Genomic DNA, 57,157 nt, shown 5'->3' with positions numbered 1-57,157 from the left:
GCTGCCGCACCTCAAGGAGCAGGGGCTGGACCCGGCCCCGTACACCGCACAGGTCGACTGGCTCTTCGAGAAGCTGCTCGGCGACCGCACCCTGCCCCCGGGCCGGGCCCGGCGGTGGTGGCTGCTGGAGCGGGTCGCACTGATCGCCGCCATCGAGCACTACACCGCGTTCCTGGGCGACTGGGTGCTCAACGCCCGGGCGCTGGACGCGAAGGGCGCCGATCCGACGATGCTGGACCTGCTGCGCTGGCACGGCGCGGAGGAGGTCGAGCACCGCTCGGTGGCCTTCGATCTCTTCGTCCATCTGGACGGCGGCTACCGGCGGCGGATCCGCACCTGGGCCACGGCGTTCACCGCGCTGGTCTTCCTGTGGCAGCGCGGCACCCGCTTCTTCATGGCGAACGACCCGTCCCTGGACGACGGGAAGGCGAGCTTCCCGGAGTTCGTCCGCGCCGGACGGCGGGGCACGCTGCCGACGACCGGGGCCATGGCCCGCTCCATCCCGCAGTACCTCAGCCGCACCTACCACCCCTCCCAGCACGGCAGCACCGAGCAGGCCATGGCCTACCTCGCCGACTCCCCCGCCGCGACCGCCGCCGAGGCCCGTACGACCGGAGGTGCCTGAGATGCCCCGGACACCCCGCGTACGCACCGTCGTACTGGTCGCCGCGGCCGCACTGGCCGCCCGGCGCGCGCTGCGCCGGCGGGTCCGGGCCTCCCCGCTGTGGCCGCTGCCCGCGCTGGAGCACCCGGTCTCCGGGCAGGGCCGCAAGGCGGCGGAGACCCGGCAGTTGACGGTGGTGGAGCGTACGGAGGAGGCCGAGGGCGTGGTCCGGCTGCGCCTGGCCGGCGAGAACCTTCCGGCCTGGGAACCGGGCGCACACCTCGATCTGGTCCTCCCCTCGGGAGCCGTACGCCAGTACTCGCTCTGCGGGGAGCCCGCGAGCCCCGGTTCCTACACCATCGCCGCCCGGCTGATCGAGGACGGCCGGGGCGGCTCGCGCGAGGTGCACGAGCGGCTGCACGAGGGGACGGCCGTCGAGGTCCGCGGCCCCCGCAACCGCTTCCCGCTCCGGGACGGCCCCGCCTATGTCTTCCTCGCGGGCGGCATCGGCATCACCCCGATCCTGCCGATGGTGCGGCAGGCCGAGCGGGCGGGGGTGCCGTGGCGGCTGCTGTACTGCGGGCGGTCACGGGCCTCGATGCCGTTCCTGGCGGAGCTCAAGGAGCTGGCCGGGGCCGACGGCGACCGACTGACGGTGGTCGCCGAGGATGAGGCCGGACGGCCCGATCTGGCGGCGGCGCTCGCCGGTGCGCCACCCCAGGCGGCCGTCTACTGTTGTGGCCCCGAGCCCCTGATGGACGCGGTCGCGGCCCTGCTGCCGGCCGTGACCGAGGGACTGGCCCTGCACACCGAGCGGTTCACGGCGGCCGCCCCCTCCCCCGCGGGCGGGAACGCGCCGTTCGAGGTCGAGCTGCACCGCACCGGCCGTACGGTCACGGTGCCCGCGGACACCAGTGTGCTGCGGGCCATCCGCGACCAGGCGCTGCCCGATCTGCCGTACTCCTGCGAGCGGGGATTCTGCGGCACCTGCCAACAGCGGGTGCTGTCCGGAGAGGTGGACCACCGCGATGACCTGCTGACGGACGCCGAGCGCAACGACTCGCTGCTGATCTGTGTCTCCCGGGCACGCGGTGGACGCCTTGTGCTCGATCTGTGATTCCACCGGCGATTCCGTGCGGCGTCCCAGGTCGTTAGGGTGACCCGTATGACCACCGGGACGCGCCGCAGAATGGGCGTCGAGGAGCGGCGTGAGCAGCTGATCGCTGTCGCACTCGACCTCTTCAGCCACCGTTCCCCCGAGGATGTGTCGATCGACGAGGTCGCCGAGGCGGCCGGTATCTCCCGCCCGCTCGTCTACCACTACTTCCCCGGCAAGCAGCAGCTGTACGAGGCCGCGCTGCGGCGGGCCGCCGAAGAGCTCACGGCACGTTTCGTGGAGCCGCACGAAGGCCCGCTCGGCGCCCGGCTGTTGCGGGTCATGGAGCGGTTCTTCGACTTCGTGGCCGAACACGGCCCCGGCTTCTCGGCACTGATGCGCGGCGGCCCCGCGATCGGTTCGACCCGCACCGGCGCGATGATCGACGGCGTCCGGCAGGCCGCCTACGAACAGATCCTGGCCCACCTCGGCATCCCCGCCCCCGCCCCCCGGCTGGAGTTGGTGGTCCGCTCCTGGGTCTCCCTGGCCGAGACCACCGCACTGCTGTGGCTGGACGGCCGACGCGTACCGCGCGCGGAGCTGGAACGGCAGCTGGTGCACGATTTCGCTGCGCTGGCGGCGGTGAGTGCGGCCTACGACGACCAGATGGCCGAGGTCGTCCGCCGCGTCCTGGCCGATGAACCCGCGGACGGGATGTTCGCGGATCTTGTGGGCCGTCTCGGGCGATTTGCTTAGGCTTCCCACGTTTCGGCTGCGCTTGGCTTGCTTCCCGCGTTTTCGGCTGTCCCGCCGTGGGGGTTCCTCGCCGTTGCGCCTGCGGCGGGCGGGTGGGTGTCGGGTGCGGTGACGGGCCTCCGGGGCAGGGTTTCCGGACTGCTTCGCTTTACGTCCGGAAACCCTGCCCCTCCGGCCCGTCCCCTCCCGTGGGAGGAGTCAGTGACGGTGAGTGGGGGCGAGCGTCCGTAGACGCCGATTTCACTCCTGCTTCGCGAGGAGCACCGGACCACAGACGACCACCCCCACCGAGATTTATTCATCCCCCCACGGGAGGGGACGGGCCGGAGCGGGTGGGTGTCCGGACGTAAAGCGAAGCAGTCCGGACACCCACCCGCGCAGGCCCGTCACCGCACCCCGACAGCCCCGCGCAGCGGACCCCGCCCGCCGCCAGGCGCAACGGCGGGGGCACCGCGCAGCGGGCCACAAACGGCGAGCAACCCCCACGGCGGGAAAGCCGACTCCGTGGGGAGCAAGCCAAGCGCAGCGAACCGGCGGGGCAGCCGAAATCGCGGGAAGCCCGCTTAGCCCCGACGGAAGACCGCCACCGTGCGGGCCGGGACCGCGAAGGTGCCCGAGGCACGCGCGTAGGACGCCGTGGCGGTGGTGCGGTCCGTGCCCCGGGCCTGGACGGGGTGCAGGGCGTAGGGGGTGCCCGCGAGGTCGCGGACGGTCTGGTGCTGTGAGGCCGGGGTGGCGTTGAGGACGACGACGAGGTTGCCGAGGCGCATGGTGATCACGCCGGGGGTCTCGTCCTTCCCGGAGAGGGGGAAGGAGAGCTGGGACTGAACCGTGGCCGTGCTGGACAGGCCGAAGGCCGGTTCGGTGGCGTGGATGCGGAGCAGGTCGCGGTAGGCGGCCGACGTGCTGTGGAGCGTGGTGCAGCCGGGGCGGAGTGCGGGGTCGGCCAGCAGGGGCCGGGCGTAGGGCCACTTGTCCTTGTTGTCGGCGGCCGGGGGCAGCCCGCGGCCGAAGCCGTTGCCGTCGGCGCAGTTCCAGTGCAGGGCGTTGAACCAGTCGCCGCTGTCGAAGGAGTTGCGGTCCAGGGACTTGGAGCGGAGGAGGTCGGAGCCCGCCTGGGAGAGCGCGGGGCCTTGTGAGAGGGCCGCGGTGGCGAGGGCCAGGACCTGCATTCGGCCGCGGTCGGCGGCGCCGGTGTGCGGCGGGAGTTTGTAGGCGAGCGCGTCGTAGAGGGTTTCGTTGTCGTGGGCGTCGGCGTAGGCGAGCGCGTCACCGGGGGCGGCGGCGTAGCCGGCCGGGGCGCCGTTGTAGTCGACCTGGGAGCCCTTGACGCGGCGGCCGGTGGTGTCGGTGAAGGTGTAGTCGGCGAGGTTGCCGGTGAGACCGACCTTGAGGACGTCCTGGTAGTGGAGGAGGTGGGCGCGCTGCTCGGCCGGAGTGCCGTTTCCGGGCGATGAGTTGGGGTCGGTGTACAGGCCCGAGGCGAAGCCCTGGACGCGGGGGTCGGGGTCGAAGGGGCCGCCGCCGCGCACCGCGTCCCGGGCCCGGTCGCTGAAGGTGGCGATGCCGGTGCCGGCCATGTTCCGCTGGGTGGCCTGGACGAAGCGGGCGTCGTTCGCGGCCTCGCCGAAGTTCCAGCCCTCGCCGTAGAGGATGATCTTCTTGCCGTCGACGCCGTCCTTCTCCGGGGTCAGCGCGTCGAGGGCCTTCCTGACGGCGAGGACATTGGCCTTGGGGTGGTGGCCCATGAGGTCGAAGCGGAAACCGTCGACCTTGTACTCCTTGGCCCAGGTGACGACCGAGTCGACGACGAGCTTGCCCATCATGGTGTGTTCGGGCGCGGTGCCGGAACAGCAGGTGGAGGTGGCCACCCCGCCGTCGTCGAGCAGCCGCTGGTAGTAGCCGGGGACGATGCGGTCCAGTACGGAGTGCGGGTCCTGGCCGTCGGCGGCGGTGTGGTTGTAGACGACGTCCATGACGGTGCGCAGGCCGGTGCGGTTGAGGCTCTGGACCATGCGCCGGAACTCGACGGTGCGGGCCGGGCCCTCCGGGTCGGAGGCGTAGGACCCCTCGGGGACGGTGTAGTGCAGCGGGTCGTAGCCCCAGTTGTAGGCGTCGCGGGCGGCGGTCTTCCCGACGCAGTCCTGCTGGCGGTCGGAGTCGGGGGCGTACGAGGCGAGATCGCAGCCGGGGCGGGACTGGTCGGCGGGCCGCTCGGGGGCGGTGGCGAAGTCGAATGCGGGCAGCAGGTGGACGTAGGAGGTACCGGACCGGGCGAGGGAACGCAGATGCCGCATCCCGTCCGAGCGCCGGTCGGTGAAGGCGAGGTACTGCCCCGGGTGGCGGGAGGTGCGGTCCTCGACGGAGAAGTCGCGGAGGTGCAGCTCCTGGATGCGGGCCCGGCGCAGCGGCACCGCGGCCGGCTTCGTCAGCCGTGACCAGCCGTCCGGGGCGAGTTCCGGATCGTCGAGATCGGTGACGAGGCTGCGGGCCGAGTCCGCGGTCAGCGCGGTGGAGTAGGGGTCGGTGACCTTGTTGGTGACGGTCTTGCCGACGCTGGGCGCCCAGACCGTGACGAGGTAGTGGTACGGCTTTCCGGCCCAGTCGCGCGCCCCCTGGACCCGCCAGATGCCGGTGCGGTCGTCGCGCCGCATCGGGACCGTACGGCCGTCGAGTTCCAGGGCTACGGTGCGGGCGGTGGGCGCCCAGACGGACAGGGCGGGCCGGCCGTCGCGGCCGAACACCGGTCCCAGCGTGGCGTGTTGGGCTCGGTCCCCGTAGAGGTCGTCCAGAACGCCGGGTGTCTGGACACCGGTGGTGGTGCGCCGCCCGTCCGCCGTGCGCTGGGCGGCCAGAAGCTTGCCGCGCAGGGCGGCGGGAGCCAGATGGCGGTCGCGGGCGTCAACGGTGAAGGCCGGGTACGAGGCCAGGTGGGGGTAGGCGGCTCGCTCGGCCGGGGTGAGGGACCCCGGCGCGAGCCCGATACGGGTATCGCCCGCCCCGAACTCCAGCTGGGCGGTGGCGCGTTCGGCGCCCTTCCAGACGACGGTGTCGCGGTCGATCCACTGGGCCAGAGCTTTGTCCGGAGGGGGCGGCGCCGCCTGAGCCGGTTGCTGCGGGGACGAGACCAGCAGGGTCGCCGTACCGAGGACCAGTGCGACCGCGGCGGCCAGGCGCCGGCGGAACCGGCGGGACCGGCGGGTGGTGGAGGACATGGGTCATGGTTCTATCCCCGCCGATTCCTTGTTGCAAGACCTTACGCAAGACATTGCAAGGGTGTTACGTTCCCGCAGTAGCCGCTCCGGCCGACCGGAGGCCCGCCCTGACGCGGGCCGGGCCCTACGCGCCCGGACGGCCGGACCGGCGTCCAGGAGAGACCCCAAGAGGCCGCAGCCCCCTCACGATTGGCCGTGCCGAGTTACCGCCCTCACGGATTCGACGAACTTGATCATCTTCAAGTGGTAGGTGCTCTTGCTCGGGTCGGGAAAGCGGACGTTGTGCCGGTAGTAGCGGTGGAAGGCGATGATGCACGCGGCATGCTCAATCTCCAGGGGCAATACGGCTGTATCTGCCTCCGACAGAGGTGCAAGAGCCTGGTATCCCGTCACCAGGGCACTCAGCCGTTCGGGCACCAGGACGTCATCCTCCTGTGCCAGCCCGACCGCGGCCATTCCGAGATCTAGCAGGGGATCGTCAAGCGAGACGGTTTCCCAGTCCAGTACGGACAGCGCCCCGTCGTCACGCACGATCACGTTGTCGGCGAATAGGTCGCCGTGCGCAACCTTCGGAGAACGCTCGCTCTCTGCTTCGGCGCTGCGAACCCGCTTCAAGCAAGTGGTGAGCCAGGCCGCGAATTCTCGGTCAGCGAACTGCGGAATGACATTCAGTTGCTCAGCAGAGAGGCGGCGCGTGCCGACAGGAAGGCCACCGAGCCCTTCCGACTCCGGCGCCAGGGAATGCAGTTGTGCAAGGATGCGCCCCGCCTCGGGCAGCAGGGGAATCGGAAGCGGCTGCTGCACGTCCCCCGGGATCCACTTCTTGAGGATTACCGGGCGGCCGTCGAAGGTGGTGATCAGTGATCCGTCAAGGGCGGGGACAACCTCGGTCGTCGGCACGCCCAGTCGATACACGGCCTGCGTGTGCATCGCCAGGCTCTCGGCGCTGACGATGTCGTGGTTGTCGAGGATGGTCAGTGTGAAGTCGCCTGAAGCACTGGACAGGTGGAAACTGGAGTTCGCTGCGCCGCCCTTGAGGGGTTCCAGCTGCGATTCACGCAGCCCGTAGCGCTCAGACACCGCGGGCAGGTCGATCTGATCCAACTTGGTATACGTGGCCACCCGGCTCAGGCTCCTCTGTGTGCGGCGGCTTCTCGGCGCCGGTCATCGACAATCGCCACCCAGCGTGCCCGTACCCGGCTTTGCTCGTCCACCCACTCGGCGCGCGGCAGGTCCTCAGGCGGAACTTCCCCCACCATCAGGTACGACAGTTCGGCCAAGTAGGCGAACTCCTCGCCTCGTACACACTCGTGCAGCCGTTCGCGCGCCTCCTCCTGCAGGGCCGGCTCGCCCAGGACCGCGGCGTGAAGACAGACCGCGAAGCGCACATACGCGATGGATGACGTCAGTCCCGCTTCACGAGCCTCATCGACGACTTCGTCGGCGCGGGCCGGCAGGTCGGTGCTGACACCTGCATCCCGTACGAGCGATGCGATCTTCGTCTGCAGCTCCGCCCAGCGGATCGATACTCCGCCCAGGGCGTCTTGCGCCCGCTCGATTTCTTCCCCGGCTCGTGGGCGGTCCCGGAAGGCGGCGGCGAAGGCCAGGCACGCCTGCGACAGCGCGGCCTCGCCCGGCTGGCCAACCCGCAGCGCTTCGTCGCGGTTCACCGCGTACGAAGAACAGGCGAGGGCCATGTCCCCTTGGGTCCACCAAAGGTCGCCGAGTGCCCGGTCGCGGCGGCCCTCCACCCCTAGAGCCTCGGCTGCGGCGTGCACCTGGGGGAACCGCCCCACGCGGCGCGCGAGGTGCACCAGGCCACGGGCCGCAGTGGGGGCAAGCCGTCCCCCAGCGTCGACGACCTGTCTCATCCCCTCCAGCGAGCTCGCGAAGTTCCCGAGGTCGCGGTCGCACTCCGCCAGGAAGTAGCGCGGCAGCTCCGACAGCGACTCGGGCAACTGCCCGGAGGCCAGCACCGCGCGCAGTTGCTCAGCGGTTTCACCCCGGTGGCGACGCTGACGCCGAGCGATCGCGGACAACGCGACGGCCAGGGCCTCCGCTGCACTGCCGATCTGTGCGTTGCGACCTGCTTGAGCAGCCGGCGAGGGCAGCTCGATGGGCTCCCATACGAAGTCGTCGACGTAGCGGAACGCCGCGTCCTGTAGCCATCCGAGCTCCAGGCCGTAGTCGCGGGCGAGCGTCATACCCTGCCGCAGGGCGGCGACCAGACGCCTCCGGTCTCCAGCCACCTCATGTTCCAGGGCGTCGACTGTCCGCTGAGCAGCCCGCCGCCAGTCCGCCGGGCTCCAGCGGTCCTCACTCGTCGAGTCCGCCTCTCGCATGGCATCCCGTACGAGATTGTGCAGCCGGTAGGGCCAAGGGGCGCCGGGATCCAGGTCCACGAAAGGGCGCTCGACCAATTCCAGTGCGGGGGCGTCATGGTCGAGGCCCGCGGCAGCGGCGGCCAACTCGACAGAGAACGAATCAAGCAGGCTCACCGCTCTCAGGACCTGCCGCACGCTCGGTGTGAGATCCCGGAAGGTCCGGGCAACGAGCGCCGGGAAGTCCAGATTGAACTCGTTCGCCACAGGGGCGCGCCCGTTCTTGCGGTACATGTCCAGGAACCGCATCACGGCGAGGTCCAGGTACAGCGGCAACCCGTGCGAGTTGGCGGTGATCAAGTGTCGCGCACTGTCATCCATCAACGGCTGGCTGCCGACGGTCAGCCGCTCGCAAAGGTACCTCTCGCAGTCCTCCGCGGAGAGGTACCCGACAGTGTGCTGGCGTGGTTCCTGCGTGGCACCACCAACGAGCAGCGGCCAGAAGTCCGGGCCCGCCCAATCCAGCTGTCCTTCCAATTTTGCATCGTCCCACTGCAGGCGGTTTCGGCCGGTGATGACGAAGAGGGCGTTCGGCATGAGCCACGCCACGCGTTGGATCAGCCGCTCAAGATCGCGGTGCACGCGGTCCCCGACATCCTCGAAGGTGTCCAGGAGGACCACAAGCGTCGCCTGGCGCTTGGCCGAGGCCCTACTGAGATCCCAGGCGAGCAGATGCGAGTAGTAGCTCAGAGCTTCCAAGTCCGGTTCAGCTTCGAGCAGATCGGCCAACCGGCGGCACTCAGCGAGAGATCGGACCTGGTGACGCCGGTCCCGCAGCGCACGGAGCAGCAGCCCAAGTCCCTTTCCCACAAGCGCGCCTGTAGTCCCGGGCAAAGACACGGCCTGCGCGACGTCTGACAGCACCGACTGCATCTGTCCGGACAGGGACCGTGATCCCGGGAACCGGCTGAACCATGTGCGGCGCCGCAGGTACTCCTCAAGCGGCTCCCCCGGATGGTTGCGCTCCCAGTAACGCTGGAACGCAAGGTCGAATGCCGGCATCGGCTCCCCCAGCTCAGCCACCGCGAGCCGGAGGGCAAGCATCAAGGACTCGAAGTCACTGCCAGAGTTCCGGGATAAGTCGACACGTACAGGAACTACCCGCCCCACCTCAGGGTCCAGCGGAGGCCAGTCAGCACCGCGTGCTTCGCTGTCCACCAGGTGCTCGACGACGCCCCGCGACAGCGTGGACTTGCCGATGCCGCCGACGCCATAGAAGACAAGTACGTTACGCCGCGGCGTCTCCAGGTCCTCGACATCGAACCCGGCCTCGCGCACCCATCGCGTATGACGAACGAGGCTCTCCACCACCGTGGCCCACTCGTCACGTCGGTCGGCGAAGTAGTCGACGGCTTTCAACTCACGATCATTCGACCGGAATAACGCACGAAGATCCGACCTGGACACCTGGGCAACCTCCGACTGGACGGCTCGAAATAGCCAGCCCAGCAGCTCGTTTGATTGCCAGTCAAGCAGGGCTCACTGTCTGGACAGAGGTAGCCCAGATGCATACCGCAATTCGGCCACACCGGCCCAATCGTGCCGGGTCCAACTTCGGACGGCTACAGGTCCAGTTCCGCCCGTACGACCTTGCCGACCCGGGGCCGATCGAGGACCGTCCAGCAACTGGCGAGCGCGGCCACGAGGAGCAGGCCGCGGCCGGTCTCGGAGTCGGGCGGCGGGGGCGCGAGCGCGCCGGGCCGCGGCGGACGCCTGTCCGTACGGGTGTCGGCGACCTCGATCCGCAGCGTGCCGGGACGGGCCGAGCCCGGCAGTTTCTTGAGGCACAGCTCGAAGTCCCGGCCGGGCACGCGGCCATGGGTCGCCGCGTTGGCGGCAAGCTCACCGACGATCAGGGCGACGGCATCGGAGACCTCGCCCCCGTAGGGGAAGCCCCATACGTCGAGCTGCTGGACGGCCAGATACCGGGCGAGGCGGGCACCCCGACGGGTGGCACTGAAGCGCTGGGTGAACATACGTACGGTGACCGGACCTTGCGCGGCACGGGAGGCGGCTTGGGCTGACATGCGGCCCACGGTGGCGCCCACGAACGCCATTCACCAGGGACCCGACTCGTACGCTGCGTGAGCGTACGAGCGCAAAGGGTGGACGCGGCGCGCAACTGTCCGTAACGATGGGTGACTTGCGGGGCAGTACGAGCGACACTCCGGGGGGACCCGATATGACAGCCTGCAACGACCACCAAAACGGCGCCATCGAACCCGAACCGTCCGGCAGCCTCAAGACCTTCGGCGCCGTCTACCAGTGCTTCCGCGAGAACGCGGGGTTCACCCAGGAGTCCCTGGCCCCGGCGGTCAGGTACTCGTCCCACTACATCGGCTCGGTGGAGCAGGGCAGAAGGCTTCCCTCGAAGAAGTTCATCGACCGCTCGGAGGAAGTACTGGACGCGCGCGGGGTGCTGCGGAAGGCGGCGAAGAATCTGTCACGGCAGCGGGGACTGGCTTCCTGGTTCCGCCAGTGGGCGGCGCTGGAGGAGGACGCGATCACCCTCTACACCTACGAAAGCCGTCTGATTCCGGGGCTGTTGCAGACCGAGCCGTACGCGCGGACGCTGTTCACTGAGCAGCTTCCGCCCTTGGACGACGACCAGATCGAGACGCAATGGGCTGCGCGGACGGACCGACAGCGGTTGCTGCGGGAGCGACCCAACACCGCATACAGCTTCATCCTGGAGGAGCATCTGTTTCTGCGGCGTACGGGCGGGGTGGAGGTCACCCGGGACCTCATCGAGCATGTTCTGGAGATCGCCGAGTCACGAAACATCGAGCTCCAGGTCATGCCGCTTGTGCAGGAGACTCACGCCGGGCTGGCAGGCCCCATGCAGTTGCTGGAGACTCCGGAGAACCAGTGGTTCGCCTACAACGAATGCCAGCGAGGCGGCCTGTTCATTTCCGACCCGAAAGAGGTCAGTGTCCTCCAGATGCGGTATGCCAGGATGCGCTCACAGGCTCTCACCCCTGAAGACTCCGTGAGCCTGCTGAAGCGGATGCGAGGAGCGCTATGAGCAGCATCGAACTGGCCTGGTTCAAAAGCAGCTACAGCGGCGGCGACGGCGACGACTGTGTAGAAGTAGCCCTCTCCTGGCGCAAGTCCAGCTACAGCAGCAGTGGCGACGGTGACTGCGTCGAGATCGCCACCTCCCCCACCACCATCCACATCCGCGACTCCAAGGACAAGGCCGGCCCGCAGCTCGCGGTGCCCGCCGAGGCCTGGGCGGCGTTTGTCGGGTACGCCGTCGCAGTGGCCTGACGCCGATCGGCTCGGCCTCGGGGCCGCGGCGGTACGCCGTCCGCGGCCCCGAGCCCGTGCGGTCAGCCGATCTTGACGTACCTGATGGAGACCAGCGGCCACCAGGTGGGGCTCGACTCCGAGGTCTTCCCGGGCTCGACGGCCGAGCCGTCTCCCTGGCAGTTGTCCGCGGTGTACCAGGTCACCTTCTTGTCGGTGTGGTTGGTGATCGTCTTGTAGCCCAGCGAGTCCCACGGCGGCGTCTTCTTGGCGAGCTTGTAGCAGGCCCCGTCCTTGGGGTTGGTCAGCGTCCGCTCACCGTTCCCGGAGAATTCCAGGGTGCCGGTCGCGGCGTGTGCGCCGCCCGTCCCCAGGATCAGAAGGGAAGCGGCCATGGCGCCCATGGCCAGCGTGCGTCCCGCGTTCCTGCGCATGTTCACGTCGTTCTCTTCCTTCCGGAATGACAACTCGTACGGAAAGGGACGCTAGGTACCGAGGTTATGTTTCACCTATCGGCCGGCGCCCGCCCGTTATCGGCTCAGGTCACAGGAGAGCGGAATTCCTGATCTGCATGCTCTCTGCAGTTCTCCGGAGGGGTGTCGGAGGGGGGGTCGGAGGGGTGTCGGAAGTCTGTCGGCGGTATGTCGGGGGAGGTTGCGACCTTGGGTGGGTCGGGTGCTCCGCATGAGCATGGGGAGCAGAGCGCAAGGAGCCTGTCATCGTGTCTTCCGCATCCCCAAGCCGACCGTGGGACGTTCACCGGCTGCCGTCTGCCCGGGGCAGGATCTTCCTGGTCACCGGGGGTAACGCCGGGATCGGCTACTTCACCGCGGAGCAGCTCGCCGCCACCGGCGCCGTCGTCGTACTCGGCAGCCGGAACGCCGCGAAGGCCGGCGCCGCCATGGCCTCGATCCGCTCGCGCGTCTCCGGCGCGCAGGTGCGGCACCTTCAACTGGACCTTGCCGACCTGTCGTCCCTGAAGACCGCCGTGGACAGGCTGGACGTCGATCATCTCGACGCGGTGGTCCACAACGCAGGGGTCGCGCTCGACGACCCGCCGCGCCGGGAGACCGAGGACGGCCACGAGCTGATGTTCGGCACCAACCACCTCGGCCACTTCGCACTCACCCAGTGGCTGGCCCCCCTGCTGTCCGCGGCGTCGGCGGGCCGCGTCGTGACGGTGGGAAGCTTCGCGGCGCGGTCCGAGCGACTGGACCTGGACGATCTGCAGTCGACCCGGGACTACCGGTCCAAGCGCACCTACGGCCGGTCGAAGGTGGCGCAGATGTGCTTCGGCTTCGAACTCGATCGCCGTCTGCGTGCCGTCGGCAGCACGGTGCTCAGTGTGGTGGCCCACCCCGGCGGCGCACTGGATTCCCTCACCCCGTCCCGCCCGGCGGTACGCATGACAACCCCCGGCGAGCGGCTGCGGGCCTTGCCCGCCGGGCTCTTGGTGCAGGGCAAGGACGCCGGAGCATGGCCCGTCGTCCGTGCCGTCCTCGACTCGGAGGTGCAGGGAGGGCAGCTATGGGGACCGAGGGCCTTCGGCCTGCGTGGCCGGCCACGGCGTGAGCCCGTCCCCTCTCATATGGCCGACCCGGCCGTCGCCGCTCGCCTGTGGGCCGCCGGCGTTGAGCTTGCCGGCACCGATCCGCACCTCGGCTTCCGGTAGGCGCGGAGCCACGCCACGCCCGGGGCAGCCAGCCGGTGGCCGGCGTCGCCGGATGCGCCGCCGCTCTTCCTGTCCGGGGCCGTTACCGCCTGCCCGGCGCCGCGGCTATCCGCGTGCGGCCGGCCCCGTGGACCCCCGTACCACCAGCTCCGGGCGGAAGACGAACTCGGTGCGTTGCGGCGGGGTCCGGCGGCCTTGGGCGCGTTCGTGGATCTCCTCGATCAACGCCCCGACCGCCGCCGTCGCCATCGACTGCACCGGCTGGCGCACCGTGGTCAGGGGTGGGTCGGTGAAGGCGATCAGCTGGGAGTCGTCGAAGCCGACGACCGAGACGTCGCCCGGGACGGCCAGGCCGCGCTGGCGGGCCGCACGGACGACGCCCAGCGCCATCAGGTCGCTGCCACAGACAACGCCGGTGCAGCCGTCGTCGAGCAGTGCGGCGGCTGCCGCATGGCCGCCCTCGACGCTGAACAGGGTGTGCTGGACGCGCCGTTCGGCCTGCCCCCTCGACAGGCCGAACGACTCCTCCAGGGCCGCCACAAAACCCTCGGCCTTGCGGCGGGAGGGTACATAGCGGGCCGGGCCGACGGCCAGCCCGATCCGCTCGTGCCCCAGCTCGGCCAGGTGGCGCACGGCCATCCGGGCCGCCGCGCCGTCGTCGGGTGAGACGAACGGCGCGTCGATGTGCGCGTTGTAGCCGTTGATGAGGACGAACGGGACGCCGCGCGAGACCAGTCGGGCGTAACGGGACGGGTCGGCACGGGTGTCGGCGTGCAGACCGGAGAGGAAGACGATGCCGGTGACGCCGCGCTCCTCCAACTGCTCGACGAGTTCGTCCTCGGTGGCTCCGCCCGGCATCTGGGTGCACAGCACCGGGGTGTAGCCGTGGCCGGCCAGCGACTGCTCGATGATCTGGGCGAAGGCGGGGAAGATCGGGTTGGTCAGCTCGGGGATGACCAGCCCGACCAGCCCGGCGCTGCGGCGGCGCAGCCGTACGGGACGTTCGTAGCCGAGGACGTCGAGCGCGGCGAGCACCCGCTGCCGGGTGCTCGCCGCCACGCCCGCCTTGCCGTTCAGGACCCGGCTGACGGTCGCCTCACTGACGTCCGCCTGGGCGGCGATGTCGGAGAGCCGGGGGGTGGCATGGAGATCGGGCAGGGTCACTCCTCCCACCAGACGGTGGTGTCGGCGGGCAGCTCGAAGTCCCCCTCGGATGCGTCCAGTTGGCGGGAGGCGAGCAGAAGCCGGCCGGGGATGGGCAGGCGGGCCGGGGCCCCGGTCGTGTTGACCGTGCAGATCAGGCCGCCGGGGCGGCGGAAGGCCAGGACACCCTCGGGGGCGTCCAGCCACTCGACCGCGTCGCCCGCGCCCAGGCCGGGGTGGGTACGCCGCACGGTGAGGGCGGTGCGGTAGAGCTCCAGGGTGGAGGCGGGGTCGCCGGTCTGGGCCTCGACGGTGAGCGCGGCCCAGTCGTCCGGCTGCGGCAGCCAGCTGCCGCCGTCGCCGAAGCCGTACGGGGGTGCGTCGCCGCTCCACGGGAGCGGCACCCGGCAGCCGTCGCGCAGGCCCTCCTGGCCGGCGTCCCGGAAGAAGGAGGGGTCCTGGCGGACCTCGTCGGGAAGGTCGGTGACCTCGGGGAGGCCCAGCTCCTCGCCCTGGTAGAGGTAGGCCGAACCGGGCAGCGCCAGCATCAGCAGGGTGGCGGCGCGGGCGCGGTCCGGGCCGCCGCCGAGGCGGGTGCGGTGGCGTACGACGTCGTGGTTGGACAGCACCCAGGTCGTCGGGGCGGCCACCGGGCGCATGGCGTCGAGGGAGGAGTCGATCGCCTCGCGGAGGGCCTCCGCGTCCCACCCCGTGTTCAGGTAGTGGAAGTTGAAGGCCTGGTGGAGCTCGTCGGGGCGGAGGTAGAGGGCGGTGCGGTCGGCGCTGGGGGTCCAGGCCTCGGCGACCGCGATCCGGGCGCCTGGGGGTACCCCCGGCCGGAGGCTGGGGGAGTACTCGTCGAGGACGGTGCGCCAGGAGCGGTAGATGGCGTGGACGCCATCCTGGTCGAAGAACGGCAGGACCTGGTTGCCGAGCAGTTTCAGCTGCTCGCCCCGGCCCATGTCGGGCAGGCCGGGCGCCTTGACCAGGCCGTGGGCCACATCCACCCGGAAGCCGTCCACGCCCAGGTCCAGCCAGAAGCGCAGGATGGAGCGGAACTCGTCCTGGACGGCGGGGTGGTCCCAGTTGAAGTCGGGCTGTTCGGGGGCGAAGAGGTGGAGGTACCACTCACCGTCGGGGACCCGGGTCCAGGCGGGGCCGCCGAAGAGGGACTCCCAGTCGTTGGGCGGCTCCTCGCCGTTCTCGCCGCGGCCCTTGCGGAAGTGGAAGCGCTCGCGGGTCGTGGAGCCGGGGCCCTCGGCGAGGGCGCGGCGGAACCATTCGTGCTGGTCGGAGCAGTGGTTGGGGACCAGGTCGACGATGATGCGCAGATCCAGCCGATGGGCCTCGCGGATGACGGCCTCGGCGTCCGGCAGGGTGCCGAACATCGGGTCGATGGCGCGGTAGTCGGCGACGTCGTAGCCGGCGTCGGCCTGCGGGGAGGCGTAGAAGGGGCTGAGCCAGACGGCGTCCGCACCCAGGTCACGCAGGTACGGCAGCCGGCTGCGGACGCCGGCCAGGTCCCCCATCCCGTCACCGTTGGCGTCGGCGAAGCTGCGCGGATAGACCTGGTAGATCACCGCGTCGCGCCACCAGTCGGTGGCGGGAGTGGCGCTGTCAGGAGTGACGTTGTGCTGTGAAGTCATGTCAACCCTTGGTGGTGCCGGCAGTCAGTCCGGCTACGAGGTGGCGCTGGGCGAAGGCGAAGACGAGGGCGGCCGGGACGGCGATGATCACGGCGGCTGCGGTCATCGAACCCCAGTCGTTGGTGTACTGGTTGACGAAGGTCTGCAGGCCGCCCGCGAGCGTCAGGTTCTCCTCGCCGGTCATGAACGCGGAGGCGTAGGCGACCTCGGCCCAGGCGGTGACGAAGGTGTAGAAGCCGGTGACGGCGAGGCCGGGGCGGGCCAGTGGCAGGACGAGCCGCCAGAAGGTGCCGAAGGGGTTGAGGCCGTCGACCCGGCCGGCTTCGTCGATCTCCACCGGGATGGTGTCGAAGAAGCCCTTCATCATCCAGGCGCAGAACGGGACGGCGATGGTCAGATACGTGATGACCAGGCCCGCGGGCTGGTTGAGGAGGCCGAGGCTCGCCAGCAGGTTGTAGAGCGGCACGATCAGGACCGCGACCGGGAACATCTGGGTGATCAGCAGCAGCCACATCAGCGGGCGCATCCCGGGGAAGCGGAAGCGGCTGACGGCGTAGCCGGTGGTGGCGGCGATGAAGACCCCGAGGACGGTGGTCAGCCCGACGATGATCACGGAGTTCTTGAACCAGGTCAGGAACTCGGTGTCGGCCAGTACATGGGTGTAGTTGGCGAAGGTGAAGTGGGTGACCAGACCGGTGGAGAAGGCGTCGTTCTTCGGTTTGAAGGACGTCACCAGCAGCCACAGGGGCGGGAAGACCGCCAGTACGGCCGCGACGGCCAGGCCGGCGTGCAGTCCGAGGGACGCCGTCCGGGACCGCTCGTTGCGCTTACGGGCCCGACGGGCCGGATACGTGCGGGTCATGGTCACCACACCTCTCCCTGCTTGCGCAGCGCCCGGCGGTAGACGACCGCGACGACCGAGAGCAGGACCAGGATCAGGACGCCCCAGGCCGCGGACTCGGAGAAGTTGCGGGGGCTGTCGATGAAGGAGAGCCGGTAGGCGTAGGTCACCAGGATCTCGGTGGCGTCGCCGGGGCCGCCCCGGGTGAGCAGGAAGATCACCGGGAACATGTTGAAGGTCCAGATGGTGGAGAGCAGGATGACGGTGCTGCTGACGGACCGCAGCCCCGGCACGGTGATGTGGCGGAAGCGCTGCCAGGCACTGGCGCCGTCCATCTCCGCGGCCTCGTACAGCTCGCCCGGTATGGACTGCAGTCCGCCGAGCAGCGCGACGAGCATGAAGGGCACGCCGAGCCAGACGTTGACGGCGATGACCGAGAGCTTGGCCCAAGTCGGGTCGTTGAGCCACGGGACCGCGTCGATACCGCCGCCGGCCAGCAGCTTGTTGAGGATGCCGTTCTTCTCGTTGTAGAGCATCCGCCAGGTGAAGACCGAGATGAAGGCGGGGATGGCCCACGGCAGGATCAGCGCCAGGCGGTAGAAGGTGCGGCCGCGCAGGGTGCGGTTGAGCATGTTCGCCAGCGCGAGGCCGGTCAGGAAGGTGAGCGAGACACAGCCGACGGTCCACAGGACGGTCCAGCCGAGGCGGTCCCAGAAGACGCCGTCGGAGAGGACCGCCTGGTAGTTGTCCAGGCCGGTGAACTTGTAGGTGGCGGGGAGGTGGTTGACGCCGATGTTCCGCTCGACGTTGGCCTCATTGGCGTCCGTGAGCGAGAGGAAGACGCCGCGCACCAGCGGATAGCCGATGATCACCCCGATGACGAGTACCACCGGGGCGACCATCGTCCATGCGTACCAGTGGGTGCCCAGCGCCCGGCGCACCCGTACAGCGAAGGTCACTTGTAGTCCTTGAGCAGCTTCCGGTAGGCGTCGCCGGTCGCCTCGGCGGCCTGCTCGGGCGTGGCGGCGCCGGTGAGCACCTTGTTCATCTGGACCTTGATCGGCTCGAAGAGCGAGTTGCCCTCGGCGATCCAGGGGCGCTGGACGGCACCGTCGACGGCGGGCTTGAAGAACTTGACCATCTCGTTGTTCTTGACGGCCGGCACGTCGTACACGGACTTGCGGGTGGGCAGCAGGCTGAGCTTCTCGTTGGTCTCCTGCTGGACCTTGGCCGAGCTCATGTACTTCACGAAGGCGTAGGAGGCCTGCAAGTTCTTGCTGCCGGCGTAGACGGAGAGGTTCCAGCCGCCCTGCGGGGAGCCCTGGGCGCTGCTGCCGCCGGGGACGGGGGCGACGCCGAGGTTCTTCTTGTCCTTGAATGCCTTGCCGGCGCGGGCGCCCTCGATGTCCCAGGGGCCGTCGACGGCCATCGCGACATCGCCGTCCTTGAGGGCCTTGAGCTGGTTCTCCTGGCCGTCGGTGGCGTCGGTGACCGCGGCCTTGGAGTCCACCAGGTTCTTGATCGTCTTGAAGGCCTTGACGCCGGCGCCGTCGTCGATCTCCACGACCTTGTCGCGGGCGTTGACCATGTCGCCGCCCTCGCCGTAGAGGTAGGGCAGGAACCAGTAGGGGTCGTCGCCGCGCAGGTAGAGGGCGGTGGCGCCGGTCTTGGCCTTGATCTTCTTGGCGGCCTTGGCCAGCTCGTCGAAGGTCTTGGGCACCTCGACGCCGGCGTCCTTGAGGAGCTTCTTGTTGTAGAAGAGGCCGAGGGTGTCGATGACCTGGGGTGCGGCGTAGGTCTTGCCCTTGAACTTCGTGGAGCCGACGGCCTGCGGGAGGTAGTCGTCGGTGGTGTCGAGGGCGGGGGTGCCGTCGAGCGGCGCGAGGTAGCCGAGGTTGGCGAAGTCGGCGACCCAGGCGACCTCGGTGCGCATCACGTCGGGGGCGCCGGAGTTGCCGCCGGCCGCATTCTTGAACTTGGCGTTGGCATCGCCGAAGGGCACGTTCACATACTTGACGCGGACCTTGGGGTGCTGCTTCTGGAAACCTTCGGCAAGTTTGCGGTACGTCGCCTTCTCGGCGTCGTTGGAGGTGTCCCAGAAGGTAACGGTTCCGGACAGTTCACCCCCGCTGTTGCCGCCGTCGCCGCTGTCGCCTCCGCCGCACGCTGTCGCTGCCAGTGCCAGGCCCGCTACCAGCGCGGTGGCCGTTATGCCCCGTATGCCACGCCGCATGTGAACTCCTTAGGGAAATGCCTCAGATGGCGGTCAGGAACGTAACAGCGCTGAAAACAAACCGAAAGACCTTGCGGCAAATTTCTGCAAGACCGTGGGAACGAATTGCAGCGAGATGGCTGGAACGGGACCCTCCGGGCGCCCTCGGCACCGTCACCCCGCGCCCGCCCGAGCGTTGATTCGGTGAAGGCACCGACGCCTCTTGATCTCGACAGGGACGGCAGATGACCCAGGAGCTCACTTCCCCCAGCCCCGCCCCCCAGGCCCCCGGAACGGGCCGAGGTCCGGGGTGGTGGCGCGACGCCGTCATCTACCAGGTGTATGTGCGCTCGTTCGCGGACAGCGACGGCGACGGCATCGGCGATCTGCGCGGCGCCCGCGCCCGGCTGCCGCACCTCAAGGACCTGGGGGTGGACGCCGTCTGGCTCACCCCGTTCTATGCCTCACCGCAGGCCGACGGCGGCTACGACGTCGCCGACTACCGCGCCGTCGACCCGCTCTTCGGCAGTCTCCAGGACGCCGACGACCTGATCCGCACCGCCCATGACCTGGGCCTGCGGGTGATCGTCGACATCGTCCCCAACCACACCTCCGACCGGCACCCGTGGTTCCGGGACCCCGAGCTCGCCCGGCAGCGCTACCTCTTCCGCCCCGGCAAGGGAGAGAGCGGCGAACTCCCGCCCAACGACTGGGAGTCGGTCTTCGGCGGCCCTGCCTGGACCCGCACCGAGCGCGGCGACTGGTATCTGCACCTCTTCGCCCCGGAGCAGCCCGATCTGAACTGGGACAACCCGGAGGTGCACGCCGAGTTCGAGGCCATCCTGCGCTTCTGGCTCGACCTCGGGGTGGACGGCTTCCGGGTCGATGTCGCCCACGGCATGATCAAGGCGGCCGGCCTGCCGGACATCGGCCACGGCCAGCAGGCCAAGCTCATCGGCAACCAGGTGCTGCCGTTCTTCGACCAGGACGGGGTGCACGCCATCCACCGCACCTGGCGCCGTCTGCTGGACGGCTACGGCGACGCCCACGGCAGGCAGGTGGTCGGCGTCGCCGAGGCCTGGGCCCCCACCGCCGAACGCCTCGCCCTCTACGTCCGCCCCGACGAACTGCACCAGGCCTTCAACTTCCAGTTCCTGAACGCCCCTTGGGAGGCCGACGCGCTGCGCTCGGTCATCGACACCTCGCTCGCCGCCACCACCTCGGTCGGCGCCCCCACCACCTGGGTGCTGTCCAACCACGACGTCGTACGGCACACCACCCGCCTCGGCGGCGGCCTGGACCGCGCCCGCGCCGCCACCCTCCTGATGCTGGCGCTGCCCGGCTCGGCCTACCTCTACCAGGGCGAGGAGCTGGGCCTGCCCGAGGTGACGGACCTGCCCGACGAGGCCCGACAGGACCCGGCCTTCTTCCGCGGCGGCCGGACCGCCGGCGCTGCCGCCACCAGCGGCCAGGACGGTTTCCGCGACGGCTGCCGGGTGCCGCTGCCCTGGTCCGGCGAGCTGCCGCCGTACGGCTTCGGCGACGGCGGCAGCTGGCTGCCGCAGCCGGACGACTGGGCCGCCCTCACCGTCGAGGCCCAGACCGGCGACCCCGCCTCCACCCTGGAGCTCTACCGCACCGCCCTCGCCCTGCGGCGCCGGCTGCCGGGTCTGGGCGACGGGGAGATGAGCTGGGCCCCCGCGCCCGACGGGGTGCTCGCCTTCACCCGCCCCGGTGTGCTGTGCGCCGTCAACACGCTGGGTCACGAGGTGGAACTGCCGCCGCCCGGAGCACTGCTGCTGGCCAGCGCCCCGGTGACCGGCAACGGCCACGCCGCGGTGCTCCCCGGCGACAGCTGCACCTGGTGGGCAATCTGAGAGCCGAACGGTACAGTCCCCCTCATGACCGCCCGGCTGTCCGACATCGCAGCGCAGGCGGGTGTCAGCGAGGCCACCGTCAGCCGGGTTCTCAACGGGAAGCCCGGTGTCTCCGCCACCACCCGCCAGTCCGTGCTGGCCGCCCTCGACGTGCTGGGCTACGAGCGCCCGGTGCGGCTGCGGCAGCGCAGCGCCGGGCTGGTCGGGCTGATCACTCCGGAGCTGGAGAACCCGATCTTCCCGGCCTTCGCCCAGGTCATCGGGCAGGCGCTGACCCGCCAGGGCTATACGCCCGTCCTGGCGACCCAGACGCCGGGCGGCTCCACGGAGGACGAGCTGACCGAGATGCTGGTGGACCGCGGAGTGGCCGGCATCATCTTCGTCTCCGGGCTGCACGCCGACACCTCCGCCGATATGCAGCGCTATGAGCAGCTGCGCGGCCAGGGCGTCCCGTTCGTCCTCATCAACGGCTTCTCCGACAAGGTGCAGGCACCGTTCGTCTCCCCCGACGACCGGGCCGCGGTCGACCTGGCCGTCACCCACCTCAGCGCGCTGGGCCACCGGCGGATCGGTCTGGCCCTCGGCCCCAAGCGGTTCGTGCCCGTCCAGCGCAAGATCGAGGGCTTTGTGCGCGCCATGCAGGGGCGGCTGCAGGTCGGCCCGGCCGAGGCGGAGCCGTACATCCAGCACTCCCTCTACACCCTGGAGGGCGGCCAGGCCGCGGCGAGCGCGCTGATCGAGCGGGGCGCCACGGCCATCGTCTGCGCCAGCGACATGATGGCGCTCGGCGCGATCCGCGCGGCCCGGCAGCGCGGGCTCGACGTCCCGAGCGAGATCTCCGTGGTCGGCTTCGACGACTCCCCGCTCATCGCCTTCACCGACCCGCCGCTGACCACCATCCGCCAGCCGGTGACAGCCATGGGACAGGCCGCGGTACGGGCCCTCCTGGAGGAAATCGGCGGCACCCCGGCCCCGCACAGCGAGTTCGTCTTCCACCCCGAGCTGGTGGTACGCGGCTCGACCGCCTCGGCCCCGCGGACGACGGCCAGGATCCCGAAACCGCTGCGGGCCACGTAGGGCTGTCGCCGGCGCGAGCTGCGACGCTTCAGCCATGCGTGGCCCTCGGTCGCGGCCGACTACCTGGGGCCCCTGCTGTCGAGCTCTTCCAACTCCTTGTCGCACACGGCGTGGTGGACATTGTCGCGGACGTCCGAGGCAGGCCGCTCCCACCACCGAGGCCGCCGGATACACGGCGAGGTACAGCCCCTTCTTCTCCTCGGACGGCCGGCGTGATCCGAAGGAGACGGCCGGCTCCGTCACCCGTGAGTACGGGGTCCGGCCATCCCCCGCAAGTCCGATACCCGGCCTCGAATACCCGCCCGAAGGATGATCGGCGAGACGTCCGTTTCTGGCAGACTGTCTGCCTATGGGTGATGCGAATACGAGGATTTTGGACGGCCCGCCGACCACCCCGCCACCCAAGGGGGAACACGCGGACCACCCGGCGACCGAAGGACGATGGACCCGTCTGCGTTCTCCCCGCACCCCCCGGCTCTGGTTCGAGATCCTGCTCATCGCGGTCAGCTACTGGACCTACTCGGTGATCCGCAACGCCGTGCCCGGACAGAAGATCCAGGCACTGAAGAACGCCGACTGGATCTGGCAGGCGGAGCACTCCCTGGGCATCGCCGTCGAACGCACCGTCAACCACGCGGTGGACTCCGTGACCTGGCTGATCGTGTCGATGAACTACTACTACGCGACACTGCACTTCATCGTGACGATCGGAGTGCTGGTCTGGCTCTACCGCTGGCACCCCGGCCGCTATGCCGCCGCCCGGCTGGCCCTGTTCGCCACCACCGGTATCGCCCTGATCGGCTACTACGTCTACCCGTTGGCGCCACCCCGGCTGATGCCGGACGGCGGCTTCATCGACACCCTCGTCCACCACGGGACCTGGGGCTCGATGGCGTCCGGCAACCTCGCCTCGATGTCCAACCAGTACGCCGCGATGCCGTCGATGCACATCGGCTGGTCGCTGTGGTGCGGCATCACCATCGCCCTGCTCGCCAAGCCCCTGTGGGGCAAGGTCCTCGGGCTGCTCTACCCGGCCGTCACCCTGCTGGTCATCATCTCCACCGCCAACCACTTCTGGCTGGACGCGGTGGGCGGCGTCCTGTGCCTGTCATTGGGCTTCGCGTGTGCGTCTGTCTGGTACGGGTCGTTGCCGCATCGGCTGGCGCGGGTGTTGCCGGCTACGGCGTGACCCAGGGCCTCATGCGGCCCCGCGGCCCTCCCCCGGGAAGGGGCGGGCGCAGGGGAGGCTGCATGAGGCCGTGGCAGTACCGTGCGCGCGGAACCGGACAGGGCTCGCACCGCGTGGACACCGGGTCAGTCCCGGACGACGCCGTCAGCGGTGGGGGGCCGCCTTTTGGCCTCCGTGTGATACCACTCGATGAGGTGCGTGCGGAAGAGCATGGAAGCGAAGGTGGGGTCCCAGTCCGCACTCAACTCGGGCACCACGTTCTGCCGCCACTCAAAGGCCACCCCGGGATGACTCGCCATGGAGAAGGTGGCAGTGATCCAGACACCCTGCTCTCTCCGGTCGACAAGCATTTCCTGCAAGGAACCCTGATCCTCTTCCGAGGCCAAGCTATTCGGCAGGGACCGTTCCAGGGATCGCTGAAATTGCGCGAGCCACTCTTCCACATCCATGCCGCCACGCGGCGTATGATCCACGGCCTCTCCTCTCGATCCCGTCATTCAAGGAACGCCGTAATGATGCCGACCGGTCGACCATCCTTGGAGGCTTCGTCTTCGCGCTCCGTGAACACCACCCGGAACATCTTCCCCGTGGCCGTCCGGTTCCTCACCACCGTCTGCCCTTCATCTTCCCCGTATTTCCCGTCTTCGAGGGTATCGTCTATCCAGCCGAGCAAGGCAGTGTCATCTTCCGGGTGCTTGTCCTGAATGTGCTTGTAGCCGAACTTCAGATCCCCCTGCCGCAGGGGCACGTCTTCGCCGTTCTTCCCGAAGAACGAGTTGCGTATGTGCCACTTTCCGACCGCCGATTTCTGAGCCGCCGGCGAGGCCATACGCACATGCGAATCCGTGGCAGCCTGCGCGGGCCCTGCGGAGACTCCTAGAAATCCAGCCCAGGCGACGGATGCCGACAGAATCCCCGCCAGGATCCTCTGCTTACTCCGCATCATCATTCCTTTGCGTTGGAGTTGGTCAACGCACGAAATGAAATCAGAAATCGATCAAGGGGACGAGGGGCGGAATAAGCCCCGCCACCCCCGGCGATAAATCGAAAAATGTCCGCCGTTCACCTTCCCGGCCACCGCGGGAATCACCGGCGCACGCCACCGTTCTCTCGCCATGGGCCGTGCCGCAGCAGCCGGGTTCCCGTCGCCCGGACCTGGAACCGGTTGGCTGAATCGTGCCGCTCACGGCAGCGGGCGCAAGGGCTGCGAGGGTGACGGCCGGAGCGGGCGCCCCCGCCCCTACGCCCCGTAGAAGACCTCCTCGACGACACTCCGCGCCCTGCGGGTCACCCGTCGGTAGTCGTCGATCATCTCGCCCGTCTGGCCCTCCTCGTAGCCGAGGTAGCGGCCCACGGCCGCCAGTTCGCGGCCGTCGGCGGGGAACGTGTCGCCGGGGCGGCCCCGGACGACCATCACGGCGTTGCGTACGCGGGCGGCGAGGACCCAGGCCTCGTCCAGGGTCTGGGCGTCCTCGGTGCCGATCAGTTCGGCGGCGTGTGCGGCGGCGAGCGCCTCGCGGGTGCGGGTGGTGCGCAGGCCGGGGAACTCCCAGCCGTGCTGCATCTGCAGCAGCTGGACTGTCCACTCGACATCGCTCAGCCCGCCGCGCCCCAGCTTGGCGTGGGTGGTGGGGTCCGCGCCGCGGGGCAGCCGCTCGGCCTCCATACGGGCCTTGAGCTTGCGGATCTCGCGGACCGCGTCCTCGCCCAGGCCCTCGGCGGGGTAGCGCAGCGGGTCGATCAGCTCGATGAACCGCCGGCCCAGCTCGGTGTCGCCCGCGACCGGTTCGGCCCGCAGCAGCGCCTGCGACTCCCACACCAGCGACCAGCGCCGGTAGTAGGCCGCGTACGAGGCGAGCGTGCGCACCAGCGGCCCCGATCTGCCCTCCGGGCGCAGATCCGCGTCGATGAGCAACGGCGGGTCGGAGGAGGGGAGTTCGAGCAGCCGGCGCATCTCGTTGGCGACGGCGTGCGCGGCCTTGGCGGCCTCCTGCTCGTCGGCGCCCTCGCGCGGTTCGTGCACGAAGAGCACATCGGCGTCCGAGCCGTAGTTCAGCTCGTGGCCGCCGAACCGGCCCATGCCGATCACCGCGAAGCGGGTGGGCAGGGTGTCGCCCCACTGCTCGCGGACCGCGGCGCGCAGCGCACCGGCGAGGGTGGCGGCATTGAGGTCGGAGACGGCGGAGCCGACCGCGTCGACGGAGTTGCCGTGATCGTTGTCCGCCGGGCTGAACTCCGTGCCGTACGCGCCGATCACATCCGCGGCGGCCGTACGGAACAGCTCCCGGCGGCGCACCCCGCGGGCCGCCGCGACCGCCGCCTCCGCACCGTCCGCGCGGCCGACCGCGGCCAGCACCTCCTGCTCCAGCGCGGCCCGGGAGCGGGGCTGCAGCCCGTCGGGGGCGCCGAGCAGGGCGACCGCTTCGGGGGCGCGCAGCAGCAGGTCGGGGGCGAGCCGGCCGGCGGACAGCACCCGGGCGAGGTTCTCGGCGGCGGCGCCCTCGTCGCGCAGCAGCCGCAGATACCAGGGGGTCTTGCCGAGCGCGTCGGACACCTTGCGGAAGTTGAGCAGTCCGGCGTCCGGGTCGGCGGAGTCCGCGAACCATGCGAGCAGCACCGGCAGCAGCGTCCGCTGGATGGCGGCCTTACGGGTCACACCGGACGCCAGCGCCTCCAGATGCCGCAGCGCGGCCACCGGGTCGGCGTAGCCGAGCGCTTCGAGGCGGTGGCCTGCGGCCTTGGCGGACAGCCGGGTCTCACCGGTCTCCAGATGGGCGACGGCGTCGAGCAGCGGCCGGTAGAAGAGCTTCTCGTGCAGCCGGCGCACTTCGCGGGCGTGCCACCTCCACTCCTTGCGGAGGGTGTCGACCGGCTCGGTGCGCAGGCCCAACGAGCGTGCCAGCCGCCGCAGTTCGCCCTCGTTCTCGGGCATCAGATGCGTACGGCGCATCCGGAAGAGCTGGATCCGGTGCTCCAGCGTGCGCAGGAAGCGGTAGGCGGCGTCCAGGGCCGCGGCGTCCTGGCGTCCGACATAGCCGCCGGCCGCCAGCGCCGCCAGGGCGTCGAGCGTGGTGGCGCTGCGCAGCGTGGCATCGCTGCGGCCGTGCACCAGCTGCAGCAGCTGCACGGCGAACTCGACATCGCGCAGTCCGCCGGGGCCGAGCTTGAGCTCCCGCTCGACCTGCGCCGCGGGGATGTTCTCGACGACCCGGCGGCGCATCTGGCGCACATCGGCGACGAAGTTCTCCCGCTCTGCGACCTCCCACACCATCGGCGCCAGCGCGTCCACGTACTCCTGCCCCAGCTGCAGGTCACCGGCCATCGGGCGGGCCTTGAGCAGCGCCTGGAACTCCCAGGTCTTGGCCCAGCGCTGGTAGTAGGCGAGGTGGCTGGAGAGAGTGCGCACCAGCGGGCCGTTGCGGCCCTCGGGGCGCAGGTTGGCGTCCACCGGCCAGATGGTGCCCTCGACTGTGTTGTCCGAGCAGAGCCGCATCATGCGGGCGGCGAGCCGGGTCGCGGCCTGCAGTGCCTTGGCCTCGTCCACGCCCTCCTTGGCCTCGGCGACGAAGATGACATCGACGTCCGAGACATAGTTCAGCTCCCGGCCACCGCATTTGCCCATGCCGATGACGGCCACCCGGCACACCGCGGCGTCGCCCGGCGCCTCCTCGTAACTGATCTCCAGGGCGGCCCGCACCGTGGCGGTGGCCAGGTCCGCCAGCTCCGCGGCGGCCTCGGCGACATCGGTCGTGCCGCACACGTCACGGGCCGCGATGCCCAGCAGGGAGCGGCGGTAGGCGGTGCGCAGCGCATCCGCGCGCGGCCGTTCGGCGTTCCGTCCGCCCCAGATCCCCTCGGCGAGCGCCAGCTCGAACTCGGGAGTGGTGGGGTGCAGATCGACCGACTCGTAGGTGACCAGCGACTGCCAGTCGCGCGGATGCCGGACGAGGTGGTCGGCGAGCGCCTCGGAGGCGCCCAGCACCCCCAGCAGCCGGTCACGCAGCGGTTTCGCCGCGGCGACGGTGCTCAGCAGCGTCTGCTGCTCGTCCGGTTCCTGGGCCTCGACCAGCCGGGCCAGGCTGTGCAGGGCGAGGTCCGGGTCCGCGGTGGCGCCCAGTGCCTCCAGCAGCACCGAGTCATCGCGTACGGACGCGAACGAAGGGGAATCGAGCAGCTCCCCGGCCGCCGAGGGGTCGGTGAAACCGTGCCTCAGCAGCCGGGTGAAGGTGCTGCTCCGCCGTCCCTGCGGAGCGGGAAGTGCCATGGTGCAGCCTCTCGGTGGCGCGGTGGCTCAGAGCACGGGCAGCATCGTGCGCAGCTCGAAAGCCGTGACCTCGGAGCGGTACTCCTCCCACTCCTTCTTCTTGTTGCGCAGGGATTGATGCACGCCCTTTGCTCACCTCCCAAGACTCTACCGGGATGCCCTCTGACCAGCAGTCGGGCGGTTGTCGCTGGTCAGGCCTCGGTGGGCAGCTGCGGGGTGGCTGCTTGTCCACCGATGGTCCACGAACGTGACAGTCGCCTCGCACCGTCCGTATCCCTGCGGCAACCTGGTGGAGTGACGGAGCACAGGAGTGGCCGCAGAAGGACAGCCGAAGGCGCGGTCCGATGAGGCGACGGCCCCTGATCTGGTCCGGTGCCGCCCTCATGGGCGTAGCCGTGGCTCTGCTCGCCACGGCTGTCTTCAGCTTTCTGACCGGCAACGGGGAGGGGGAGGGGGAGGAGGCCACCTCCACCTCGCACCGTGCGAGCAGGCCACCGTCGGTGTCTGCGCACCCCACCACCTCCGAGTCCCCTGGTGGCACACCCAGGGACCATGGCACCCCATCACCCCCCTGGAGCGACAGCCCGTCCTCAACGCGATCCCCCACCCCCACCGTGACGGTCACCCAGTTCGTTCAAGCACCCGCGTCAGGGGCGGGAGGGCCTGAGCTCATCACCGCGATCGGGGGACTGATCACCGCTGGTGTCGGCGCCGCCTCATTCCTCGTGGGCATGAGGCGGCGGGACCGCCGGGAGGCCGAACGGGTACGCCCCCCGGCCAACGGTTCCTGAGGATCTGGATCGCCCAGGCACCGCGCGCCGACCCGCTGACCTGCGATTACAGCACGGGCAGCATCTTGCGCAGCTCGAAGGCGGTGACCTCGGAGCGGTACTCCTCCCACTCCTGCTTCTTGTTGCGGAGGAAGAAGTCGAAGACATGCTCGCCGAGGGTCTCGGCGACCAGTTCGCTGCGCTCCATCAGCTCGATGGCCTCGCCGAGGTTCTGCGGCAGCGGCTCGATGCCCATCGCCCGGCGCTCGGAGTCGGACAGCGCCCAGACGTCGTCATCGGCGCCGGCCGGGAGCTCGTAGCCCTCCTCGATGCCCTTGAGGCCGGCCGCGAGCAGCACGGCGTAGGTCAGATAGGGGTTGGCGCCGGAGTCGATGGAGCGGACCTCGACCCGGGTCGAGCCCATCTTGCCGGGCTTGTACATCGGCACCCGGATCAGCGCGGAGCGGTTGTTGTGGCCCCAGCAGATGTAGGAGGGGGCCTCGCCGCCGGCGCCCGCGGTGCGGTTGGCGCCGCCCCAGATGCGCTTGTAGGAGTTGACCCACTGGTTGGTGACGGCGGAGATCTCCCCGGCGTGCCGCAGCAGACCGGCGATGAACGAGCGGCCGACCTTGGAGAGTTGGTACTCCGAGCCGGACTCGTGGAAGGCGTTGCGGTCACCCTCGAAGAGCGAGAGATGGGTGTGCATACCGGAGCCCGGGTACTCCGAGAACGGCTTGGGCATGAAGGTGGCCTGCACGCCCTGCTCCAGCGCGACCTGCTTCATGACCAGGCGGAACGTCATGATGTTGTCGGCGGTCGAGAGCGCGTCGGCGTAGCGCAGGTCGATCTCCTGCTGGCCGGGGGCGCCCTCGTGGTGGCTGAACTCCACCGAGATGCCCATCGACTCCAGCATCGTGATCGCCTGCCGGCGGAAGTCCATGCCGACGTTCTGCGGGGTGTGGTCGAAGTAGCCGGAGGAGTCACCGGGGGTCGGCCGCTGGCCGTCCACGGGCTTGTCCTTGAGCAGGAAGAACTCGATCTCGGGGTGGGTGTAGAAGGTGAACCCGAGGTCGGAGGTCTTGGCCAGGATGCGCTTGAGGACATAGCGCGGGTCGGCGTAGGAGGGGGAGCCGTCCGGCATCAGGATGTCGCAGAACATCCGGGCGGTGCCGGGGGCCTCGGCGCGCCAGGGCAGGATCTGGAAGGTGCCGGGATCGGGCTTGGCAATCATGTCGGATTCGTACACCCGCGCGAATCCCTCGATGGCCGAGCCATCGAAGCCGATGCCCTCGTCGAAGGCCTGCTCCAGCTCCGCGGGGGCCACCGCCACGGACTTGAGGAACCCGAGCACGTCGGTGAACCACAGCCGTACGAAGCGGATGTCGCGCTCCTCGAGCGTTCGGAGCACAAACTCCTGCTGCTTGTCCATGGGTCACCAATCCTTGCAGGTCAATCGGCCTGTCCAGCCACGTGGAACAACGTGCTGTGGCACCAGTATCACGTGAGGGGGTTACCGTCACATTACGCACCCTTGGCCTGAACCAGAACCGCCGTCCCGTAACTCTCACCTCGCATCCTTCCCGCAGCACACGGGCTCAGCGCGGCCGGTGACGGCAATCGGGGGGCTCGGCCCGGCCTTGGCCCCTCGCGGGGAGCTCGTTGACTTGGAATCGGTGCGCCGGGCCCTTGCTCCGTCCGGCCCGCGGTGCGCCCGCCCCTTGGTCCGTCCGGCCCGTCGTGCGCCGGGTCCCTACGGCCGGTCCGCCACCGTCGCGTCGTGTCCCGTCCCCGACAGGTCCAGCACCGCCCGCGCCACCGACTCCGGCACATCGGCCATCACCAGGTGGCCCGCGGGGGCGGCGACCGCGAACCGGCCGCCCAGCTCCGCGGCGAGCCCCCGCTGGCGCTCCAGCCACCGCAGCCGTCCCGCCGTCTCGCTGCCGTCGTAGGCCGCGAGGACGGTCACCGGCACCGCGGGCAGCGGATGGTCCGGGCGCAGTGCGGCAAGCTCCGCGGCCTGGTAGGGGTAGGTCGTGTTCTCCAGGACGCAGGCCCGCGCGACGCGGCTGGTGCGGTAGCCGGCGCGTTCCCAGGGGTGCGGTGGATGGCTGCCGACGGTCGAGGCGCGGCCGATCAGCCGGCGGACGGCGGGGCCCAGGGCGCGGGGCAGGCCGGCGGCGGCCAGGGCACCGGCCACCCCGCCCGCCCAGGCGGTCCGCAGCGCGCGCGGCAGCCGGGGCCGGGGGTTGTCCTCGATGCCGGTGTCGACCAGGAGGAGCCCGGCGCAGCGGTCCGGGTGGCGCCGGGCGAACGCCTCGGCGTGGAATCCGGCGAGCGAGTGGCCGACGACGGTGGCCGGGCCGAAGTGGCCGAGCGCGTCCAGGAGGTGGGCGATCCGGTCGGCCTCGGCGGCGAGGGTGGGCGGTTCGGGCGCCGGGGCGCTCAGGCCGAGACCGGGGCGGTCGAAGCGGACGACGGTGCGGTACGGGGCGAGCAGCGCGGCGACCGCGTCCCAGTCGAACCACGCCATACCGAGGCCGCCGCTGAGGACGCAGACCGGGCCGCGGCCCTCGGTCAGGACGTGCAGCGCCACACCGTCCACACGCAGGAACCGGCCGGGTGGGGGGAGGGGGCGGAGGGTGCGGTTCATCGGTCTCCTTGGCCTTGTCCTCGCTGCGGGGGCGGGGAGAGCGGTGGGCGGGCGGGTCCGGGCTGGTCCGGATGGGCGGCGGGCGGACCGGGGCGTGCGCCGGGCGAGCCCTTGCGTGCGATCGCCGCCTTCGGCACCCACACGGTGTACGCGGGCGCGCCGAGCCACGGCAGGGCGGCGGCCACCCGGCGGAAGGCGGGGGCCGAAGGGCGGTTCGGGGTCACGGACATCCAGGTGATCGGGTGGACCCGGCCGGTGGCACGGAACGCCGGGCACGCCGGTGGCGCGGAAAGGCCAAGAATAGGCGGGTGGTGGCAAGTTAAGCGGTGGCACCGGCGCGGAGGACCGCAGACGGCGGGCCGGAGGGCCGGACACGTCGGCGGCCGCTCCGGTGCACTCCATTGGCGGGCCACTACTGGAGGCCTATACCCCTAGGGGGTAGGCTGCGAGGTGCCGGCCTGCCCGGCGTACGCCGGTTTGTCGTTCCGTCGAGAGGTCCGCGATGCGGGAACAGGGCAAGGCCGTCGCCCGGTGCGGCCGTCTGCTGCTGTTCACGGCACTGATCGCCGGCATCGTCGCCATGCACACCTTCGGCACCGTCTGCCGTGCCGTCCTCTCCCTGTGGGCGCTCGCCCTCCTCGCCCTGCTGGGCACCGGCCTGCTGACCGGATACCGGGAGACCGGCCTGCTCACGGCCCTGCGCGCCCGTCTGCCGCGCGGACTGTGGCCCATATCCGCGCCGCCGCGCCACACACTCCTCGACCGCCTGTCGGTACTGCGCGTGTAGGAGCGCGCGCCTGCCGCCGACGCCCGACGGAGTCCGCGGCAGTGGCCGCTCCCCCGTACCCACATCACCCAGCGACACCGTCACGAGGTGCTTCTCTCATGCGTACGCACTCCCGCCGCGCCGTGCTCGGCGCGGGTATCGCCGTTGCCGGCAGCGGTCTGCTGGCCGCCCGTGGCGCCGGCGCCTTCAGCCCCGGCCCGCGCTCCGGCACGGACGGCAGGGACCATGCCCACGGCTCCCGCCACGACACCCCGGACGACTACGTCTCCCCGGACGGCCCGGAGGTCGTCGAGGCCGAGCGGAAGCGGGGCGCGGGCCCGGTGCGCAAGTTCACCATGACCGCCACCCCGGCCCGCATCGACCTGGGCGGCCACACCGTCGACACCTGGGCGTACGGCGACGTGCTGCCCGGCAAGGAAATCCGGGTCACGGCGGGCGACACGCTCGCCATGACCCTCGCCAACCACCTGCCGCAGTCCACCTCCGTGCACTGGCACGGACTGGCGCTGCGCAACGACATGGACGGCGTCCCCACCCTCACCCAGCGGCCGATCATGCCCGGCGCCTCCTTCCCCTACCGGTTCGCGGTCCCCCACCCCGGCACGTACTGGCTGCATCCGCACTCCCGCGTCCAGCAGGACCGCGGCCTGTACGCCCCGCTGATCGTCGACGACCCCAAGGAGCCGCTCTCCTATGACAAGGAGTGGGTCGTCGTGTTCGACGACTGGGTCGACGGGGTGGACGGCAGCACCCCCGACGACGTACTGGCCGAGCTGAACCGCGGCATGAGCAGGTCCCACGGGGGCATGCACGGGGACGAGGGAGAGCCCGCAGGAGGCGACGGCGGTGGTCATGGGACGCAGGCCGCGCACGCCGGCGGTCCGTCACGGATGCTGACGGGCTCCTACAGCAAGCTGCTGAACGGCGACGCGGGCGATGTGGACTACCCGTACCACCTCATCAACGGCCGGCTCGCCAAGGATCCGCAGACCTTCCGGGCCAAGCCCGGCGACCGTATCCGGATCCGCTTCCTCAACGCGGGCGGCGACACCGCCTATCGCGTCGCGCTCGGCGGCCACGCCATGACCGTGACGCACGCCGACGGCTTCCCCGTCGAGCACGCCGAGACCGATGCGCTGCTGCTCGGCATGGGCGAGCGCTATGACGTGCTGGTCACGGCCAAGGACGGCGTCTTCCCGCTGACCGCGCTCGCCGAGGGCAAGAAGCGCTCGGCGCAGGCCGTGCTGCGCACCGGCAGCGGCCGGGCACCCGGCGCGTCCGCCCGGCCCGAGGAGCTGGACGGCCGGCTGCTGAGCGCGTACCGGCTCCGGGCGGCCGAGAGCGTACGGGCCGTGGCCCGCCGCCCCGACCGCACCGTCGAGCTGAAGCTCACCGGCTCCATGGCGAAGTTCGACTGGGCGATCAACGGGAGGCAGTACTCACCGTCGCACCGCACCCCGATCCGGGCCGGTGAGCGGGTGCGGCTGGCCATCCGCAACCACACCAAGATGTGGCACCCCGTACACATCCACGGGCACCACTTCGCGCTGCCGAACGGCGGGCCCCGCAAGGACAGCGCGATCGTGCTGCCGGGGCGCAGCCTCGATGTCGAGTTCGACGCCGACAACCCCGGGCTGTGGATGGTCCATTGCCACAACGTCTATCACTCGGAGTCGGGGATGATGACGGTGCTCGGATACCGGAAGAACTAGGCACCCCGGAGACACCGCACCCCGCCCGTCGGCCCGGCATCGCCGGCCGGGGCCGACGGGCGGGGAAGGGGGAGAACACGGGCCGCCTGTGACCCGCCCGAAGCGCCGCCGACATCTCCCCGACCCCCATTGCGTCAGAAAGACGATTAGACTGGCGGGGTGCCTCAACTTCGTCTCGCCCTCAATCAGATCGATTCCTGTGTCGGCGACCTCGCCCAGAACGCCGAGACGATCGTGCACTGGACCCGGCACGCCGCCGACCAGGGCGCACACCTCGTCGCGTTCCCCGAGATGGCGCTGACCGGATACCCCGTCGAGGACCTGGCGCTGCGTCCCTCGTTCGTCGAGGCGAGCCGCGCCGCGCTGCGGATCCTGGCCGCCCGGCTGGCCGGGCAGGGCCTGGGCGATCTGCCGGTGGTCGTCGGGTATCTCGACCGCGGCGCACAGGCCAAACCGCGCTACGGCCGCCCCGCGGGCGCCCCGCAGAACGCCGCCGCCGTGCTGTACCGCGGCGACGTCGCCCTGTCGTTCGCCAAGCACCACCTGCCCAACTACGGCGTCTTCGACGAGTTCCGCTACTTCGTCCCCGGCGACACGCTGCCCGTCGTACGGGTGCACGGGGTCGATGTCGCGCTGGCCATCTGCGAGGACCTGTGGCAGGACGGCGGCCGGGTGCCGGCGACGCGCAGCGCGGGCGCCGGGCTGCTGCTGTCGGTCAACGCCTCGCCGTACGAGCGGGACAAGGACGACACCCGGCTGGAGCTGGTCCGCAAGCGGGCCCAGGAGGCCGGCTGCACCACCGCCTATCTGGCGATGATCGGCGGGCAGGACGAGCTGGTCTTCGACGGCGACTCGATCGTGGTCGACAAGGACGGCGGGGTGATCGCGCGGGCACCGCAGTTCGCGGAGGGCTGTGTGCTGGTCGACCTGGACCTGCCGGCCGCGGCGCCCGAACCGCCCTCGGGGGTCCTGAACGACGGACTGCGTCTCACCCATGTCACCCTCTCCCCCGACCCCCTGCCGCCGTACCCTCCCGAGACCCTCGGCGGTACGGCCGAACGCCTCACCGACCTGGAGGAGATCTACACCGCGCTGGTCGTCGGCCTGCGCGCCTATGTCGCCAAGAACGGCTTCCGCAGTGTGGTGCTCGGCCTCTCCGGCGGGATCGACTCCGCGCTGGTCGCCGCCCTGGCCTGTGACGCGCTGGGGGCGGCCCAGGTACATGCGGTGGCGATGCCCTCCCGCTATTCGTCGGAGCACTCCCTCACCGACGCCGCCGAACTCGCCCGCCGTACGGGCCTGTCCTTCCGTACGGTGCCGATCGGCCCGATGTTCGACGCCTACATGGCCGCGCTGCCGCTGACCGGCCTGGCCGAGGAGAATCTGCAGTCGCGCCTGCGGGGCACCACCCTGATGGCCATCTCCAACCAGGAGGGCCATCTGGTCCTCGCCCCCGGCAACAAGTCCGAGCTGGCCTGCGGCTATTCGACCCTCTACGGCGACTCGGTGGGCGGCTACGGCCCCATCAAGGACGTCTACAAATCCGTCGTCTACCAGCTGGCCCGCTGGCGCAACCAGGCCGCCGCCGAGCGCGGCCGGACCCCGCCGATCCCCGAGAACACCCTCACCAAGCCGCCGAGCGCCGAACTCCGCCCCGGCCAGGTCGACACCGACTCCCTCCCCGACTACGCCGTCCTGGACCGCATCCTGGAGCTCTATGTCGACCGCGACCACGGCCGGGAGGAGATCACCGCGCAGGGCTTCGACGCCGACCTGGTGACGCGGGTGCTGCGGATGGTCGACCACGCCGAGTACAAGCGCCGCCAGTACCCTCCGGGTCCCAAGATCTCCGCGAAGGGCTTCGGCAAGGACCGCCGGCTGCCGATCACCAATCACTGGCGGGAAGGGGCCTGACGGGGAGTCAGGGTACGGCGGCGGGGTGAGCCCGCTGTCCCGTTGCGGCCGGGGACGGTGACCTCGCGCGGGACACCGTCAGGCCGGGCGGCCCGGGGTGTCCCGCGTCTGCCGTGCCGGTCCGCCCGGCCGCGCGCCGTGTGGGTGTCCCGCGTCTGCCGCGCACGGCGCCCGGACCTGCGCCGTGCGCGGTCAGCCGATACGTTCCCCGGCCGGAACCGTGGCGCCGGTGGCCCGCTCCGTGTCCGCCTCGCCGCTGCGGGCCACGATCCGGGACGCGTCATGGGCGCCGCGGTCCAGGAAGCCGGCCACCAGGGCGACGGCCAGACCGAGGGCCGCCAGGACCGCTCCGACCAGGGTCGGGGAGGTCCAGCCCCAGCCGGCCGCCAGGGCCAGGCCGCCGACCCAGGCACCGCCGGCGTTGGCGAGGTTGAAGGCGGACTGGTTGGAGGCGGCAGCCAGGGTCGGGGCCTGCTGCGCCTTGTTCATGACCAGCATCTGGAGCGGGGTGGTGGTCAGGAAGCCGACGGCACCGATGAGGACGACCGTGACCAGCGCCGCCCACTTCACCTGGGCGGTGAAGTGGAAGGCGGTCAGGACGAGGGCCAGGGCGGCCAGCGAGCCGTACAGGGTCGGGCGCAGGGCCCGGTCGGTGAGCGGGCCAGCGGCGAGCGCGCCGAGGGTCATCCCGATGCCGAAGAGGGCGAGGACCAGCGGGACCGAGCTCTCCGCGAAGCCGGTGACCTCGGTCATCATCGACGCGAGGTAGCTGTAGACGGCGAAGATCCCGGCGAAGCCGAAGACGGTGGTGAGCAGGCCGAGCAGCACCTGGCGGTTGCCCAGCGCCCGCAGCTCGCGGCCCAGGCCGGTGCGCTCGTCGGCCGGCAGCGGCGGCACCAGCCGGGCCAGGGAGGCCATCGCGACCAGGCCGATGGCGGCCACGATGAGGAAGGTGGCGCGCCAGCCGAGCTGCTGGCCCAGGAGGGTCGCGGCGGGCACGCCGATGATGTTGGCGATGGTCAGGCCGAGGAACATCGTGGCCACCGCGCGGGCCTGCCGGCCCTCGCGCACCAGCCAGGCGGCGACCACCGCGCCGACGCCGAAGAACGCACCGTGCGGAAGCCCGGCCAGCAGCCGGCCGGCGATCAGCAGACCGAAGGTGGGTGCCAGCGCGGAGGCGAGGTTGCCGACCGTGAAGACCGCCATCAGCCAGACCAGCATCCGCTTGCGCGGGATGCGGGAGCCGAGGGCGGTCAGGAGCGGGGCGCCGATGACGACGCCGAGGGCATAGGCGGAGACGAGGTAGCCGGCGGTGGGCACCGAGGTGCCCAGATCGTCCGCGACGTTGGGCAGCAGGCCCATCATCACGAACTCCGTGGTGCCGATACCGAAGGCCGAGATCGCGAGAGCGAGCAGAGCCAAGGGCATGAAAGACCTTTCGAGGGTGCTGCGTGCGGGCGGGCACGCGGACAGCGGACCGTAAGCTTTAAGTTCTCTTACGGAACAAAGTCTCTCAGGCTCAGTATTCCGGCACGGGAACGGGGCGTTACGGGCCCGCGTCGATCTCCCCCGGCGGTGCGCCGCCCCCGGTCAGATCTTCACCGACGCCGCGACCGGAAGGTGGTCACTGCCGGTCGAGGGCAGCACCCAGGCCTTGACCGGGTCCATCCCCTTCATCATGATCTGGTCGATCCGGGCCATCGGGAACGCCGCCGGCCAGCTGAAGCCGAAGCCGTCACCCGCCGCGCCCTGGGCGGAGCGCATGTGGAAGGTGAGCGGGGCCAGCGAGCGGTCGTTCATGGTGCCGTTGAGATCGCCGAGCAGCATGACCTTCTTCACCGGGTCGGCGGCGATCGCCTCGCCCAGCGCCTCGACACTGGCGTCGCGCCGGTCGGCGGTGAAGCCCTTCGCGGCGTTGACCCGTACCGACGGCAGGTGGGCGACGTAGACGGCGAACTTCTGGCCGTCGGTGGCGGTGACGGTGGCACGCAGCGCGCGGTTCCACCCCATCTTGGTGTCCACCGGCCGGGTGTCGGTCAGCGGGCGCTTGCTCCACAGGCCGACCGTGCCCTCGATCGTGTGGTACGGATACGCCTTCGCCAGCCCCTGACGGTAGGTCGTCAGCGCGTCCCCGGACAACTCCTCCAGGGCCACCACATCGGCGCCGGACGCCACGAGGTCCTTGGCGGTGCCCGCCGGGTCGGGGTTGGCGGCATTGACGTTGTGGGTGAGCACGGTGAGGTTGCCGCCCTCACCGGCCTTGTCGGTGACCTGATTCCCGAAGAAGTTGACCCAGACGATGGTGGGCAGCAGCAGGGCGGCAAGCGCGCTCGCCGAGCGGCGCAGCACCGCGGCGATGAGCAGCAGGGGGATGCCCAGCCCCACCCACGGCAGGAAGGTCTCCAGCAGACTGCCCCAGTTTCCCGGGGTGTTGGGGATCTCCGCGTGAAGAATCATCAGCAGCCCGAGCAGGACGGCGAGCACCGCGAGCACGAGGCCGCGCCGCCAGGTGCCCTCGGGGCGCCACCAGTTCCGCAGGCGTTCGGCCCGGGAACCGGCCTGCCCGGGGGTGTGCCCCTGTCCCGGCTCCGTCATATATGCCTGCGCCATGTCGCCGTCCTCGCTACCTTGCGTCGCTGCGCCTCACCTGGATCTCCGACCCTAGGCGATGGTCCGTAATGGGCTTTCTTAGAAGTGAGGACGGCCCGGTGACGGGTCCGGGTTCCGGCCCCGGGGGTTGTGACATCGGCTGTGACAGAACGGGCATGATCCGGTCACACGGCGGAGCTTCGGGCGGCCTCCTCCAGCGAGCCCGCGCCTGTTCCCCAGTGGTTCCCCGGACCGTCCGACGGGAGCTGACGGAGCGTTCAACCCGGCACGGGTGCCGAGGTGTTCAGCCCGCCGTGCCCGCCGTGCCCGCCGCCGGCCGTACGCCCTCCAGGACCGTGTCGACGATGTCCGCCGAGAGCCCCTCGGGCAGTTCCTTCCACTCGTGGAGGAGCGCGCGGGAAAGCATCGGGCCGACGAAGAGATCGGCGAGCATCTCCAGATCCCGGTCGCCGCGGATCTCGCCGTTCGCCACCCCGCGCCGGAGCACCGCGAGCAGCGCCTCACGGCGCGCCCGTACCACCGTGTCGTGATATTCCGCCCACAGCTCGGGCTGCGCCTGGACATGGCTGACGACGCTGCGCAGCAGCGCGGAGCTGCGCTTGGCGAGTCCGCGGCGGCGCAGGAACTCCAGCAGCAAGACCAGGTCGTCGCGTACCGAGAGGCCGGCCGGCGGCGGGCTCGGCACGTCCAGGGACCGCATGACATCGAGCATCAGGGCGCTCTTGCCGGACCAGCGGCGGTAGACCGTGGCCTTGCCGACGCCCGCCTCGCGGGCGATGCGCTCCATGGACAACTCACCTATGGAGGCCCCGTCCTCGATCAGGCGGAGCACGGCCTCGATGATGGCGGAGTCGGCCGCGGCGCTGCGCGGCCGGCCGCGGCCCGCCGGTGCGGCCGGGCCCGGCCGCCCCTCGGCTGCCGCGCCCTCGGGGTCCTCCGCCGCCCGGCTCATCTCTCCACGCCCGCCTTCCGCTCTTCCTGGGGCTCCGCCGCCTGCGGCGCCGGTTCCATTTTGCCCGGCAGGAACAGCACGCTCACCAGGGCCCCGACCAGTGCGACGGCGGCCGAACCGAGCGCGGTGACGTGCATGGCGTGGATGAAGGCGTCATCGGCCGCGGCGGCCAGCGGCCGGCCGGCCGGGCCCATCCGGTCCGCGAGACCGAGGGTCGCCTCGATGGATTCACCGGCCGCGTGCCGGGTGGCGGCCGGCAGTCCCGGCACCGCGTCGAGGTGGTCCTCAATGCCGTTGCGGTAGCTCGTCGACAGCAGCGATCCGAGGACGGCGACGCCCAGGGTGCCGCCGACCTGCCGGAAGACGTTGTTGAGCGCCGACCCGGAGCCGGCCTTCTCGCGTGGCAGCGACTGCATGACCGCGACGGTGGCCGGCGGCATGATGTGCGCCATACCGGCACCCTGCAGGAAGAGCAGCGCCTCCATGATCCAGATGGGGGTGTCCTTGGTGAGCAGCAGCAGGCCCAGCATGGTGTCGGCCACCACGAACATGCTGAAGGTGCAGACCGCGCGGGAGCCGTAGCGGTCCACGGCCAGCCGGGCCCGCGGCGCGAAGAGCATCTGGGCGGCGGCCAGCGGCAGGAACAGCAGCCCGGCCTGCAGCGGGCTGTAGCCGCGCACGCTCTGGATGTAGAAGACGGCGAAGAACGAGACACCCATCAGCGCGAAGAAGACCAGCGCGATGGCGGCGATGGCGGCCGAGAAGGCGGGCGTGCGGAAGTAGCTGATGTCGATGGACGGATGGTCGCTGCGCTTCTGGTGGAGTACGAAGACGGTCAGCACCACCAGGCCGCCGACGACCGTGCCGACCACCTGCGGGTCGGTGAAGTCGGCGAGCTGGCCGCCCTTGATGATGCCGTAGACCAGCAGGACGAGCCCGACGACGGACAGCAGCACCCCGAAGGGGTCCATCCGGCCCGGGTGGGGGTCCTTGGAGTCGGGCACCAGAACCACCATCGCGACCAGCGAGAGCAGCACGATCGGGGCGTTGATCATGAAGACCGAGCCCCACCAGAAGTGGTCCAGCAGCAGCCCGCCGGCGATCGGGCCGACCGCGATGGCGATGCCCACCCCGCCGGCCCAGATGCCGATCGCCCGGGGCTGCTCGTCCCGCTCGAAGACGTTCATCAGGATGGCGAGGGTGGCGGGCATGACGAAGGCGCCGCCCAGGCCCATCACGGCACGGAAGACGATCAGCTCGGTGGGCGAGCCGGAGACCCCGGCCAGCACCGACCCGGCGCCGAAGACCGCCAGACCGAAGAGCAGCACCTTCTTGCGGCCGACACGGTCACCGAGCAGCCCCGCGGTGAACAGCAGGCCGGCGAAGACCAGGGTGTAGGAGTTGATCGCCCACTCCAGCTCGCTCTGTGTGGCGCCGAGGCCGACGGGGGCCGGGGTGGCGATCGTCTTCATGGCGACATTGAGGATCGAGTTGTCCAGCACCACGATCAGCAGGCTGAGCATGAGGGTGGACAGGATCGCCCAGCGGCGGCGGTGGATGCGGTCCGGGATCTGCCGGGCCGGCGGTGTGCCCGGGGCGGTGGGTGAGGTGGCCATGCCGCCACGATAGCCATTTTTCGATACGAACCCGTTCCGTATCGAATTTTTCCCCGGGCGCGCCCCTCCTCCGGGTGAACAAACCGGCTTGCCCCCGCTCCCTTTTCCTTTGTGCGCAGGCCGTGCCAGCATGGAGGGGAGTCCGGGGACACCGTCAGGGTGCCTCGAGATGATGAACAGGAGCCGTCACCATGACGCAGCTTTCGCCTGCCCAGAAGCCGGTCGACAAGTCGCTCTACGGAGGCACGGGGTCGCGCCGGGTCACCGTCCGCGATATCGCCGCCGCCAAGGAGCGCGGCGAGAAGTGGCCGATGCTCACCGCCTACGACGCGATGACCGCCTCCGTCTTCGACGAGTCCGGGATTCCCGTCCTGCTCGTCGGTGACTCGATGGGCAACTGCCACCTCGGCTACGAATCCACCGTGCCGGTCACCATGGACGAGATCACCCTGCTGTCCGCGGCGGTCGTCCGGGGCACCAAGCGCGCGCTGGTCATCGGCGATCTGCCGTTCGGCGCGTACCAGGAAGGGCCGGTGCAGGCGCTGCGCAACGCCACCCGGCTGGTGAAGGAAGCAGGAGTGGGCGCCGTCAAGCTGGAGGGCGGTGAGCGCTCCGCCGAGCAGGTGGAGCTGCTGGTCTCGTCCGGCATCCCGGTGATGGCGCACGTCGGGCTGACCCCGCAGTCGGTCAACGCCTTCGGCGGCTACCCCGTCCAGGGCCGCGGCGAGGAGGCGGCCCAGCAGTTGCTGCGGGACGCCAAGGCGGTGCAGGACGCCGGTGCGTTCGCGGTCGTTCTGGAGGCCGTACCCGCCGAGCTGGCCGCCGAGGTCACCCGTTCGCTCTACATCCCGACCGTCGGCATCGGCGCCGGCCTGGACTGCGACGCGCAGGTCCTGGTGTGGACCGACATGGCCGGCATGACCGCCGGCCGGGTGCCGCGTTTCGTCAAGCAGTACCTCGACATGCGGGCACTGCTCGGCGGGGCGGCGAAGGCGTTCGCGGAGGACGTCGTCGGCGGTGACTTCCCGGCGGAGGCCCACACCTTCCACTAATCGGCTGCGCTTTGCTTTCGGCCCACGTTTTCGGCTGACCCGCCGTGGTGGTTGTTCGCCGTTGCGGGTCCGCTGCGCGGGGCGTGGGCTCAGGTGACGCTTGCGGGTGCCTCGCCGTTGCCGCTCCGCTGCGCGGTGCCTCAGCTGATGCTTGCGGGTGCCTCGCCGTTGCCGCTCCGCTGCGCGGTGCCTCAGCTGATGCTTGCGGGTGCCTCGCCGTTGCGCCTGCGGCGGGCGGGTGGGTGTCGGGTGCGGTGACGGACCTCCGGGGCCTGGTGTGTGGACTGCTTCGCTTTACGTCCACACACCAGGCCCCTCCGGCCCGTCCCCTCCCGTTGGGGGAGTCAGTAACGGTGAGTGGGGGCGAGCGTCCGTAGACGCCGATTTCACTCCTGCTTCACGAGGAGCACCCGACCACCGACGACCACCCCCACCCACCGTTTCCCATCCCCCAACGGGAGGGGACGGGCCGGAGGGGGAGGGGTGTGGGACGTAAAGCGAAGCAGTCCCACACCCCTCCCCCGGAGGCCCGTCACCGCACCCCAACAGCCCCGCGCAGCGGACCCCGCCCGCCGCCAGGCGCAACGGCGGGACAGCCAAAAACGTGGGGCCGAAGGCAAAGCGCAGCGAACCGGCGGGGCAGCCGAAATCGCGGGAAGCAAGCTGTCGGAGACATGTCGGTGCCTTGTCGGCAGCCCCTGGCAGGGTATTGGCATGACGCGAAAGACGATATCCACCAAGGGCGGGAACGCCGTGGAGGTGCGCGGTCTGGTCAAGCACTTCGGCGCGGTCAAGGCCGTCGACGGGGTGGACCTGGACGTGAAGGAAGGCACCGTGCTCGGGGTGCTCGGCCCCAACGGTGCCGGCAAGACGACGCTCGTACGCTGCCTGTCCACCCTCCTGGTGCCGGACGCCGGCCGCGCCGTGGTGGCCGGCTTCGACGTGGTGCGCCAGCCCCGCGCGCTGCGCCGCACGATCGGCCTGACCGGGCAGTACGCCTCGGTCGACGAAAAGCTCTCCGGCTGGGAGAACCTCTACATGATCGGGCGGCTGCTCGATCTGTCCCGCAAGGACGCCCGCCGGCGCGCGGACGAGATGCTGGAGCGGTTCTCGCTGACCGAGGCCGCCAAGCGGCCCGCGGCCAAGTACTCCGGCGGGATGCGCCGCCGGCTCGACCTGGCCGCCTCGATGATCGGCCGGCCCTCGGTGCTCTTCCTGGACGAGCCGACCACCGGTCTGGACCCGCGCACCCGTAACGAGGTGTGGGACGAGGTCCAGCGGATGGTGCGCGAGGGCGCGACGGTGCTGCTGACCACCCAGTACATGGAAGAGGCCGAGCAGTTGGCCAACGAGCTGACGGTGGTCGACCGCGGACGGGTGATCGCCGAGGGCCGGGTCGACGAGCTGAAGGCCAAGGTCGGCGGGCGGACGCTGCAGATCCGGCCGTCGGACCACGGGGAGCTGGGCCGGGTGGCCGCCGCCATCGAGCAGGCCGGGCTGGACGGCATCGCGGGCGCCACGGCTGACCACGACGGGGGTGTGGTCAACGTACCGATCATCAGTGATGAGCAGCTGACCGAGGTGGTCGGTCTGCTCGGCCGCCAGGGCTTCGCGCTCGCCGGGATCAGCACCCATCTGCCCAGCCTGGACGAGGTGTTCCTGGCCATCACCGGCCAGAAGACCTCCGAGGCCGACACATCTGAGGACGACATGGAGCAGCAGTACGCGGAGGTGTCGGCATGACTGCCACCACCATGACGGCACCGCTCACCAAGCCCGGTGCCGACGAGGGCCGGATCGGTCTCCGCGCCAATCTGCGGCACATCGGCGCGCTGGTGCGGCGCAACGCCCTGCAGATCAAGCAGGATCCTGAGTCGATGTTCGATGTCCTGTTGATGCCGGTCATCTTCATCCTGCTGTTCACGTATGTCTTCGGCGGCGCCATCGCCGGCAAGGACAACCAGTCCGAATACATCCAGCGCCTGGTGCCCGGCATGATGGCGATGATGGGCATGAACATCGCCATGGCGGTGGGCATGGGCGTCAACGAGGACTTCCGCAAGGGCGTGATGGACCGCTTCCGGACGATGCCCATCGCCCGGTCCTCGGTCCTGATAGCGAAGATAGTCGTCGAGATCGGGCGGATGCTGATCGCCACCGCGATCCTGCTCGGTATGGGCTTCCTGCTCGGTCTGGAAATCCGCGGCAGCATCCTGGAGTTCCTCGGCGCGATCGTGCTGTCCACGGCCTTCGGCGCGGCACTGATGTGGATCTTCATCCTGCTGGGGCTCGCCGTACGGACCCCGCAGGCGGTCCAGGGCATGGCGATGGTGGTGCTGATGCCGCTGCAGTTCGGCTCGTCGATCTTCGCGCCGCCGACATCGATGCCCGGCTGGCTGGAGGGCTTCACCCAGGTCAATCCGGTATCCAACCTGGCGGACGCGGCCCGTGCGCTGATCAACGGCCAGGGCGCGGTGGCGCACCCGACACTGGTCACGCTCGGCTGGGCGGTCGCCATCACGGCCGTCACGATGCCGCTCGCGGTGTCGAAGTTCCGCAAGAAGACCTGACGCGCGTCCCGCGGGGGACTTCCCCGCGGGACGGCCTTTCGCCCGGCTCGCGTCAGATGAGGGCGGTGGCCTCTCCGAGCGAGAGGCCACCGCCTTCGGCGTGCGCACGGGCATACGCCGTATCGCCGATCAGCGCCCGCACCGCCGCCTCGGTACGGTCCCGGTCCCGGCGGACGAGCAGCGACGGCACCTGGCCGGCCGCCAGCAGCGCGTCGTACGCGCCCACCAGACGCGCCGCGTCCCGGCCCGCCTTCTCACCACGCTCCGCCATCAACACCCGTGCGCCGGTGAGGAGTTGCACCACCGGGAGGTCCGGCGCGACGATCTGCGCCATGGAGTCCTGCATCAGCTCCATGGACTGCCGGAACCTCGGCAGCATTCCCTCCCGGCGCCCCTCGTCCAACTCCAGCGAGATCGACAGCGCCTGCAGCATCCCGGCGAACAGGTCCGGGGCGCGCGAGGTGAACAGCTCCTGGACCCGCTGGAGTTCGGCGCGCGCCTCCTGGAGACGCCCCGTCGCCGACAGCCACATCGCGAGGGTCAGCCGCGCGAACGGCTCGGTGTCCCGGACGCTGTTGCCCTTCACGGCGTCGGCCAGCACCTCGCGCAGCATCCGCTCACCGGCCTCCGCCTGACCGTCCTCGATCAGCACGGCGCCCAGCCGGCAGCGCAGCAACAGGATCTGGCCGTGCGCCCCCAGGTCCTCGGCGTGCACCATCGCCGCCCGGTAGTCGTCCGCCGCCGCCCCGTACGCACCACGCTTCTCATGGCTCTCGCCACGCCCCGCCAGTGCCTCGGCCGCGCCCCAGGCGTCGCCGATCCGGAGGAAGAGCCGCAGCGCCTCGTCGGCATCGCGGGCCGCCTGCGCCAGTCCGCCGGGACGGTCGTTGAAGACCTTGGAGCGCAGCTGCAGGACGTAGGCCAGCTCCCAGTCGTAGCCGAAGTCGCGGCAGGCGCGCACCGCGCCGTCGACCAGCTCCGCCAGTTCGTCGAACTCCCCGGTGATCAGCACCGCGTAGTACCACATCACGCCGGGCACCTTGCAGGTCTGCGGCATACCGGAGCGGTAGGCGGTGAGCATCCCCGCCAGCTCGTCCTGCATCACCGGATCGCGCAGTGCCGCGATATCGCTGTCCCTGCTGGCGAGCGCGACCAGCCGGATCTCGCGGCGGGCCTCCAGCAGCTGCTCGGGAGCCATCGGAGGCGGCGCGTCGATGGGTCGCTCGTGCAGGTCGGGGGCGGGTTCGGCAGGCGCCGCAAAGGGGTTGGGGCCGAGCGCGGCGACCGCGGTCGCCCAGTGCCGGGCATCGCTGCGGTGATCCCGCAGCGACCAGAACCACTGCAGGGACAGCACCAGGCACAGCGCCTCGTGCTCGTCGTGGGCGGCGAGGGCGCGGCGCAGCGCGGTGCGCAGGTTGTCGTGCTCCAGCTCAAGCCGCTCCATACCGGCGCGCTGGCCCGGTCCGCGCAGCAACGGGTCGGTGGTACGGGCCAGTTCGCGGTAGGCGACGAGATGGCGGCGCTCGGCACCGGCGCGCTCCCCCGCCTCGTCCAGCCGCTCTCCGGCGTACTCCCCCACGGTCTCCAGCAGCCGGTAGCGCATCTGCCCGCCGGTGCCGGCAGCGCGGCCGGCACCACCCTCCTGTCCGGCCGGCGCCGCCACCACCAGCGACTTGTCGATCAGCGAGCCGAGCAGCCCGGCCACCTCGCGCCCGTCGACACCGTCGCCCGCGCACACCTCTTCCGCGGCGGCCAGATCACAGCCGCCGGCAAAGACGGACAGCCGCCGCAGCACGGCCCGTTCGGGCTCATCGGTCAGCTCCCAGGACCAGTCCACGACGGCGCGCAGCGTCTGCTGCCGGGGCAGCAGGGTCCGGCTGCCGCTGGTCAGCAGCCGGAACCGGTCGTCGAGACGGTCGGCCAGCTGCCTCGGCGAGAGCAACCGCAGCCGGGCGGCGGCGAGTTCGATGGCGAGCGGCAGCCCGTCCAGCCGGCGGCAGATCTCCGTACAGGCCGCCGGGTCGTCCTCGACCCGGAAGCCGGGCCGGGCGGCGGCCCCGCGGTCGGCGAGCAGCCGCAGCGCGACGGGGTCGGGCAGCGGCTCGACCGGCCGCAGCACCTCGCCCGGTACGGCCAGCGGCTCCCGGCTGGTGGCCAGCACCGTCACCCCGGGGCAGTCGGCCAGCAGCCGCTCGGCGAGCTCGGCGGCGGCGTCGATCACATGCTCGCAGTTGTCGAGGACGAGCAGCATCCGGCGTCCCGCGCAGTGCTCGGCGAGCCGGGCGAGCGGGTCCAGGGCGGTCGGGTCGGCGGCGGCGCGCAGCCCGTCCGCGGTGGTGCCGCGGACGACGGTCTCGCGGGCGCCGAGCGCGGTCAGCACCGCCTCGGGCACGGTCTGCGGATCGTCCACCGGCGCCAGCTCGGCCAGCCATACGCCGTGTGGCCAGGCGTCCGGCAGCGCGGCCGCGGCGGTCTCGGCGCCCTCCTGCGACAGCCGGGTCTTTCCGGCGCCGCCGGGTCCCAGCAGCGTCACCAGCCGGTGCGCGGCCAAGTCGGCGCGGATCGCCGCCAGATCGGTGTCCCGCCCGACGAAGGAGGTGAGCCGGGCACGGAGGTTGCCGGGGCGGGTGTGGGCGTGAGGGTGGGGGGTTTCGATGCTGGGGGTGCCGGGGCTGTGCGGGGTCCCGCAGCTGTGCGGGGTCCCGGAGCTGTACGGGGTACCGACGCCGTTCGCGGTCCCAGAGCTGTACGGGGTGCCGACGCCGTTCGCGGTCCCGGTGCCGTACGACGTGCCCGTGCCGTTCGGGGCGGGGGCCGCGGCCGGGGTGCCGGGTATCGGGGTCAGCGGCGGCCGATCCGTCGGCGGCGGCCGCAGCAGCTCCGCATGCAGGGTGCGCAGTTCCGGGCCCGGGTCGGCGCCGAGGCGTTCGGCGAGGCCGGTGCGTATCTCCTCGTAGGCCGCCAGGGCCTCCGCCGTGCGGCCGGCGGCGCGCAGGGCGTGCAGCCGCAGGGCCTGGAGGGGCTCGTCGAGGGGGTGGTCCTCGCACAGCGCGAGGAGGGTGGGCAGCGACTGGGTGGCCCGGCCGAGGGCGAGATCGGCGGCGATGCGGGTGCACTGGGCGTCCAGCCGGCGGCGCTCGGCGCGGGACGCCTCGACGCCCGCGTCCGGGAGGTCAGCGAGGGCCGGACCGCGCCAGAGCGCCAGGGCGTCGTCGAGCAGGGCGGCGGCACGGGCCGGGTCCGCGTCGCCCAGCGCCCGGCCGCCCTCCGCCGCGAGCCGTTCGAAGCGGTGCAGATCGACGGCGTCGGGCTCGGCACACAGCCGGTAGCCGCCGTCCACCGAGGCGATCGCGGCATGTCCCAGGGCGCGGCGCAGCCGGCCGACCAGCGCCTGCAGCGCACCGGCCGCGTCGGCGGGCGGTTCCGCGCCCCAGATGTCGCCGATCAGCAGTTCCGGGGACAGTGCCCGGCCGGGGCGCAGCGCGAGGGCGGCGAGCAGTGCACGCAGGCGTGCGCCGCCGAGGGCGACGGGGGTGCCGTCGGCCCGTCCGGCCTGGGTGGTGCCGAGAATTCCGTAATGCACCGGGCCATTGTCGTTCACGGTGGTACCCGGCAGGTATCGCGTTTCGTTTTCGGGGCACGGGGTCCGGGAGGAGGGGTCACGCGGACGAGCCGGTTCCGTGGGGGCCGTGCGCCGCGCGCCCTGTCGCGGTTACGGTCATGGCTGCCCCTCACCAACCTCGGGAGCCCGCACCATGACCACAGCAATCCGGCGCGCCGACCGTCGTGTCAGCCCGGTCTTCCTTGCGATTGTCGCCGTCATGGCGGTGTCGGGATGGGCCGTGTGGAGCGGGACGCTCGCGGCGAACGCCGGCGTCGCGGTGTTCTTCTTCGTGGTGTCCGGCTGGGTGGTCTCGCTGTGTCTGCACGAGTACGCACACGCCCGCACCGCGCTGCACAGCGGTGACATCTCGGTGGAGGCGAAGGGCTATCTGACCCTGAACCCGCTGAAGTACACCCATGCGCTGCTGAGCATCGTGCTGCCGGTGATCTTCGTGATCATGGGCGGGATCGGGCTGCCGGGCGGTGCGGTGTTCATCGAGCGCAGCCGGATCCGGGGGCGCTGGCGGCACAGCCTGATCTCGGCGGCCGGGCCGCTGACGAACATCCTGTTCGCGGCGGTGTGCACGGCGCCGTTCTGGCTGCACGCCCTGGCGGGCGTCCCGGCCACGTTCCGCTATGCGCTGGCCTTCCTCGCCCTGCTCCAGGTCACCGCCGCGATCTTGAACTTCCTGCCGGTGCCGGGGCTGGACGGCTACGGCGTGATCGAGCCGTGGCTGTCGCGGAAGCTGCGGCGGCAGGTGGAGCCGTTCGCGCCGTTCGGACTGCTGGCGGTCTTCGTCTTCCTGTGGGTGCCGGAGGTCAACCGGGTGTTCTTCGACCTGGTCGACGCGATCCTGCGCGGGCTGGGCGTCTCTGACCTGGAGACCTACATCGGGCAGGAGTACTTCCGCTTCTGGCAGGGCGAGCCGCAGCTCCCGCAGACCGGCGGTCTTCTCTGAGCTGACCGGCGTCAGCCGGCCGCCCCGGCCCGCTGCACCTTCGCCTTGCGTACGTAGAACCACGCCATGTTGCTGGAGATGCCCGCCAGCAGGATCCAGACGACGCCGAAGAAGCTGCCCTCGACGAAGGCGACGACGGCCGCGGCGACGGAGAGCACACACACGACGAGGGCCATCAGGGCGAGTCGCCGGGCCGGACCGGGCGGGGGCAAGAGGGACATGGGGGCGGCTCCTGTCGGGAGTGGTCGGACCTCCCCAGTGTCCCCCATGCCTGCGCTTCCCCCGCGCCCGCCCCGCCCCCGTCCCCGCCGCTCAGACGTCCGTGACCCGCAGCCCCGCGTGTGCCTTGTAGCGACGGTTGACCGAGATCAGGTTGGCGACCAGCGACTCGACCTGGTGGGCGTTGCGCAGCCGGCCGGCGAAGACGCCGCGCATACCGGGGATACGGGCGGCCAGCGCCTGCACGACATCGGTGTCGGCACGGGATTCGCCGAGCACCATCACATCGGTGTCGATCTCCTCGATCTCCGGGTCCTGGAGCAGCACCGCGGACAGATGGTGGAAGGCGGCGGTGACCCGGGCCCCGGGCAGCAGGGCCGCGGCCTGCTCGGCGGCGCTGCCCTCCTCCGGCTTGAGCGCGTAGGCGCCCTTCCTGTCGAAGCCGAGCGGGTTGACGCAGTCGATGACGAGCTTGCCGTCCAGCTCGTCGCCGAGCGCCTGCAGGGTCTTGGCGTGGCCGTCCCAGGGCACGGCGATGATCACGACATCGCTGCGCCGGGCGCATTCGGCGTTCTCCGCGCCCTCGATGCCCAGGCCGAGTTCCCCGGCGGCGGTCTGTGCGCGCTCGGCGGCCCGGGAGCCGATGATCACCTTCTGGCCGGCCCTGGCCAGCCGGTAGGCCAGGCCGCGGCCCTGGTCACCGGTGCCGCCGAGGACGCCGACCACCAGACCGGAGACGTCCGGGAGGTCCCAGGGGTCACGCTGGAGGGCGGCCTTCGCACGGGTTGCGGCGTTCGGGGACCGGGAATCGTCAGGAGTAGTCATGACAGCGATAGTGTCACGCCCCGACGGCGACCCGGTCATGCCCTCGACAGCAATCCGGGCCACGCCGTCACGGGCGGCCACACCTGCCGCCGCCGCGCCCCCGCCATCCCGTGACCGCGCCCCGTCACCCCCTCCCCCACACCACCCCTCGCCGCCTCGTCACGCCTTCACGCTGCCCTCCGTCAGCCCCGTACGCCAGTACCGCTGGAGCACCGTCATCAGCACCATCAGCGGCACCACGGACAGAAACGCACCGCCCACCGTGTACTGGTAGAGCACCGGTTGACGGTCGGCGTAGCCGGTCCAGGAGGTCAGGCCCAGCTGGATCGGATAGAGGCCGGAGTCCGAGAGCATCACCAGCGGCAGGAAGTAGTTGTTCCAGATGTGCACGAACTGGAACAGGAAGACGGTGACCAGCGCCGGGGTCATCAGCCGCAGCCCGAGTCCGCCGAAGATCCGGGCCTCGCCCGCGCCGTCGATCCGGGCCGCCTCCAGCAGCGAGTCGGGGACCGCGGCGGCCGCGTAGATCCGGCACAGATAGACGCCGAACGGGCTGACCATGCCGGGGATCAGCACCGCCCAGTAGGTGTTGGACAGGCCCATCGCGCTGAAGAGGAAGTAGAGCGGCAGGGCCAGCGCGGTGCCGGGGATCAGTACCCCGGCGAGCACCACGTTGAAGAGCACCTCCCGGCCGCGGAACGGGAATTTCGCCAGCGCATAGCCGGCCGCGGCGGACAGCAGGGTGGCGCAGACCGCGCCGGTCCCGGCGTAGAAGAGGGAGTTGGCGAACCAGCGGGCGTAGATGCCGTGGTCGTAGGTGAGGACGTCGACGAGGTGGCCGACGGGGTCCGGGTGGTCGGAGAACCAGAATCCGAAGGTGCCGAAGAGGTCGGCGCTGTTCTTGGTGGCGGAGACGGTCAGCCAGTAGACGGGGACCAGGAAGTAGAGCGCGGCAACGGTCAGCAGTGAGGCGGTGATGATCCGGTAGCGGACCGGGGGCCGGGTCATCCGCGCTCCTTGGTGCGTCCGCCGACCAGCCGCAGAAAGCCGAAGGACAGCACGCACGCCACCAGCGCGAGCAGGACCGCCTCGGCCGCCGCCGCATGCGGGTTGTTGCCGACGAACGCCTCGCTGTAGGCATGCAGGTTGGGGGTGAAGCCGGAGTCGATGGAGGAGGCCAGCGGGCGCAGCACCATGGGTTCGGCGAACAGCTGGAGGGTGCCGATGATGCTGAAGACACCGGTGAGCACCAGCGCCGGCCGGATCAGCGGGATCTTGAGGTACCGGGCGACCTGCCAGGCGTTCGCCCCGTCGATCCGGGCCGCCTCGTACAACTCCCCCGGTACGGCCTTGAGCTGGGCGATCAGCACCAGCATGTTGTAGCCGGTGAACTGCCAGGTCACGATGTTGGCGAGGGACCACAGGACGGTGCCGCGGGAGAGGAGGTCGAGGTCCCAGCCCACGGAGTCGGCGATCTTCACCAGCGGGCTGATGCCCGGTACGTACAGGAATCCCCAGAGGATCGAGGCGATCACGCCGGGCACGCCGTACGGCAGGAAGAAGGCGCTGCGGAAGAAGGGGACGGCGCGGGCGCTCGCGCTCTCCAGCAGCAGTGCCAGGGCGGTGGCGAGCACGATCATCAGCGGGATCTGGACGGCGCCGAAGAGCAGCACCCGGCCGAAGCCGGTCAGGAACCGGTCGTCGGAGAGGGCCTGGGCGTAGTTGGCGAGGCCGGCGAAGACCTCGCGTTCCTGGCCGCCGAGGCCGAGCGGGCCGGTCCGTTCGGTCGTGAACAGGCTCTGGTGGAGGGCATAGCCGATCGGGGCGAGGAAGCAGAGCGCGAAGAGGGCGAAGAAGGGCAGGACGAACGCGGCCGCGGCGCGGGCGTTGCGGGCCCTGGTGCGGGAGGCGCGGCGCCGGGGTCCGCGGGTGTCCCGGCGGGCCGGCCGCGGGGTGACCGGCTCCGGCCGGCTCAGGGTGTCCCGGCTCACCCGCCGCTCTCCACCTTCAGGCCCTTGCCCCTGAGGTCGGCGAGGGTCTGGCCCTGCACCTTCGTCAGGACCGAGCGGAAGGAACTGCCGTCGGCGAGCGCGTCGGTGAAGGCGTCGCCGAGGCGCTGGTAGAGGGTGTCCACGCCGGGCGCCCACCGCCAGCTGGTGTCGACGTGCGCACCGGCGTCCGCGAAGATCTTGCTGTACGCCTGCCCGCCGAAGAAGTCCTTGTCGACGTCGAGGTCCGTGGTCGCGTAGCCCTTCTTGGCGCTGGGGAAGCCGTAGCCGCCGTCGATCAGCAGCGCGATCGACTCCGGGTCGGTGTTGAGCCAGACGGCGAAGTCCAGGGCGTCCCTGGGGTAGCGGGCCTTGGCGAAGACCGCGGTGGTGGAGCCGCCCCAGTTGGCGAAGGCCTTTTCGCCCGCCTTCCACTGCGGCAGCGGTGCGGCCCGCCACTTCCCCTTGGTGCCCGGCGCATTGCCGACCAGCAGGGCGTCGCCCCAACTGGCGCCCACCCAGGCGGGGATGGCGCCGGTCTGCAGGTCCTTGTACCAGGCGTTCTGCCGGTCCGGGATGGTCTTGACGAGCTTCCGCCGGACCAGGGATTCCCAGTAGTCGGCGACCCTGCGGGTGGGTTCGTCGTCGAGGTGCACGATCCAGGTGTCGCCGTGCGTCGCGTACCACTTGGCGCCGGCCTGCCAGGCGAGGCCGGAGAAGCGGTTGCCGTTGGTGGGCGCGAAGGTCTCGATCCAGGCGCCCTTCTTGCGGACGGCCTTGGCGGCGGTCTCGTACTCGTCCCAGGTCCGCGGGACCGGCACCTCCCATTTGTCGAAGAGGTCCTGACGGAGGAACAGGCCCATCGGCCCGGAGGCCTGCGGGATGGCGTAGACGCTCTTGCCGAAGACGGACTGCTGCCACTGCCAGCCGGAGAATTTGCCCTTGTGGCGGGCGGCGCCGAGCGGGGCGAGGTCCAGCAGCCCGTTGTCGAGGAGAAAGCTGGGGACGACCGGGAACTCGATCTGGCCGAGGTCGGGCGGGTTGCCGGCCTTGATGGCGGCGTGCATCTTCGCGTACTGCTGGCCGTTGACGGCCGACACCTTCTCGACCTTGACCTGGACGTCCGGGTGCTTTCGGTTCCACAGGTCGACGGGCTTGTCGATGCCCGGCACCCAGGACCAGAAGGTCAGGCTGATCTTCTGCCCCTTCCTGCGCTCCTCGGGTGCCTGGCCGTCGTCGCCGTCGCCGCAGCCGGCGAGCGCGAAGCCGGCGGCGAGGGCGGCCGCCCCGCCCAGGACCGTTCTGCGGTGCATGGCGTTGCTGGTCATGTCGGCTCCTCCACGGGGATGCGGCGGAAGGTGATCGTCGAGTACGCGCTGAAGTCGCCCGTCTCGTGGAGCAGTCCGACGCTGTCCCGGTCGAGGCGGACGAGGTCGGAGCAGGCGGCCGGGAGCCCGCCGACGGTGTGCGCGGTGCGCCAGGTCAGGCCGCCGTCGCGGCGGGGTTCGGCGCCGCTGTCCTGGGTGTCGGTGGGCGGGGTGGAGTGGTTGGCGGGGACGAGCAGCCGACCGGCGTACCGGCCGTGGCGCAGCTGGAGCGCATGGCCGGGCCCGGTGGCGTACCACCGCCGCTGCGACAGCCTGGCCTGGTCGGTGATCTCGCGGGGCGGGCTCCAGCTCGCGCCGTTGTCGTCGCTGTGCTGGAGCCGTACCCGGCGGCCGTCGGCGGGCGGTACCCGGCCGCGGCGGATGCGGTCCTCGGTGGCGTCGGCGGCGGAGGAGACCCGGCCCTCGGCGAAGGCAAGGAGGTGCCCGGAGCGCGCCGGGACCACGGCGGGGATCCGGAAGCTGGTGTACCCCTCGGTCCCGGCCCGGTACGGCACTGAGCTCTCGTACGCCATGGGTCACCCCCAATGGGCAAGGACGTAGGATGTCCCTTGTCCTGCGGTGACCATAGGGAGTGCCCAACTAGCCGTCAAGACGCCCCACATGACACCTTTTCGTGTCGGCAACGGCATCGCCGACACCGGGTGAAATCCCGGTGAACGGGTTCGGCCACGCCCGCACCGGTGCCGCTACAGCAAGTTCGTTCACCCCGCGCCGGTGCCACTACGACGCACTGCCGCAGGCGGGTTACCTCACTGCTCGGCCAGCCGGCGCCGAATGCCGTCGAAGTGCCGGTGTATCGCCTCCACGGCGCGGTCACCGTCCCCGGCCTCCAGCGCCTCCACGATCTCCTGGTGCTGACGATGGGTCACCACCGGGTCGGGCCGGTCGTCGGAGAGGTCCTCCCGCACCCGGCGCAGCGCCGCCCAGAACGCGTCCAGCACCTCGCTCAGCAGATGGTTGCCCAGCGAGCGGTACAGGGCGAGATGGAAGGCCCGGTCGGTGGCGCTCTGCACCTGCCCGCCGCGCGCCTCCTCCGCCATCCGCTGCACCAGCCCCTTGAGGACGGCGAGATCCTCGGCGGGCAGATTGCGGGCGACGGCGCCGATCAGGCCCGCCTCCAGCGCCTCGCGGACCTCCATCAGCTCGTACAGGCTCGACTCGCCCTGGTGGTGCCGGACCGCGGCGCGGAAGGCGACGCCCTCGACGAACGGCTCCAGGGTGAGCGGGCCGACGTAGGTGCCGAAACCGTGCCGGATCTCGACGATGCGCATGGCCTGCAGCGCCTTGAGCGCCTCGCGCACCGAGTTGCGGCTGACGTCGAGCAGAGCGACCAGTTCGGCCTCGGTGGGCAGCGGATCGCCCGGCGTCAGCCTGCCCTGCAGGATCAACTGCTTGATCTGGGCCTGCACATCCTCGGACATCGTCCCTCGCGCCATGGAATCTCCCTCTCCCGCTCCCGCGTCTGCCTTGCCGCCGGCCCCTGCGCCACCTGCCCCGCCGTGACCGCGGATCCTTGACCGACCGCCTGTGAACAGGTCTATTGTGCTTGACATAGGACATCCCATGTCCTGTCCGATCGGAGCCCGGAGCGCCCATGGCACTGCCCGCCCCCCTGCACGGCGTCATCCCGCCGGTCTGCACCCCGCTCGACCCGCGCGGCGAGATCGACACCGCCTCCCTGGCGCGCCTGGTGAACCACCTCGTCGACGGCGGTGTGCACGGCCTGTTCGCCCTCGGCTCCACCAGCGAGGTCGCGTACCTCACCGACGCCCAGCGCGGCACCGCCCTGGAAGCCGTCATCAAGGCCGCGGACGGCCGGGTCCCGGTGCTCGCCGGGGCCATCGACACCACCACTCCGCGGGTGCTCGACCACGCCCGGACCGCCGCCGCGCTCGGCGCGGACGCCCTGGTCGCCACCGCGCCCTTCTACACCCGCACCCACCCCCGGGAGATCGCCGCCCACTTCCGCCATCTCCGCACGGCCGTGGATCTCCCCCTCTTCGCCTACGACATCCCCGTCGCCGTCCACAGCAAGCTGTCCCCGTCGCTGGTGCGGGAGCTGGCCGAGGACGGCACGCTCGCCGGGCTCAAGGACAGCAGCGGCGACGAGGGCTCACTGCGCCGTCTGCTCATCGCGCTCGGCGGCCGCACCGCCCGGCGCACCGGCCCCGCCCCCGGCTTCTCGGTCCTCACCGGTTCCGAACTGACCGTGGACGCGGCCCTGTTGGCGGGCGCCGACGGTGTCGTCCCCGGCATCGGCAACGTCGACCCGGCGGCCTACGTACGCCTCTACGACGCCGCCCGGACCGGCAACTGGGAACGGGCCGCCGCCGAACAGGAACGCCTGGTCGCTCTCTTCTCCCTCGTCGACGTCGGCCCGGAGACCGACATGGGCCGCAGCTCCTCCGCACTCGGCGCCTTCAAGGCAGCGCTCCACCTCCTCGGCGTCATCGACCGCGGCGCCACCGCCTTCCCCCAACGCCCCCTGAGCGAGGAGGCCGTGGCGGAGGTAGGACGTCGGCTCATGGCGGCGGGGTTGCTGCCGGCGCCGAGCGGCACTTAGACGAGAGTTGTAGGTGCGGTGTGGTCGCCCGCCTCGGAGAGCAAGAAGTCCAGGAAAAGCTCGCCCAGCGGTATGTTCAAGAGTGGCTCCAGGAACAGGAACTGACCTTGTGGGTTCACTTCTAGCCACACGGGCTCGCCGCTCGGAGTCAACTTGATGTCTATCGCGCCCATTCGTAGGCCAAGTCTCTGTAGTACCGACGTAACTTTCTTTGCCGTTTCTTCAGGGACTCTCCATTCGGAGATGGGGATGGTGAGGTCCGCGCGCCAGTCAAGCTGGTCGGTCTTCAGAAGAGCTGCATACATACGGTCGCCGAAGCAGTTGAGTCTGATGTGTTCGCTTCCCTCGATGTACTCCTGGTAGATCGCGGGGCATGCCGCAAACGATTCCGCTTGGAACGAGGTGGGGTCTTCGATGCGCTGAGTGAACATCAGTGGCCCTGTGGCGCCGACCACTGGCTTGACGATCACGCGACCTACTTGTTGCAGAAAGGCGGCCACCTCGTCGCGTGACTGCGTCACGAGGGTCCTAGGTACCCGGAATCCGGCCTGCTTGGCGACGGCCAACTGATATAGCTTGTCCGAGGCGCGGTCGGTTGCCTCGGGATGGGAGATCCACTCTCCTTGGAATGCCGCACAGAGAAGCCCAGTGAGCGCCCCGCGGCAGTCATTGTTGATGAGGTTTCGCTCGAACTCGTCGTCTATGTGCTCTGATGCTTTTTGCGAGGCTCTTACCCGCCGCCACCAGATCAGCGGTGCTTCCTCCACGTTGACTTCGGTCCCGTCCGAGGTGAGCACTGTGGTTGGGGCGTCCTCGTGCGAATGCCATGAGAGGCTTTGTCGCCCGCTGAGCTGATCGCATTCAAGGATATGGAAATCACGATATCCGCGCCTCCACGCCTCGTGCTGGACGGCGAGTGCGTGGAGGTCGTCCTTGAGCGAGACGGTGAGAATCACTGCTGGCAGACATCGCTCTTGTCGGAGCAACCGCAAGAGCAACCTTCAGTGCCGACGGCCCTCAGGTCACTGCCGGACATCTCCAGGCCTGTAGTCTGACGCACGGCCTTCTCCCATGCGCGCAGTTCCTCGGGCGTTTCCAATCGGATGAACGAGTCGGGTTGGGCTTCGATGACGACAGGGGGAGGATTTTTCTCCAACCGCGCTTCGTCCACGGGCTCGCCAAGTTCGAATGCAGTCATCGTTCTCGCCCCCAGAAGGGGATTGCGGACACTTAAATTCAGTCTAGGCCGCGCCGCAGGCCGTGCAACTTACTGTAGGGGCTGTCCCGTAATCCCTGGTGGATCAGCGCGGGGACCGGCCCGGCGTCCGCGGGGTCACACCCCAAGTCCCGTATGGGTGACACCCGTTGAAACAGCAACCGGAGAGGGGCGTGCTGCGGCAGGATGCCGGGCCATGGATGCCGTACGGGTCGCATTGCTGCGTGAGGTGCTCGCCGGGACCGAGTGGATTCAGGAGACCCGCCGCTTCGCCGGGGCGCTGCGCGGGGCCGTCGTTCCGCACGGGGGCGGGCTGCTGCTGGTCGGCAGTACCGCGTACGAGCCCTGGCATCTGGCCGCGCATCTGGACGACGAGGCCGCCTGGTCGGGCCTGCCGGAGTTGTCACCGACCCTGGTGCGCCACCGTGTCCCGGGCGGGGCGCCGGCGCATCTGGCGGTGGGGCTCGGGCGGTTGGCGGCGGCCGGGCGGGGCGAGACGCTGCTGGTCGTCGCGCCGGGGCAGCCGGGCGCCGGGCTGCTG

At 70.6% G+C, this 57,157-nt stretch carries 48 protein-coding genes (2 of these 48 only partly in view); 18 read left to right on the top strand and 30 right to left on the bottom strand.

Annotated elements, in window-relative coordinates:
- The 3 genes in view from SLV14N_RS28655 to SLV14N_RS28645 are tightly spaced (at most 48 nt apart) and all read left to right on the top strand, a layout consistent with a single transcriptional unit that may run on beyond the window.
- Positions 1-625: the 3' portion of a metal-dependent hydrolase gene (locus tag SLV14N_RS28655; protein ID WP_208684765.1), read on the top strand. Its footprint begins 290 nt before the window's first position; the window shows 625 of its 915 coding nt (coding positions 291-915); the start codon falls outside the window, past its left edge; the stop codon is at positions 623-625.
- Between the two features lies 1 nt (position 626).
- Positions 627-1,721, top strand: coding sequence for a PDR/VanB family oxidoreductase (locus SLV14N_RS28650; RefSeq protein WP_263271661.1), 1,095 nt, complete (start codon positions 627-629; stop codon positions 1,719-1,721).
- Between the two features lie 48 nt (positions 1,722-1,769).
- Positions 1,770-2,456 carry a TetR/AcrR family transcriptional regulator gene (locus tag SLV14N_RS28645; protein ID WP_263271660.1) on the top strand — a complete coding sequence of 229 codons (687 nt, stop codon included), beginning with the start codon at positions 1,770-1,772 and terminating at the stop codon, positions 2,454-2,456.
- A gap of 563 nt (positions 2,457-3,019) precedes the next feature.
- Here the strand turns inward: SLV14N_RS28645 and pulA are convergent.
- The 4 genes from pulA to SLV14N_RS28625 form a co-directional block, all read right to left on the bottom strand.
- A complete protein-coding gene (gene pulA / locus SLV14N_RS28640; protein ID WP_263271659.1) occupies positions 3,020-5,671 on the bottom strand; it encodes a pullulanase-type alpha-1,6-glucosidase in 2,652 nt (883 codons plus the stop codon).
- Between the two features lie 183 nt (positions 5,672-5,854).
- On the bottom strand, positions 5,855-6,793 hold the full coding sequence (locus SLV14N_RS28635) for a phosphotransferase (RefSeq protein WP_263271658.1): 939 nt from the start codon (positions 6,791-6,793) through the stop codon (positions 5,855-5,857).
- Between the two features lie 5 nt (positions 6,794-6,798).
- Positions 6,799-9,411 (bottom strand): ATP/GTP-binding protein, encoded by a 2,613-nt coding sequence (locus SLV14N_RS28630; protein ID WP_259670555.1) that lies wholly within the window; start codon positions 9,409-9,411, stop codon positions 6,799-6,801.
- Between the two features lie 203 nt (positions 9,412-9,614).
- Positions 9,615-10,079, bottom strand: a complete 465-nt coding sequence (locus tag SLV14N_RS28625; RefSeq protein ID WP_259670554.1) for an ATP-binding protein — start codon at positions 10,077-10,079, stop codon at positions 9,615-9,617.
- A 155-nt stretch (positions 10,080-10,234) separates the two neighbouring features.
- Between SLV14N_RS28625 and SLV14N_RS28620 the strand changes: the two genes are divergently transcribed.
- Both SLV14N_RS28620 and SLV14N_RS28615 read left to right on the top strand, forming a co-directional pair.
- Positions 10,235-11,077, top strand: a complete 843-nt coding sequence (locus SLV14N_RS28620; protein ID WP_208684753.1) for a helix-turn-helix transcriptional regulator — start codon at positions 10,235-10,237, stop codon at positions 11,075-11,077.
- Positions 11,074-11,322 (top strand): DUF397 domain-containing protein, encoded by a 249-nt coding sequence (locus tag SLV14N_RS28615; RefSeq protein ID WP_208684751.1) that lies wholly within the window; start codon positions 11,074-11,076, stop codon positions 11,320-11,322. The genes SLV14N_RS28620 and SLV14N_RS28615 overlap by 4 nt, the downstream gene beginning before the upstream one ends.
- Before the next feature lie 62 nt (positions 11,323-11,384).
- On the opposite strand, the gene SLV14N_RS28610 is transcribed toward SLV14N_RS28615, so the two are convergent.
- Positions 11,385-11,741 (bottom strand): hypothetical protein, encoded by a 357-nt coding sequence (locus SLV14N_RS28610; protein WP_208684749.1) that lies wholly within the window; start codon positions 11,739-11,741, stop codon positions 11,385-11,387.
- A 281-nt stretch (positions 11,742-12,022) separates the two neighbouring features.
- Between SLV14N_RS28610 and SLV14N_RS28605 the strand changes: the two genes are divergently transcribed.
- Positions 12,023-12,973 carry an SDR family NAD(P)-dependent oxidoreductase gene (locus SLV14N_RS28605; protein ID WP_208684747.1) on the top strand — a complete coding sequence of 317 codons (951 nt, stop codon included), beginning with the start codon at positions 12,023-12,025 and terminating at the stop codon, positions 12,971-12,973.
- 105 nt (positions 12,974-13,078) lie between these two features.
- On the opposite strand, the gene SLV14N_RS28600 is transcribed toward SLV14N_RS28605, so the two are convergent.
- Genes SLV14N_RS28600 through SLV14N_RS28580 form a run of 5 tightly spaced genes read right to left on the bottom strand, consistent with a single transcriptional unit; the run spans position 13,079 to position 18,836 of the window.
- A complete protein-coding gene (locus SLV14N_RS28600) occupies positions 13,079-14,137 on the bottom strand; it encodes a LacI family DNA-binding transcriptional regulator (RefSeq protein ID WP_208684745.1) in 1,059 nt (352 codons plus the stop codon).
- Positions 14,134-15,762 (bottom strand): glycoside hydrolase family 13 protein, encoded by a 1,629-nt coding sequence (locus tag SLV14N_RS28595; protein ID WP_263271657.1) that lies wholly within the window; start codon positions 15,760-15,762, stop codon positions 14,134-14,136. The genes SLV14N_RS28600 and SLV14N_RS28595 overlap by 4 nt, the downstream gene beginning before the upstream one ends.
- A 1-nt stretch (position 15,763) precedes the next feature.
- Positions 15,764-16,624, bottom strand: coding sequence for a sugar ABC transporter permease (locus SLV14N_RS28590; RefSeq protein WP_208684741.1), 861 nt, complete (start codon positions 16,622-16,624; stop codon positions 15,764-15,766).
- A 2-nt stretch (positions 16,625-16,626) separates the two neighbouring features.
- Positions 16,627-17,562: a carbohydrate ABC transporter permease gene (locus SLV14N_RS28585; protein WP_208684739.1), complete on the bottom strand. Its 936-nt coding sequence runs from the start codon at positions 17,560-17,562 to the stop codon at positions 16,627-16,629.
- On the bottom strand, positions 17,559-18,836 hold the full coding sequence (locus SLV14N_RS28580; protein WP_208684737.1) for an extracellular solute-binding protein: 1,278 nt from the start codon (positions 18,834-18,836) through the stop codon (positions 17,559-17,561). Before SLV14N_RS28580 ends, SLV14N_RS28585 begins: the two co-directional genes overlap by 4 nt.
- A 224-nt stretch (positions 18,837-19,060) precedes the next feature.
- Here SLV14N_RS28580 and SLV14N_RS28575 point away from each other — a divergent pair, with 224 nt between their 5' ends.
- The 3 genes from SLV14N_RS28575 to SLV14N_RS28565 all read left to right on the top strand — a co-directional run bounded on the left by SLV14N_RS28575 (position 19,061) and on the right by SLV14N_RS28565 (position 22,958).
- Positions 19,061-20,692: a glycoside hydrolase family 13 protein gene (locus SLV14N_RS28575; protein ID WP_263271656.1), complete on the top strand. Its 1,632-nt coding sequence runs from the start codon at positions 19,061-19,063 to the stop codon at positions 20,690-20,692.
- Between the two features lie 24 nt (positions 20,693-20,716).
- Positions 20,717-21,769, top strand: coding sequence for a LacI family DNA-binding transcriptional regulator (locus tag SLV14N_RS28570; protein WP_263271655.1), 1,053 nt, complete (start codon positions 20,717-20,719; stop codon positions 21,767-21,769).
- 349 nt (positions 21,770-22,118) lie between these two features.
- A complete protein-coding gene (locus SLV14N_RS28565; protein ID WP_263271654.1) occupies positions 22,119-22,958 on the top strand; it encodes a phosphatase PAP2 family protein in 840 nt (279 codons plus the stop codon).
- 125 nt (positions 22,959-23,083) lie between these two features.
- On the opposite strand, the gene SLV14N_RS28560 is transcribed toward SLV14N_RS28565, so the two are convergent.
- From SLV14N_RS28560 to SLV14N_RS28535, 6 genes are all read right to left on the bottom strand, one after another.
- Positions 23,084-23,431: a hypothetical protein gene (locus SLV14N_RS28560; protein WP_208684729.1), complete on the bottom strand. Its 348-nt coding sequence runs from the start codon at positions 23,429-23,431 to the stop codon at positions 23,084-23,086.
- Positions 23,432-23,451: 20 nt separating this feature from the next.
- Positions 23,452-23,787 carry a hypothetical protein gene (locus tag SLV14N_RS28555; protein WP_263271653.1) on the bottom strand — a complete coding sequence of 112 codons (336 nt, stop codon included), beginning with the start codon at positions 23,785-23,787 and terminating at the stop codon, positions 23,452-23,454.
- Between the two features lie 411 nt (positions 23,788-24,198).
- Positions 24,199-27,222: a bifunctional [glutamine synthetase] adenylyltransferase/[glutamine synthetase]-adenylyl-L-tyrosine phosphorylase gene (locus SLV14N_RS28550; RefSeq protein WP_263271652.1), complete on the bottom strand. Its 3,024-nt coding sequence runs from the start codon at positions 27,220-27,222 to the stop codon at positions 24,199-24,201.
- Between the two features lie 27 nt (positions 27,223-27,249).
- Complete coding sequence (locus SLV14N_RS28545) at positions 27,250-27,345, bottom strand: glutamine synthetase (RefSeq protein ID WP_208684723.1); 96 nt, start codon at positions 27,343-27,345, stop codon at positions 27,250-27,252.
- Between the two features lie 714 nt (positions 27,346-28,059).
- On the bottom strand, positions 28,060-29,421 hold the full coding sequence (gene glnA, locus SLV14N_RS28540) for a type I glutamate--ammonia ligase (RefSeq protein ID WP_018090204.1): 1,362 nt from the start codon (positions 29,419-29,421) through the stop codon (positions 28,060-28,062).
- Positions 29,422-29,742: 321 nt separating this feature from the next.
- The gene (locus SLV14N_RS28535) at positions 29,743-30,642 is read right to left on the bottom strand and encodes an alpha/beta fold hydrolase (RefSeq protein ID WP_208684721.1); all 900 of its coding nucleotides are present in this window, start codon (positions 30,640-30,642) and stop codon (positions 29,743-29,745) included.
- Positions 30,643-31,144: 502 nt separating this feature from the next.
- Between SLV14N_RS28535 and SLV14N_RS28530 the strand changes: the two genes are divergently transcribed.
- The 3 genes from SLV14N_RS28530 to SLV14N_RS28520 all read left to right on the top strand — a co-directional run bounded on the left by SLV14N_RS28530 (position 31,145) and on the right by SLV14N_RS28520 (position 35,055).
- A complete protein-coding gene (locus tag SLV14N_RS28530) occupies positions 31,145-31,429 on the top strand; it encodes a hypothetical protein (protein WP_263271651.1) in 285 nt (94 codons plus the stop codon).
- Between the two features lie 98 nt (positions 31,430-31,527).
- The gene (locus SLV14N_RS28525) at positions 31,528-33,141 is read left to right on the top strand and encodes a multicopper oxidase family protein (protein WP_263271650.1); all 1,614 of its coding nucleotides are present in this window, start codon (positions 31,528-31,530) and stop codon (positions 33,139-33,141) included.
- 159 nt (positions 33,142-33,300) lie between these two features.
- Complete coding sequence (locus SLV14N_RS28520) at positions 33,301-35,055, top strand: NAD+ synthase (protein ID WP_263271649.1); 1,755 nt, start codon at positions 33,301-33,303, stop codon at positions 35,053-35,055.
- A gap of 192 nt (positions 35,056-35,247) precedes the next feature.
- Here SLV14N_RS28520 and SLV14N_RS28515 read toward each other — a convergent pair whose 3' ends face one another.
- The 4 genes from SLV14N_RS28515 to SLV14N_RS28500 all read right to left on the bottom strand — a co-directional run bounded on the left by SLV14N_RS28515 (position 35,248) and on the right by SLV14N_RS28500 (position 40,233).
- Positions 35,248-36,483, bottom strand: a complete 1,236-nt coding sequence (locus tag SLV14N_RS28515; RefSeq protein ID WP_263271648.1) for an MFS transporter — start codon at positions 36,481-36,483, stop codon at positions 35,248-35,250.
- Positions 36,484-36,645: 162 nt separating this feature from the next.
- On the bottom strand, positions 36,646-37,665 hold the full coding sequence (locus SLV14N_RS28510; RefSeq protein WP_263271647.1) for an endonuclease/exonuclease/phosphatase family protein: 1,020 nt from the start codon (positions 37,663-37,665) through the stop codon (positions 36,646-36,648).
- A gap of 283 nt (positions 37,666-37,948) precedes the next feature.
- Positions 37,949-38,617 (bottom strand): TetR/AcrR family transcriptional regulator, encoded by a 669-nt coding sequence (locus SLV14N_RS28505; protein WP_208684713.1) that lies wholly within the window; start codon positions 38,615-38,617, stop codon positions 37,949-37,951.
- Entirely contained in the window at positions 38,614-40,233 is a 1,620-nt protein-coding gene (locus SLV14N_RS28500) for an MFS transporter (RefSeq protein WP_208684712.1), read from the bottom strand. Before SLV14N_RS28500 ends, SLV14N_RS28505 begins: the two co-directional genes overlap by 4 nt.
- Before the next feature lie 191 nt (positions 40,234-40,424).
- On the opposite strand from SLV14N_RS28500, the gene panB reads away from it, so the two are divergent.
- The 3 genes from panB to SLV14N_RS28485 all read left to right on the top strand — a co-directional run bounded on the left by panB (position 40,425) and on the right by SLV14N_RS28485 (position 43,855).
- Positions 40,425-41,285, top strand: coding sequence for a 3-methyl-2-oxobutanoate hydroxymethyltransferase (panB, locus tag SLV14N_RS28495; protein ID WP_263271646.1), 861 nt, complete (start codon positions 40,425-40,427; stop codon positions 41,283-41,285).
- A gap of 714 nt (positions 41,286-41,999) precedes the next feature.
- Positions 42,000-43,028, top strand: coding sequence for an ATP-binding cassette domain-containing protein (locus SLV14N_RS28490; RefSeq protein WP_263271645.1), 1,029 nt, complete (start codon positions 42,000-42,002; stop codon positions 43,026-43,028).
- Positions 43,025-43,855 (top strand): ABC transporter permease, encoded by an 831-nt coding sequence (locus SLV14N_RS28485; protein ID WP_208684710.1) that lies wholly within the window; start codon positions 43,025-43,027, stop codon positions 43,853-43,855. Before SLV14N_RS28490 ends, SLV14N_RS28485 begins: the two co-directional genes overlap by 4 nt.
- Before the next feature lie 52 nt (positions 43,856-43,907).
- On the opposite strand, the gene SLV14N_RS28480 is transcribed toward SLV14N_RS28485, so the two are convergent.
- Entirely contained in the window at positions 43,908-47,438 is a 3,531-nt protein-coding gene (locus SLV14N_RS28480; protein WP_263271644.1) for a BTAD domain-containing putative transcriptional regulator, read from the bottom strand.
- Positions 47,439-47,610: 172 nt separating this feature from the next.
- Here SLV14N_RS28480 and SLV14N_RS28475 point away from each other — a divergent pair, with 172 nt between their 5' ends.
- Positions 47,611-48,417 (top strand): site-2 protease family protein, encoded by an 807-nt coding sequence (locus SLV14N_RS28475; RefSeq protein ID WP_208684706.1) that lies wholly within the window; start codon positions 47,611-47,613, stop codon positions 48,415-48,417.
- A gap of 11 nt (positions 48,418-48,428) precedes the next feature.
- On the opposite strand, the gene SLV14N_RS28470 is transcribed toward SLV14N_RS28475, so the two are convergent.
- The 7 genes from SLV14N_RS28470 to SLV14N_RS28440 form a co-directional block, all read right to left on the bottom strand.
- The gene (locus SLV14N_RS28470; RefSeq protein WP_018090190.1) at positions 48,429-48,638 is read right to left on the bottom strand and encodes a hypothetical protein; all 210 of its coding nucleotides are present in this window, start codon (positions 48,636-48,638) and stop codon (positions 48,429-48,431) included.
- Positions 48,639-48,729: 91 nt separating this feature from the next.
- The gene (npdG, locus tag SLV14N_RS28465; RefSeq protein ID WP_263271643.1) at positions 48,730-49,461 is read right to left on the bottom strand and encodes an NADPH-dependent F420 reductase; all 732 of its coding nucleotides are present in this window, start codon (positions 49,459-49,461) and stop codon (positions 48,730-48,732) included.
- Between the two features lie 159 nt (positions 49,462-49,620).
- Complete coding sequence (locus tag SLV14N_RS28460; RefSeq protein WP_263271642.1) at positions 49,621-50,469, bottom strand: carbohydrate ABC transporter permease; 849 nt, start codon at positions 50,467-50,469, stop codon at positions 49,621-49,623.
- A complete protein-coding gene (locus SLV14N_RS28455; RefSeq protein ID WP_259670553.1) occupies positions 50,466-51,452 on the bottom strand; it encodes a carbohydrate ABC transporter permease in 987 nt (328 codons plus the stop codon). Before SLV14N_RS28455 ends, SLV14N_RS28460 begins: the two co-directional genes overlap by 4 nt.
- A complete protein-coding gene (locus tag SLV14N_RS28450) occupies positions 51,449-52,777 on the bottom strand; it encodes an ABC transporter substrate-binding protein (RefSeq protein ID WP_208684700.1) in 1,329 nt (442 codons plus the stop codon). Before SLV14N_RS28450 ends, SLV14N_RS28455 begins: the two co-directional genes overlap by 4 nt.
- A complete protein-coding gene (locus tag SLV14N_RS28445) occupies positions 52,774-53,349 on the bottom strand; it encodes a sialidase family protein (protein WP_208684699.1) in 576 nt (191 codons plus the stop codon). The genes SLV14N_RS28450 and SLV14N_RS28445 overlap by 4 nt, the downstream gene beginning before the upstream one ends.
- A gap of 237 nt (positions 53,350-53,586) precedes the next feature.
- Positions 53,587-54,273, bottom strand: a complete 687-nt coding sequence (locus tag SLV14N_RS28440; RefSeq protein WP_259670552.1) for a FadR/GntR family transcriptional regulator — start codon at positions 54,271-54,273, stop codon at positions 53,587-53,589.
- 158 nt (positions 54,274-54,431) lie between these two features.
- Here SLV14N_RS28440 and SLV14N_RS28435 point away from each other — a divergent pair, with 158 nt between their 5' ends.
- The gene (locus SLV14N_RS28435) at positions 54,432-55,400 is read left to right on the top strand and encodes a dihydrodipicolinate synthase family protein (RefSeq protein ID WP_208684697.1); all 969 of its coding nucleotides are present in this window, start codon (positions 54,432-54,434) and stop codon (positions 55,398-55,400) included.
- Here SLV14N_RS28435 and SLV14N_RS28430 read toward each other — a convergent pair.
- Together SLV14N_RS28430 and SLV14N_RS28425 are read right to left on the bottom strand one after the other, a co-directional pair.
- Complete coding sequence (locus SLV14N_RS28430; protein ID WP_208684695.1) at positions 55,397-56,356, bottom strand: RimK family alpha-L-glutamate ligase; 960 nt, start codon at positions 56,354-56,356, stop codon at positions 55,397-55,399. The genes SLV14N_RS28435 and SLV14N_RS28430 overlap by 4 nt on opposite strands.
- Positions 56,353-56,598 (bottom strand): hypothetical protein, encoded by a 246-nt coding sequence (locus SLV14N_RS28425; protein WP_208684693.1) that lies wholly within the window; start codon positions 56,596-56,598, stop codon positions 56,353-56,355. Before SLV14N_RS28425 ends, SLV14N_RS28430 begins: the two co-directional genes overlap by 4 nt.
- A 214-nt stretch (positions 56,599-56,812) precedes the next feature.
- Between SLV14N_RS28425 and SLV14N_RS28420 the strand changes: the two genes are divergently transcribed.
- Positions 56,813-57,157: the 5' portion of a hypothetical protein gene (locus SLV14N_RS28420; RefSeq protein WP_208684692.1), read on the top strand. 285 nt of this gene lie beyond the right edge of the window; only the first 345 of its 630 coding nucleotides appear in the window; the start codon lies at positions 56,813-56,815; its stop codon lies beyond the right edge, outside the window.

The organism is Streptomyces sp. Je 1-4 4N24 (genome assembly GCF_026239515.1).
Classification (GTDB): Bacteria; Actinomycetota; Actinomycetes; order Streptomycetales; family Streptomycetaceae; genus Streptomyces; species Streptomyces nigrescens.
The sequence above is the reverse complement of the archived record's forward strand: the minus strand, read 5'-3'. Positions and strand labels throughout refer to the sequence as shown.

Coding starts and splice junctions, on each gene's coding strand:
- SLV14N_RS28650 (WP_263271661.1), top strand. CDS start 627: ATGCCCCGGACACCCCGCGTACGCACCGTCGTACTGGTCGCCGCGGCC.
- SLV14N_RS28645 (WP_263271660.1), top strand. CDS start 1,770: ATGACCACCGGGACGCGCCGCAGAATGGGCGTCGAGGAGCGGCGTGAG.
- pulA (WP_263271659.1), bottom strand. CDS start 5,671: ATGTCCTCCACCACCCGCCGGTCCCGCCGGTTCCGCCGGCGCCTGGCC.
- SLV14N_RS28625 (WP_259670554.1), bottom strand. CDS start 10,079: ATGTCAGCCCAAGCCGCCTCCCGTGCCGCGCAAGGTCCGGTCACCGTA.
- SLV14N_RS28620 (WP_208684753.1), top strand. CDS start 10,235: ATGACAGCCTGCAACGACCACCAAAACGGCGCCATCGAACCCGAACCG.
- SLV14N_RS28615 (WP_208684751.1), top strand. CDS start 11,074: ATGAGCAGCATCGAACTGGCCTGGTTCAAAAGCAGCTACAGCGGCGGC.
- SLV14N_RS28595 (WP_263271657.1), bottom strand. CDS start 15,762: ATGACTTCACAGCACAACGTCACTCCTGACAGCGCCACTCCCGCCACC.
- SLV14N_RS28590 (WP_208684741.1), bottom strand. CDS start 16,624: ATGACCCGCACGTATCCGGCCCGTCGGGCCCGTAAGCGCAACGAGCGG.
- SLV14N_RS28580 (WP_208684737.1), bottom strand. CDS start 18,836: ATGCGGCGTGGCATACGGGGCATAACGGCCACCGCGCTGGTAGCGGGC.
- SLV14N_RS28575 (WP_263271656.1), top strand. CDS start 19,061: ATGACCCAGGAGCTCACTTCCCCCAGCCCCGCCCCCCAGGCCCCCGGA.
- SLV14N_RS28570 (WP_263271655.1), top strand. CDS start 20,717: ATGACCGCCCGGCTGTCCGACATCGCAGCGCAGGCGGGTGTCAGCGAG.
- SLV14N_RS28565 (WP_263271654.1), top strand. CDS start 22,119: ATGGGTGATGCGAATACGAGGATTTTGGACGGCCCGCCGACCACCCCG.
- SLV14N_RS28555 (WP_263271653.1), bottom strand. CDS start 23,787: ATGGCCTCGCCGGCGGCTCAGAAATCGGCGGTCGGAAAGTGGCACATA.
- SLV14N_RS28550 (WP_263271652.1), bottom strand. CDS start 27,222: ATGGCACTTCCCGCTCCGCAGGGACGGCGGAGCAGCACCTTCACCCGG.
- glnA (WP_018090204.1), bottom strand. CDS start 29,421: ATGGACAAGCAGCAGGAGTTTGTGCTCCGAACGCTCGAGGAGCGCGAC.
- SLV14N_RS28535 (WP_208684721.1), bottom strand. CDS start 30,642: ATGAACCGCACCCTCCGCCCCCTCCCCCCACCCGGCCGGTTCCTGCGT.
- SLV14N_RS28530 (WP_263271651.1), top strand. CDS start 31,145: ATGCGGGAACAGGGCAAGGCCGTCGCCCGGTGCGGCCGTCTGCTGCTG.
- SLV14N_RS28525 (WP_263271650.1), top strand. CDS start 31,528: ATGCGTACGCACTCCCGCCGCGCCGTGCTCGGCGCGGGTATCGCCGTT.
- SLV14N_RS28515 (WP_263271648.1), bottom strand. CDS start 36,483: ATGCCCTTGGCTCTGCTCGCTCTCGCGATCTCGGCCTTCGGTATCGGC.
- SLV14N_RS28510 (WP_263271647.1), bottom strand. CDS start 37,665: ATGGCGCAGGCATATATGACGGAGCCGGGACAGGGGCACACCCCCGGG.
- SLV14N_RS28505 (WP_208684713.1), bottom strand. CDS start 38,617: ATGAGCCGGGCGGCGGAGGACCCCGAGGGCGCGGCAGCCGAGGGGCGG.
- SLV14N_RS28500 (WP_208684712.1), bottom strand. CDS start 40,233: ATGGCCACCTCACCCACCGCCCCGGGCACACCGCCGGCCCGGCAGATC.
- panB (WP_263271646.1), top strand. CDS start 40,425: ATGACGCAGCTTTCGCCTGCCCAGAAGCCGGTCGACAAGTCGCTCTAC.
- SLV14N_RS28490 (WP_263271645.1), top strand. CDS start 42,000: ATGACGCGAAAGACGATATCCACCAAGGGCGGGAACGCCGTGGAGGTG.
- SLV14N_RS28485 (WP_208684710.1), top strand. CDS start 43,025: ATGACTGCCACCACCATGACGGCACCGCTCACCAAGCCCGGTGCCGAC.
- SLV14N_RS28475 (WP_208684706.1), top strand. CDS start 47,611: ATGACCACAGCAATCCGGCGCGCCGACCGTCGTGTCAGCCCGGTCTTC.
- SLV14N_RS28470 (WP_018090190.1), bottom strand. CDS start 48,638: ATGTCCCTCTTGCCCCCGCCCGGTCCGGCCCGGCGACTCGCCCTGATG.
- npdG (WP_263271643.1), bottom strand. CDS start 49,461: ATGACTACTCCTGACGATTCCCGGTCCCCGAACGCCGCAACCCGTGCG.
- SLV14N_RS28460 (WP_263271642.1), bottom strand. CDS start 50,469: ATGACCCGGCCCCCGGTCCGCTACCGGATCATCACCGCCTCACTGCTG.
- SLV14N_RS28450 (WP_208684700.1), bottom strand. CDS start 52,777: ATGACCAGCAACGCCATGCACCGCAGAACGGTCCTGGGCGGGGCGGCC.
- SLV14N_RS28445 (WP_208684699.1), bottom strand. CDS start 53,349: ATGGCGTACGAGAGCTCAGTGCCGTACCGGGCCGGGACCGAGGGGTAC.
- SLV14N_RS28440 (WP_259670552.1), bottom strand. CDS start 54,273: ATGGCGCGAGGGACGATGTCCGAGGATGTGCAGGCCCAGATCAAGCAG.
- SLV14N_RS28435 (WP_208684697.1), top strand. CDS start 54,432: ATGGCACTGCCCGCCCCCCTGCACGGCGTCATCCCGCCGGTCTGCACC.
- SLV14N_RS28425 (WP_208684693.1), bottom strand. CDS start 56,598: ATGACTGCATTCGAACTTGGCGAGCCCGTGGACGAAGCGCGGTTGGAG.